Raw genomic sequence first — 57671 nt, 5'->3', positions numbered from 1 at the left:
ACGGACGGCAACTGTTTCAACAACTGGTACACCCAAACGTTGAGACAACTTTTGAGTATTAATTTGGATGCCACGACGACGCGCTTCATCCATCATATTCAGTACAAGTAAAATCGGACGACCCAACTCGATCATTTCGAGTACTAGTCCTAAATGCAATTTTAAGTTAGTGGCATCAACCACACATAAAAAGGCATCTTGCTGCCCTTCTTCTGCAATCTTACCCAAACAAACGTCACGGGTAATCACTTCATCAGGGCTGGTGGCATTAAGGCTATATGTACCCGGCAAATCAAGTACACGCACTGCTCGGCCTGAAGGCAACTGAAAATGACCAACCTTACGCTCGACCGTTACACCAGCATAGTTTGCAACTTTTTGTCGAGTTCCCGTTAAATGGTTAAAAAGAGAGGTTTTACCACAGTTAGGGTTTCCCACAAGGGCAATACGTAACGCATCACTCATGCGGGTACTCCTTCTTCTACTTGAATTTCAATTTTTTCCGCTTCTGCTTTACGTAAAGCGAAACGAGTAAAGCCAATTTGGATTAAGATCGGATCACCACCAAAAATACCTTTGGTAATCACTTCCACTCGTGTGCCCGGTACAAAGCCCAGACTTTCCAAACGAATTGCGACCAAATCTTGCTGCTCGGACTCTAGTTCTATCCGATTCACTTTGGTGATGGTCGCCGCTTGCTTCACTTTTAAAGCTGATAAACGCACCGCATCCGATCCTAAACCTTTTTTAATAGTATACATATAAATGAGAATAATTACCAAATAAGGTTAAATTTCACTTCTTATTCAGTTTAATCGACAAACCTTAAAGTTTCTTTTACAGTACAGAGGTTTAGAGGATCTAGTGTATGTTGAATAAAAAACCGCGTATTCCAAGCCCTGTTCAAATTCCTGAACATTTGAGCTTTTTACAAGGTTTTCGTGACTATCTCGTTGCTCAGTCGGTAAGTCCACATACACGTAATGCTTATTTATCCGACCTTATTCAATGCAGTGAACTTCATAAAAAATCAGCTCTTCCAGAGTGGACAAGTGATGATATCGCTGATGTTTTGATTGAGTTGACTAAAGCTGGAAAAAGCCCGCGCTCGATTGCCCGTTGCTTATCTGCCCTACGCCAGTTTTACAAATTTTTACGTGAACAGAAATTACGAAGCGATAATCCTGTAGCAACCCATCATTCTCCAAAAATTGGCAGAGCCTTACCCAAAGATCTATCAGAAGAAGATGTCGAAGCACTGATTCAGGCCCCCGATATTGATACGGCACTTGGTTTACGCGATCGGGCAATGTTTGAAGTTCTTTACGCATGTGGTTTACGTGTTTCAGAACTGCTGAACTTGCGCCTAGAACTTATTAACTTAAAACAAGGCTATTTAAGAATTACTGGTAAAGGTAATAAAGAGCGTTTGGTCCCGCTAGGGCAATTTGCTTGTGAATGGGTAGAACGCTACTTGCAGGATGCTCGGCCTCAACTCTATAAAAGCTCTACTGACTATCTCTTTTTAACTCAACACGGCGGAATTATGAGCCGTCAGAACTTCTGGTATGCCATTAAACGTTACGCCTTACAAGCCAATATTCAAGCTGAACTCTCACCTCACACATTACGTCACGCCTTTGCAACACACCTGCTCAATCACGGCGCCGATTTACGCGTAGTACAAATGTTATTGGGCCATAGTGACTTATCAACTACTCAAATTTACACACATGTAGCACAAGTGAGAATGCAACAATTGCATGAAAAACATCATCCTAGAGGTTAAAAAATTTAAAACTTATTATTTGAAATACGCCTAACAATCACTTGATTTCGTTCACAAAGGTTAAGAAAGTTTTAACAATACACGCTAGATTTTTTGTTATGCTTAGCAGCTTCTGACTATAAATACTGATGAAATAAGGGTTATCTATGTCTTTTACCCGATCTCAACTTTTTCTTGCCTGTGCTTTGGCTTCTAGCCTGTTATTCAGTGCTTGTTCTAAAGAAAACAAACCACAAAAAGAAGATGCGCTCACTGCGACCGCACCTGCTACTGGGGAAGCTTCAACCATCATTGAACGCAATGCGAAACAGCGTTTAATTGAAACTTTGCAAAAACAATTTAAGAATGCAAACATCAACGCCAAAATTTTAGATATCAAGCCTACTGAAGTGCCTAACTTATATTGGGTAAATCTCGAAGGAATGACGTCGATTTATACAACCAGTGATGGCAAATACCTGATTCAAGGTGATGTCATTCGTTTAGGCGGTAAAGAACTACATAATATTGGCGATAATCTTCAAGCTTCAGAAAATAAAAAGCATCTTGCTGCTTTAAAAAATGAAGATTTGATCGTTTACCCAGCTAAAGGTGGTAAGGCTAAACATGTGATTTATGTGTTTACCGATGCAAGCTGTCCTTATTGCCACAAATTACATGAGCACTTACCTGAAATTAATGAAAAAGGTATTGAGGTACGCTATATCGCTTGGCCACGTGGTGAACAATTTATGCCGACTATGGAAGCTGTATGGTGTAGTGCAGACCGTAAAGCTGCCTTTAACCAAGCAGTACAAGGTATTAATATCCCACCTGCTCAATGTAAAAACCCTGTTCGTGAACAATATCAACTTGGCTTAAACATGGGTGTAAATGGAACACCAGCTATTTACAATGTTGATGGCGAGTACTTAGGTGGATACCTAACACCTGATGAATTAATTAAACGTCTGGATAAATAATATCCTTTAAGCTGATGAATGATTAATCATCTATCTCTTTTAAAAAGCGCTGCTGTGATTGCAGCGCTTTGTTTTTTCAATAATTAATATTTAAACAACCTCTGTTTAAAGACTGATCTACTCTTCTTTTCCAAACATCGCACTCTAATTCATTGAACAAGCACTAAAAGCGCTAGAGTCTGGCGTTTTTTTTAGCTATGATCTAGCTTCAACTAAATGATTAAATGATGAATGGAGTGTGACGTGAAACCAGTTCGCCTGGCAATACTCGGTCTAGGAACCGTAGGTGGAGGAGCCCTTAAACTACTACAAGAAAATGCCGCTGAAATTAAACGTCGCACCGGTCGAGAAATTCAAATTACCCACGTTGGAACACGTCGCCCTCGTCCAGATCTTGAATTGGAAGGGATTAAACAAAGCGCCGATTTACTTGACATCGTTCGTCAACCAGACGTTGATGTAGTTGTAGAAGTTATGGGTGGGATCCACCCTGCTTACGAAGTTATCATGGAAGCGATCAAACACGGCAAACAAGTCGTGACTGCAAATAAAGCGCTACTCGCTGAACATGGCAATGAATTATTTAAAGCAGCAGAAGACAATGCTGTGCAAATTGCTTATGAAGCAGCAGTTGCTGGCGGTATTCCAATTATTAAAGTGATCCGTGAAGGTCTTGCTGCAAACCATATCGAATGGTTGGCAGGTATTATTAATGGTACAGGTAACTTTATTCTGACTGAAATGCGTGAGAAAGGTCGTGCATTTGATGATGTATTAAAAGAAGCTCAAGAACTCGGTTATGCAGAAGCAGATCCAACGTTTGACGTTGAAGGTATCGATGCTGCGCATAAACTTACCATTTTAGCGTCTTGTGCGTTTGGTATTCCTCTTCAATTTGATAAGGTTTATACCGAAGGTATCAGCAAAATCACTGCGCAAGATGTGAAATATGCAGAAGATCTTGGTTTCCGCATTAAACATCTCGGTATTGCACGTCGTGCTGAAAAAGGTATTGAGTTACGTGTTCACCCAACACTTATTCCAGATGAACAACTTATTGCGAATGTAAACGGCGTTAAAAATGCTGTTTTAGTTCAGGCAAATGCCGTAGGTCCGACACTTTATTACGGCGCGGGTGCAGGTGCAGGTCCTACAGCTTCTGCAGTTGTTGCCGACGTTATTGATATTGTTCGTGACATCTCTTATACCGAAGATGGCGCAGGAACAATTCCTCAGTTGGCTTTTGAAGCATTAACCAATGTGCCAATTTTAAGCCGTGAAGAAATGACCACAGGTTATTACATTCGCTTAAATGCAGAAGACCAAACTGGCGTACTTGCAGATGTGACGACCATCTTAAGTCGCGCTGGAATTAGTATTGATGCGATCATGCAACAATCTCGTTTAAAAGACCTTATTCCAATCGTGATTCTGACCGATCCAATCGTTGAATCAAAAATGGATGATGCTCTTGCACAAATTCAAGCATTACCTGCAATTCGTGGCGAAATCGTAAGAATTCGTTTAGAATCGCTCGATAGTTAATCAGGTTGAGGGAAAGATTCCCTCTCCCGCTTCACCTCTAATTGGAACACCATCATGTCTAATGCCAATCGTTATACTGGTCTTGTAGATCGTTATCGTGACCGTTTGCCAGTTTCGGCAACTACTCGTGCTATCTCTCTGGGTGAAGGCAACACCCCACTCATTAAACTTGAGAATATTCCACGTATTATTGGCAAAGATGTTGAAATTTATGTGAAATACGAGGGTTTAAACCCAACTGGTTCATTTAAAGACCGTGGTATGACCATGGCTGTAACCAAAGCGGTTGAAGAAGGCTCTAAAGCGATTATCTGTGCATCTACTGGTAACACTTCTGCTGCTGCTGCTGCCTATGCTGCACGTGCAGGTATCAAAGCATTTGTTTTGATTCCAGAAGGCAAAATTGCGATGGGTAAAATGGCACAAGCGATGATGTATGGTGCGATCACTATGCAAATTCGTGGTAACTTCGATGATGGTATGCGTCTTGTAAAAGAAGTTGCTGATCAAGCGCCTGTAACGATTGTAAACTCAATCAATCCTTACCGTTTGCAAGGTCAAAAGACTATTGCTTATGAAATCGTTGAAGCTCTAGGTCGTGCACCTGATTACCACTGCTTACCTGTAGGTAATGCAGGTAACATCACAGCTCACTGGATGGGTTATACCGAAGCTGTAGCAAACCAACCTGCTGATCAGTTTGAACAAGTGATTTATGATGCTGCAACTGATCAATTCACTGGCCCAAAACCTGAAGGTTTACCAACAATGGTGGGTTATCAAGCTTCTGGTGCAGCTCCATTCTTACGTGGCGCTCCAGTTGAAAGCCCTGAAACTGTTGCAACGGCAATCCGTATTGGTAATCCACAAAGCTGGAACCATGCAAAAGCTGTAGTACGTGACTCTAAAGGCTGGTTTGATGAACTTCAAGACAGCGAAATTTTAGAAGCTCAACGCTTACTTTCTATGTATGAAGGCGTATTTGTTGAGCCAGCTTCTGCAGCTTCTATCGGCGGTGCGATCCGTGATATTAAAGCGGGTAAAATTGCTGAAGGTTCTGTAATTGTATGTACAGTAACAGGTAATGGCTTGAAAGATCCTGACACTGCAATCAAACAATGTGCTGATGCAGTGATGTTGTCAATTGATGCAACAATGGACCAAGTAAAAGATTCGATTTTATCTAATATGTAAGATCTGATTTTTCAAAAAAACGGCTGTATTAACAGCCGTTTTTTTATGTCTTTTTTATAGCCATAAAAAAACGCTTCTTGATAGAAGCGTTTTTTAGAATATTGAACTTAAATACGTTTTGGTAAATTACTTAACCAACCCAATAAGTTAGTTGCATCATTATTACGTGCCTGTGTACTTGGTTCACCCAGTAATACAATGACTGCCGGACGTGAATTTACAGTCGTGTGCATTACAACACAGCGTCCTGCTTCATTAATATATCCAGTTTTAGACAAGTTAATATTCCAACCACCATTGCGTACAAGAGCGTTGGTATTGTTAGACTTCAACACGCGATAACCTAAGTTAAAGTCATAAGTTGGTGTAGTTGAGAATTGACGAATCAAGCCATATTGAGAAGCTGTACTTGCCAAAATCCCTAAGTCACGCGCAGAAGACACATTACGCGGATCTAAGCCAGTTGACTCGTAGTAGTGAGTTGCGTTCATGCCTAAAGCACGTGCTTTAGCGTTCATTGCAGCTACGAATGCTGGACGACCACCTGGATAAGTACGTGCTAAAGCCGCCGCTGCTGGGTTTTCTGATTTCATGAGAGCAAACAGAAGAACTTCTGCACGGTTCATCTTGTCGCCAACACGTAAGGTTGAACTTGAGTTTTTACCATTTGCACCAGCAAAATCGATTTGCTCAAGTGTAATTTCTTCTGACATGTTTAAACGGGCATCTGCCGTTACAACTGCTGTCATCAACTTAGTAATAGAGGCAATTGGCACAGAAGCGTTGGTATTTTTACTGTAGAGTACTTCACCAGTTTGTGCGTCCATCACAAGTGCAGCTCGAGCACTTACACTCGGCTGGGCATTGTAACCAGTCGTATCACGGATTGGAGCAATCTTCGGTGCAGATGCTACAATTTTCGGTGCGCTACCACCACGCAAAGTTGTGGTTACCGATGTTGAACCTTGCGGAGTAGGTTCGTCATCTTCATCATTTAAAAATTGGCTAGCATCAGCTGAAGACCAATTTAAGCTTGCAGTACCACTATTCCCTGAGGATGGGTTATTGACGAGTTCTGCAAAGCTTGTTGAACTCAAACTAAGCAAAATAGACATGCTTAGCACATGCATTAAAGACTTTTTAGAATTTTTCACGGCACAATACTCGACTCAGGGTGATACACATTTGCGCTTACTATAATTATGCCTTACATTTGAGGTATAAGGTATAAAGCTTTTACCGACACAATTGTGCACAACTATTCGCTCACTATATAAGAATAGGATTGCTAATTTTGTCATTCCATTGCAAGCTAATTTTGCTTTATGTAACAAAAAACTTGTTTTTTGAAAGAAAGGAGGTCTTCTTGATTACAGTTTTAGTTGTGGATGACCATGAACTTGTACGTACAGGTATCTGCCGTATGTTAGAAGATCATGCCGATGTAGAGGTCATTGGACAAGCCGAATCGGGTGAAGAAGCAATTGCTATTGTTCGTCAGAAACATCCTCAAGTTGTGCTACTTGATGTCAATATGCCTGGCATCGGCGGCGTAGAAACAACACGTCGTTTACTGCAAACCGCACCAGATACAAAAGTGATTGCAGTCAGTGGCTTAGCAGAAGAACCTTACCCTTCTCTTTTGCTTAAAGCAGGAGCTAAAGGCTACATCACCAAAGGTGCTCCAATTACAGAAATGGTTCGGGCGATTAATAAAGTGATGCAAGGCGGCAAATACTTTAGTGCCGATATTGCTGAGCAATTAGCAAGTTCTTATTTATCCGATACGCAGCAATCGCCTTTTGACTCTCTCTCTGAACGAGAAATGCAAGTTGCAATGATGGTTGTAAATTGTATTAGCGCTCAAGAAATCGCAGACAAACTTTTTGTAAGTGTCAAAACAGTGAATACTTACCGCTACCGTATTTTTGAAAAGCTAGCCATTGATAGTGATGTTAAACTAACTCATCTCGCGATTCGTTACGGTCTGATCAAGCCTTAATCAGACTTACATGCAATTTCCCGTAAACTCATCCTTGTCCCATACGATATTTCGTTTGGGCACCTGGTATGGTTTATATCGCCTTATTATTGCGGTTAGCCTGAATATTATTTTGGTTTTAACCGATGCTCAAATCGACAATAGTCTACAACAACCCACTTTATATTCTTACACACTACTCGGCTATTCGCTCTTAAGCCTTCTTCAACTTTTATGCTTTAAGTTTATTGCTACTCAGGCCACAAGGCAGCTCATTTTATTTTTTGTAGTTGATATTATCTGTCTGAGTTTACTTACATTTTCTGTAGGTGAACCAAATCTTCAACTCAGCTTGCTCTATGTGATTGCCATATTTACTTCGGCCATTTTACTTAGCGCAAGAATGTCGTTGCTCATTACATTACTTGCAGTCATTGCGGTTATTTACCAACGCTTCGTTGGCAGTTTATTTGACTACAATAATTTAAATACGATTGGTAATAGCGCCTTATTGGCATTCTTGTTTTTTGTAGTACACGGAATCGGACAAATTGCGGTCCAGCGCTTTAAATTACTTGAAGCACTAACTTTCCATCAATCAATAGAACTCTATCAACTACAAAATATTAACCGCTATATCTTGGAACAAATTGAAGAGGGCTATTTAGTTCTAGATGAAAACTACGACATTGTTTTAAGTAACCCAGCCGCCTGCTCTCTTTTAGGAATTCCACCTCAATTTGCCAGTGAAAAATATTCCTTAGCAAAATGGCATGCTGACTTATTTGAAATTCTTAAGTTTGATAACCTAAAAGAAGGTGATCGATTTATTTTTGAGTCCCGACTGTCGGCTTATTCTATTAATATTAAAGTGCAACATCTTTTGGTGCCACAGCAAGCATTAACACTACTCATCTTACAAGATGCGCAGCAGATTAATCAGCAAGCTCAACAACTCAAACTTGCCGCTTTAGGACAACTCTCAGCAAGTATTGCCCATGAGATTCGTAATCCTCTTGCAGCCATCGTTCAAGCGAATGAATTACTCAAAGACAGTGATTCAGAACAGCAAAATACTTTACGCAATATGATTGGCAAGCAAACGAAACGCATTGATAGTATTGTTCAAGACACCTTAGGACTCGCCCGCAGTGAAAGAACGTATCCCATCCAGATTGAATTAAACGACTTTATAAAAACATTATTAGATGAAGATTTATCTGATGTTAAACATACGATCCAGCTTAAAAGTTCTGATTTATCCTTAAAGCTATTGTTTGATGAAAAGCAACTCAGACAAGTGCTAATTAACCTTGTGAGGAATGCTCTACGACACAATGCACCCGATTCACCCTATGTTCTGATCAATATCCATTCACAAACAAATAAAATTTATATTGATGTGATCGATTACGGTGAAGGTGTTTCAAAACGTGATATATCTCAATTATTTAAACCATTTTTTAGTACCGAAATTAATGGAACTGGTTTAGGATTATATTTGTCTCATAGTTTTTGTGAGGCAAACCATGCAAAGCTCACTTATGTAGAGCAAAAACAAGGGGCATGCTTCAGAATAGAATGCCCAATAATATATTGATTTTTTTATTAGGTTTTTGGGGAAATGGCAGAACAGCAACCACTCGTTTTGCTTGTAGACGATGAAGAAGATTTGTGCCTGTTAATGCAAATGACTCTTGCACGAATGGGGATTAAGACACATCTTGCTTATCGGGTTGAACAGGCCAAACAGCTCTTTACTCAGTTTCATTACGATGCGTGCTTGACCGATTTAAATCTACCTGACGGTAGTGGTTTAGAATTGGTTCAACATGTTTCTCAAACTTACCCACACACACCCATTGCAGTCTTAACTGCATACGGCAATATGGATATTGCAATTGCAGCATTAAAAGCTGGAGCTTTTGATTTTGTCAGCAAACCGATTAACCAAATTCATTTAGATCAGTTGTTAAAAAAAGCGCTCAACCAGCCAAAACCAGAGCATGAGTTCGGTGAAACAACATTAGAAAATGACTTATTAATTGGGCGTTCACCACCTATACAAAACTTACGGACAGCTATTAAAAAAATAGCCCGCTCCCAAGCTCCTGTATTTGTTACAGGCGAGTCTGGTACGGGTAAAGAAGTTGTTGCGAATCTGATTCACCGATTAAGCAACCGCAGTGAAGGACCATTTATTGCAATTAACTGTGGAGCAATCCCAACTGAGCTCATGGAAAGTGAACTTTTCGGGCATAAAAAAGGGAGCTTTACTGGCGCGACTCAAGACAAACAAGGTCTGATTTTATCGGCACACGGCGGCAGTTTATTTTTAGATGAAATTGCCGAATTGCCTTTAAGTATGCAAGTTAAATTGCTTCGGGCAGTACAAGAGAAAAAGATTCGCCCTGTAGGTTCAGATCAGGAAATTGATGTTGATTTTCGAGTAATCAGTGCCAGTCACCAAGACTTAGATTTATTAGTTCAACAAGGTAAATTCCGTCAGGACTTATTTTTCCGTATTCATGTTATGGATATTATGTTGCCGCCACTACGTGACCGTGGTGGAGATATTTTGCTATTGGCCAATCATTTTATTCAAAAGGTTTGTACGGAATGGGGAGTTTCAAGCAAGCAATTAACGGCGAGCGCTGAAACTTACTTATTGCAGCAAGACTTTCCGGGTAATGTTCGTGAATTAAGAAATATGATTGAGCGAGCTATTACTTTAAGTGATGATGAGCCCATTGATTTAACACACTTAGCACCTCCTCCTAGAGGCAGTAGCGTGAGCCCGCAAATCGTAACGAAACAACTAAATCAAACACCGGCTGTTCAGACTCACCCAAAATTTCCAATGGAAGGTTTAGAACGCTACTTAGAAAATATCGAAAAAGATATTTTACTGAATGCGCTAAATATGACTCATTGGAATCGAACTTTGGCAGCTAAAAAGCTAGGAATGACATTCCGTTCTTTGCGCTATCGGCTCAAAAAGTTTGGCTTAGATACTGAAATGGGAGAGGAAGTATAAAAATTACTTCCTCTTTAGGAATAAATCTGCAACGCGCTCTAAATATACGTCTTCTTTCATTTCTGCAGGTAATGGATAGGTCTGGTTAGGCTGAATACCCTGTCCTTCAATCATATTGCCATTTGGCGTGTAGTAGTGAGAGACTGTCATTTGTAGAGCTGCTCCACTCGGTAAAGGAAATAGCTTTTGCACTACACCTTTTCCATAACTTTTTTCACCCATCACCCAAGCACGCTGGTGTTCTTTCATGGCCGCAGTAAAAACTTCTGCTGCCGATGCAGAGCGGTGATTAATTAATATACCCAGTTTTATATTCTGAAATTCATTACCGGGCAAAGCCTGAAACTGCTGGTTACCTTCCGAACGGCTTTTGGTTGAAACAATAATTCCGTTATTTAAAAATAAATCTGCTGACTCAACTGCTGCCGATAACAACCCACCCGGATTGTTTCGCAAATCGATTAAAACAGCTTTTAAACGTGGAGAACTGTTTTCTTCAATTAATCTTTTAATTTCATTAGCAGTGTCTTGTTGGAATACTCTAATTTTTAGTACGAGCACCTGATTATGTAGCATTACAGGTTCTATATCGGTTTCTATTTTTTTATTACGAACTAAGTTGATATTTCCGTTTAGCTCTTCTGCTTGTACTTGAAGTGTACTTCCAATAGAACCGTAAAGTAGGCCAAGCACCTGATCTTGGTTTAAATTTTTTAAATCTTGGTTATCAATTTTGAGAATCGTCTGACCATTTCTCAAACCTAATTTATAGGAATCAGAACCGGTTTTAAGATCACGAATCATCCATTTATGAGCATGTGATTCAGGGCTTAATGCAAAATCAACTGATGCAAGATCACCCTCTGTGTATTGAATCAGTTGGCGATATTCTTCTGCCGATAAATAACGCGAATAACGATCTAACCCACTCACTAACCCTTTTATGGCTTTTTGAAATAAGGCATCGTCAGATTTCACATCAACGTAGTTATCTCGAACAATTCCATAGATTTGCACAAACTGTTGAATCGACTCGATCGGCACCTCTGCATAGCTATGTTCCGGTTCTTCCGAATCCGAATGCAAAGGTGACATTTTTTCTTTTACAACTGGCGCTGCAAAGGTAAATTGGCTGCAACACAGCAACATACTTACAATAAGTTTTTTATATTTAATGTGTTGCAGCATCCAATCACCTTTAACTTATGCAGATAGTGTAATCAGATTACGTCCTTGCATTTCGGCAGGAACAGGAATCTTCATTAAATTGAGAATTGTCGGTGCTACGTCTGCAAGCACACCACCTTCTGCAATTGTTGCTTGTGTTGGGCCAACATAGATAAACGGCACAAGCTCGGTTGTATGTTGAGTGTGCACTTGCCCACTTTCGTAGTCTTGCATTTGTTCAACGTTACCATGGTCAGCAGTAATGAGCATATGGCCTTTTTTCGCCATAACTGCCTCATAGACACGACCTAAACAAGTATCAACCGCTTCAACTGCTTTAACCGCAGCATCAAACACACCCGTATGACCGACCATATCACCATTTGCATAGTTCACAACCAATAAGTCGTACTCACCCGAATTAATCGCTTTAACCAACTCATCAGTGACTTCATAAGCACTCATTTCAGGCTTAAGGTCATATGTCGCAACATTTGGAGATGGAATTAAAATACGTTTTTCACCTGGATATTCATCTTCACGGCCACCACTAAAGAAGAATGTTACATGCGCATACTTTTCAGTTTCAGCAATACGTAACTGGGTTTTACCTAAAGAAGATAGATACTCACCCAATGAATTTTTGAGGGCGTCTGGCATATATGCAACTGGTGCATCAATGCTTGCCTGATAACGCGTTAACATCACAAATTTAGAAAGATTCGGTACAACTTTGCGTTCAAAACCAGCAAAGTCTTTCTCTACAAATGCGCGAGTAATTTCACGAGCTCGGTCAGCACGGAAATTCATAAATACAACGCTATCACCATCTTGAACTTTAGCAATATCACCAATACGAGTCGCTTTTACAAACTCATCATTTTCATTGGCTGCATAAGCTAGCTCCAACCCTTCAACCGCTGTTTGTGCAGTACGAAGTGCTTCACCTTCGGTTAACAAGCGATAAGCTTGCTCAACACGATCCCAACGGTTGTCACGGTCCATTGCAAAGTAGCGACCAATCATGGTTGCGATACGGCCTTGGCCCGGATATTGAGCAAATAATGCATCTAATTTTTCTAAAGACGGCTGAGCACTACGTGGAGGTGTATCACGACCATCAAGGAAAGCGTGCAAATAAACTTTTGCACCGCGTTTTAATGCAAGTTCACACATCGCCACAATATGATCTTCATGTGAATGGACGCCACCTTCTGAAAGTAGCCCCATGATATGGACAGCACCGCCAGCAGCTTTGGCTTTTTCAACAGCGTCGATCAACACTTCATGTTTAAAGAAGTCACCAGTACGGATATCTTTAGTAATGCGGGTAAAGTCTTGATATAACACACGGCCAGCGCCAAGATTCATATGGCCAACTTCAGAGTTCCCCATTTGCCCATCAGGCAATCCAACATCTTCACCTGAACCAGAAATTAGACTATTCGGATGCTTGGCTTTCATTGCCGCCAAATTTGGTGTTTTTGCTGCAAGAAAAGCATTATCTTCAATCGCTTCACGGTGTCCAACACCATCCATAATGACCAGAACGTGAGGGATCTTGCCAGCAGTTGCATCCGTCATAATCAATTTCTCTTTTGTCTACAATTTCGTCACAATATCTTACCGAATTTTCGGTCAAGACTCTATTTATTCCTATGGCTTTCACCAATATCCGCGATTGATGAAAACCATAAATATCACTTATTTCTAGCGAGCGCGGTAAAGCAAATAACTTCCGGCACCAAACATTAGCAAGATAGGCACAAGTACGAACCATGCTGGAGATGGAGAATAAACCAAGCTTGCATAGCCCAAGAAATCTTGCAAATAATAGAAACTCAAACCAATAAACAATGCGATCACCAAACGGAAACCCATCGATTGTTGGCGTAACGGTCCGAAAATAAAAGAACACGCCACGAGAACTAATGCGATGAGTGAAAATGGCGAAGCAACTTTTTGCCAGAAAGCCAATTGGTACGTTTTTGGTACTTGGCTATATTCATCCATATAACGCATAAAGCTAATCAGTTGGCTTGGTGATAAATCTTCAGGATCTAAAGTCACCATATGCACATATTTAGGCTGTAATGCTAAAGCAAGCGATTGTTCTTCATGGTCAGTTTTGATGGCATTGCCTGCCGCCAAAATGTCCATTTGTTCAGCTTTTTTCAAAGCCCATTGACCATTTTTAATAAACTGTCCTTGCTGAGCATTAATTAATGATTGCAAGTAATAGTTCTGGTCAAAGTCGACCACTTGAATGTCTCTTAAATTACCTTGAGAGTTAGCGTAGTCGATATAGATAAATCGCTGCCCTTCACGTGACCAATAGCCTTTAACTTCACCTAAAGCAGCTACTGAACGATGGCTTTTAACACTTTGTGCTTTTTCATTGGTATAAGGAATAACCCACTCACTTAAAGCAAATGACAAAATAATAAGTAGTAAAGCTGAGCGCATAACCCAACCAACAATACGCCATAAGCTAACACCCACTGAACGCATAACAATGAGCTCACTACTCGTTGCCAATGAGCCCAGTCCAATCACGGCACCAATCAAGGCAGAGATAGGTAAAATTTCATAGAGATAGCGAGGAGCTCCCCACAAAACATAAACGAGAGCTTGCCATGCGTTATAGTCTGGTTTGAGCTCACCCAACTCGCCAAGATATGTAAATAAGACCTGAAGAATGGACAAAACAACTGTGGTGCCAAACATCGCAAGCGCAGTGGTTTTCGTCACATATTTGGCGACTATTCGACGTGCTAACATTATAATTTCACTCGCTTGATCTGTTTCTTGATTTTTGGTCCTAACTTCTGCTTACGTGAGAATAAAGCGGCAGCAACGCCATACACAACTAACACGGCAGGATAAGCCCAAATATCGAGTTCTTCTTTACTAATACGAGTCTTGATTGCAATCATTAATACGATCAGACTGGAAAAAATAAAAATCGCCGGAATAAGACGGTAATAACGGCCTTGTCGTGGGCTCACCTCAGACAATGCAACTGATAGCATTAACGCAATAACAATCGTGAATGGCCCAAATAAACGCCATCCCAACTCACTTCTGATGACTGGATCATTTGTTTTTGAAAAGAGTTTTGTTGTTGATAGCGCTTCTACATCGCCACTCTCAAACTTAACATCTTTGTCATTTTCTAAACGTAGACGATAAGACTGGAACTCTGCTTGTGTATATTTTGGTTGTCCTGGGAATATCTCATAGCGACGACCTTGTACCAGATCAACGACATTGGCGGTATCATTTGCAACTTCTACACGAGTCGCCTCTTTTGCCAAAATCATAACATCTGGCTTATCTTCTTTAGCAGCGCGTTGATAAAAGAAAATATCCTTCAAATTCTTTCGGTCTTCTGATAATGAACCTGCATAGATCGTATATGGCCCAGAAGAAATAAACTCTCTTGGTCGAACCAAATCGAAACCTGTCCGAACAGCTTGTGTAGTTGTCAGTTTTTCAAACTCACGTAGTCCCCACGGCGTCATCCAGAGCATAAGCACAGACTGAAAAACCATATAAACAAGCGTCATTGGAATGAGTAATCGTGCTAATTGATGACGGCTTACACCACTACCATTTAATACAGCCATTTCATGGTCAACATATAAACGACCAAACACCAACATTAAACCAATGAAAAAACCCAGTGGTAAAATGAGTGTTAGAAATTCAGGTAAACGATATCCAATGATGCTAAACAAGATACTGGCATCTAAACGCCCCTGCGCCGCCACACCAAAGTATTTGATCAGACGACCACCCATCATGATTAAGGTCAGTAAAGAAATGACCACCAATGAGGTAGAGACAACTTGCTTGACGAGATAACGCCGAATAATCAAAGTAATACTTCCAAAAGGCTAATCGGGACGTGTGCTAGTTTACCCGAATGTTAAAAATATAAAACCGCACATTGCAACGCTATGCTTGAAAGTGTTTCAATGTTTTAATCCAACATAACTTTCTATAGGCAATCACGGCAGCCATGAAATTTACAACTTATACAACTTTTCCCGAACAGACATCTAATGAATCTTTGTGGGTTTTAGTTGATTCAGAACAGCTACAAAGCAACATCAACACATATCAAATCAATAACCTAGAAAGCGTTCTTACTGCCACCCAATTCAAAGGCAACTTCAATGAAACTCTGCCTTTATTCGGGCAAGTTTCAAATCAACCTCATAGCCAATTACTTGGCTTAGGAAAAACAGCCGAACTTCAGGCGGTTAAGCTCGCTAAACTTGCCCAAACCATTATCAAATCGACACAAAATAAATTTAAGCATATCGCGATTGATATTGCTGCGTTACCTGTCGAATACCATTATTTATTCGCTTTAAGCTTAACTCAAGCAGCTTATGGTTATGATGAGTTTAAATCGAAAAAAAATGAATTTGTGTTACAACAGGTTGATTTAATTAGTTCAACGACGAGCCTCGATGAAAAACAACTGGCTTTAGTGCATGCCGTACAGTCTGGTCAGTCGTATGCACGTGACCTTGGCAACCGTCCAGGCAACATTTGCTTCCCTGAATATTTGGCAGAACAAGCATTAGCTTTAGCTGCAGAATTCCCTGACTTACTCAAAGTAACTGTCTTAAATGAACAGCAAATGGCTGATTTAGGTATGTATGCTTTTCTTGCAGTCAGCAAAGGATCTGAACGTCCAGGTCGTATCGTAACACTCGAATACCAAGCTAGAATCGATCAAGCGCCTGTTGTGCTTGTTGGTAAAGGCGTTACTTTTGATACAGGCGGTATTTCTTTAAAACCAGGCCTAGGCATGGATGAAATGAAGTTCGATATGTGCGGTGCAGCCTCTGTATTAGGTACTATTCGTGCGCTATGCGAAGCAAAACTCCCTATTCATGTCGTTGGAGCAATTGCAGCTGCAGAAAATATGCCTTCAGGTAAAGCAACTCGCCCAGGTGATATTGTGACAACCATGAGCGGACAAACTGTTGAAATTTTAAATACCGATGCGGAAGGTCGTTTGGTACTGTGCGACACATTGACCTACATCAAACGTTTCAATCCAGCAGTCGTGGTTGATATCGCAACATTAACTGGTGCATGTGTAGTCGCTTTAGGTAAAGTACTGAGTGGTTTGTTCTCACCAGATGATGCTTTAGCAGCTGAACTCCAGCAAGCAGGTGAGCAATCATTTGACCGTGTATGGCGTATGCCAGTGATTGAGGATTATCAAGAATTACTTGATTCACCATTTGCGGATATTGCAAACATCGGCGGTCCATACGGCGGTGCGATTACGGCAGCGTGTTTCCTTGAGCGCTTTACACGTGAGTACCGTTGGGCTCATTTAGATGTAGCGGGAACAGCATGGTTATCTGGTCCAGCTAAAGGTGCAACAGGTCGCCCAGTACCATTACTCATGCAATTTTTAGCGAATCGTGTAAATACGAATGGCTAAAGTTAGTTTTTATCTGTTTGAAACCAGTGAAGAACGGCAAGTCGATAGTGCTTGCCGTTTATGCCGAAAGATTTTACAGAAGCATCCTAAAATCTGGTGGTATTGCCCAGATGTGCAGCTACAACAAACTCTTGATGAAAGATTATGGGATTTCGACCCTGCAAGTTTCATTGCGCATGGCATTGACCAAGCTGAAGCTGCTGTATGTATTTCGGCTAAACAACCGCTTGAACAAGGCTTGTTAGTATTTAATTTTAACAATCATGCACTTGAACAAGTTGATCATTTTAGCCACATTATAGAAATTGTTGAAAATAATGAAACAGCCAAGCAAATTGGCCGAGAAAAATTTAAAATGTATCGCCGTTTGGGTATAGAACCGCGGACCTTTAAATTATAACGCGCTAAAATGTAAATACTGTTGAACAAAGGAGAAGCATGGTGGCATTAAATGTCGGGCAAGATTTTAAAAAAAGATGGTTAAATGCGCCTGAAGCTGTCCGTCATGCCTATCAACAGGATCTGGCACGTATTTGTGATTTATTAGAACCACAAACCCCTATTCAGCTTTGGGTTTTAAATGACGAAAAAGCGCAGTTAGAATCACAGCAAAAAATTGAACAAGCTTACGCGGACCTTAAGGCAGAGCTTATTGAGCAAGCACGTATCCGTCGTCAACTCGCTTTAGAAAAAGCACTTGCTGATAAACGTGCATCAGAAGCTGCTTATGCTGCGGAGTTGCAAGCAGACGAAATTCGCAAGTTTAATGAACAGACTGAAACATTACAGACATTACGTAGTCATTTAGAACAAGAAGTTGCAGAACAAACTGCACGTTATCAGAAAAACCCTGAAACCCCAGCCGTCAATTACTCTGCTGGCGTAAAACTTAGTATCACCGATGATCAAATCTTATCTGAGCTTGAAAGTTTACGCATTCGTTTAGAACTTGAAGCTGAAAACTTAATTGAAGAGTCTGTAACGGCTTTCCGAGCCAAACTACATTCGGCAGCTCAAGAAGAAATTGAATACATTTTAAAGAACTCTAAGTTTTCTGATGAAAAAATAGAGAAGTAAAGCTTTTAAAACTTCTTCTGTCATAAAACTGACACCTATATGTCACAAAATAGACATAAATATTATTCTTGTAGATCAATTGATTATGAGAATAGAAAGTAGCGATTTTAAGATAATTAATGAGGGTAAGAAATGGACATTCCACATCAGATTTCAAAGCAACTTGAGCAGCTTAATCAGGGTGAGCAATGGACATTTTCAGCACAAGAACTTTATATGAGTCATAACGACTTTAATTCGCTTTCAATTTTGCTGACACGAGCGTCGGAAAAAGGTGAGTTTTCAATTACACGTACTCAGCATACTAAACCATGGGTCGGCACACATTCGGTTACTCTGACTAAGCATTAATTTTTAAAAATAAAAAAACCGGAGTATACGTCCGGTTTTTTATTTTGATGATCTGGCTTTTATTTTAAAAAACCATTTTCAGCTAAAAAAGCCATACTAATATTTGACTCAGTTTTTTGTTCAGCTGCTTTATCACCTAGCAATAAACGTTCGATATAACGCGCCAACACGTCGACTTCAAGGTTGACCTTACTGCCTACTTGCCATGTTCCAATATTGGTACGTTCTGCGGTATGCGGAATCAAATTCAAGCTTAAAATATTTCCACGTAAGTGGTTAATCGTTAAGCTAATTCCGTCAACGGTTACAGAACCTTTTTCCGCCAAATATTTAGCAAGTTCTGTCGGTGCTGTAACTTCATAATAGATTGAACGAGCATCTTCACGCACTACGGTAATTTCACCTACGCCATCAACGTGACCACTTACAATGTGCCCGCCAAAGCGCGTTGTCGGTAACATTGCCTTTTCAACATTGACACGTTGCCCAACTTTCCAGTTACCCAATGTTGTTCGATTTAAACTTTCACGAGAAACATCTGCCGCGTACCAGTTATCGCCCCATTCAATCACTGTAAGACAAATACCATTGGTTGCAATCGAATCACCCAAATGTACATCAGACATATCCAGATCTGTCTGAATACGTAGACGTACATCACCACCTACACTTTGCAGGCTTTCAACTTTACCTAAACTTTCAATAATGCCTGTAAACATGGCTCAATCTCCAAATCTTTTTACACTGCTTAAATTGCAGCGCTTACCAAAGTGCGAGCTGTGTACTATTGCCTGAGGTATCTACACCACCTAGCTCGGCGAAGTGGTAAAGCTGGCCTAATAACTGACGTAATGGTGGTCCTGACTTAGCATGAGTATCAGTAATCACAATAAACTCAAGCACGCGTGCACGTTCAGACTGTCGTTGTTTACTCACTCGATAGCGCGGAACATCTTGTGTTAACAAGGTCACTTTGCCTCGTTCCAGATTGGCCATAAGTAAATCTTTCGGCTCGATATTACCATCAGTTGAATAGCTGGTCAGAATATAGCGTGCATTGATCGTTGAAAGTAATTTCTCATATGCATCTTTTGCATGTTTAGAAGAGTTATATGGGCTTGGACGTTCTTTACGCCATGCTCTATCAATACCACTCTTATAACCTTTGGTATCCGGTGAAGGTAAATCCACCTGATCCCATAAAGTTAATGCATTTAAGACGTGGTAATTACTACTATATGCGTGTTGGTTATATGGTGGATCGAGATAGGCAACATCAACCTCAAAACCACTCATTTGATTTGCTAGATGTTGTGAATCTACACACCACATTTCAGCAGCCGGACGTTTGCGATCACCAATCTCACAAAAACGGCTCGGTGTTAACCAAAGTAATGACTCAATTCGTTCTAGCGCAGTTTGAGTACGTCCGCCCCACCCTTGGTGGAAGCTTTTAAATACGCCACTGGTGTTACTGACAAAACTAGCTGAATAGAGCAATGGCGCAAGTAAAGCACTCATCTCTACATCATTAATTGCACCTTGTGCCTGCCATGTTGCAATCTGCTGACGAATTGCATCGATACGCATACCGTTACGGCGTTTAAAGAATAAACGGTCACGAGTTGGATCGTATACATCATCGTTACGTGGACAAAGGTTATGCGTTACCCAACCTTTAACTTCAGGTAAGCGATTTAAATAATCGATTGCCTTTTGATAGCCACCCAGTTCTTTAAAAGCAGGTGCATCTACACAGGCTAAAATCGCATGATTTAAAGCATGACTATAAGGTTCCCAGTCATTCGCAATCACACGGTAACCATTTTGACGTGCTAAACGAGATACAACGCCACTGCCGGCAAAGAAATCGGCAAAAATCGGTGGATTCTTTTTCTTGCTATTCAGTGTCCCTGTAATTTCAAGGGCTTCTAAAATTAGATGGAGCAATCGGCGCTTATTACCCAAGTACGGCACAAGCTGATGGAAAAGATATTCGTCTGTCGTACGGGCTGCATGACGACGTTTGTGATAAACCGAAGGCTCTGAATTCATACTTTCTCTTGCGTAGGGATTAACCTTAAGCGTATATCTTGATCAATTTGTGTCACATCAAGAAGTGTAAAACGAAGTTGCTCTGCCATATATTCAAATTCTGCATTGAACATGGCCCTTGCACTTTTCCCCAATAAGGTCGGGGCAATATAACTGATCAATTCATCCACCAAACCTTCTTGCAAGAAGGCAGTAGACAATGTTGCACCAGCTTCAACCAACACATCATAAATTTGATGTTGCTTAGATAAGGTCTGTAACAGCATTTTTAAAGGCTGAATTTCTAATTGTATCACGCCTAAATCAGCAAGTTCTTGACGATACGGCCCCATTACCATCACAGTTTCAGGATTCTCTAAGATCTTAGCGTTAAGTGGTAAACGTCCTTGGCGATCTAAAACAACACGTTTTGGCTGAGCAACTGTCTCGATATCAAAATTATTGAGTGAACGCACATTAAGCTGACAATCATCTGCAATCACAGTTTCAATACCTGTAATCACTGCTCCAGAAATGGCACGCCAATGTTGTACATCTTGGCGCGCAACCGAACCGGTGATCCACTTCGATTCACCTGATGCCATTGCAGTACGCCCATCTAAACTTGAGGCTACTTTTAAACGTACATAGGGCATGCCTGTAGACATGGCCTTCAAAAAGCCTTGATTAAGTTTTGATGCTAAATCTTCACAAATGCCAACTTCTACTTCAATTCCGGCATTTTTCAAAATCTGAACACCCTTCCCTGCAACCAATGGATTAGGATCAGGACAAGCGACTACTACTTTTTTAACTTGGGCTTTCACCAATGCTTCGGCACAAGGAGGGGTTCTGCCATAATGCGCACATGGTTCAAGCGTGACATAAGCCGTTGCACCTTGTGCATGTTCACCCGCCTCACGTAAGGCAAAAACTTCAGCGTGTGGCTGACCTGCTTTAGGATGAAAGCCTTGTCCAATTAACTGATCATCTTTGACAATCACACAACCAACATTGGGATTAGGCTTGGTCGAATATAGTCCTCGTTTGGCCAGTTCAATAGCTTGCTGCATCCAATACTGATCTTGTTTCAACTCAGACATAAAAATCTCAAATGATTAGTGTTCACGTTGTTGCATTTGCTCTATTTGACGGCGAAACGCTTCAACATCCTGAAAATCTTGATAGACAGAAGCAAATCGGACGTAAGCAACATGGTCAAGGGCAAATAAAGATTGCATGACGATTTCGCCAATTGTTCTAGATTTCACATCACGCTCACCTAAACGGCGAATCTGCAACTGAATATCACTTAAAACTGTTTCGATCTGCTCTTGTGTGACCGGACGTTTTTGCAAAGCATGCATTAACGAACGGCGTAATTTGGCCTCATCGAAAGGTTCATTTTTTCCATTCGATTTGATCACACGGGGCATTACCACTTCATAGCTTTCAAAAGTGGTAAAACGTTCACCGCAACTTACACACTCACGACGTCGACGAATCTGACAGCCTTCGGCGGCTAAACGTGAATCGATGACTTTACTATCTGCGGCGTTGCAAAATGGACAATGCATAGCGGATTTATAGGGTCGATTACTTTGACCTAGTGTAGCAAAATTTCTACACTTACAGAACCAGCATTCTATAAGACAAAAAAACAGTCCTGAGCAAGATCAAAGCATCGCTTTGATCACAGCGCAAGACTGTTCTTTTAAGACAGCAGATATATTAATGATGATTATTCGATACGTTCGCCATGTTGGCTTAAATCCAGCCCCATGCGTTCATCATCAGCATTAACACGAATACCAATCACAAGATCAATCACTTTAAGAATAATGAAAGTCGCGATACCACTGTAAACCATGGTTGCCAATACGCCTTCAACTTGAACCCATAATTGGCCAGTGAATGTTGCTGCTAATGGAACGTTAGCTGCTTTAATAATTTCGTCACTGTAGAATACGCCTGTTAAAATCGCACCGACAATACCACCTACCGCATGCAAACCAAACGCATCCAAAGCATCATCGGCTTTAAGTAAGCGTTTAAGTGCTGTAATACCCCAGAAGCACACTACGCCACCAATAAGGCCCATCACTAAAGCACCGCCTACCCCAACAAAACCTGCTGCTGGTGTAATCACAACTAAACCAGCTACCGCACCAGAAGCACCACCTAATACAGATGCTTTACCACGGATCATACGTTCAACAACTAACCAAGAGAATGCAGCAGCGGCAGCAGCAACTTGAGTCACTAAAATTGCCATACTTGCACGAGCACCAGCGCCTAGAGCACTACCACCGTTAAAGCCGAACCAACCCACCCAAAGTAAGCTTGCACCCACTACAGTTAAAGTCAGGTTATGCGGAGCCATAGATTCGCGGCCAAGACCAATACGTTTTCCAAGCATGTAAGCAGCAACTAGACCTGCAACACCTGAGTTGATATGTACAACTGTACCACCAGCAAAATCTAATGCGCCTGCTTTAAATAACCAGCCATCTGCAGCCCACACCCAGTGGGTAATTGGTGCGTAGACAACGAGCACCCAAACTGCAATAAACACCATGAAAGCTGAATACTTCATACGGTCTGCAATAGAACCGCTAAGGATCGCAACTGTAATAATGGCAAAAGTCATTTGGAAAATAACAAAGAGACTTTCAGGAATTGTCCCACTTAATGCATCAAACGCCACCCCGTTTAGCATTGCTTTAGACAAATCACCAAAAAATGCACCTGTGCCAGAGAACGCGATTGAATAACCAGCAATCACCCACAACAAACTTACCAAGATTGCAGCTGAAAGGCTGAACATCATCGTACTGAGTACATTTTTTTTACGTACCATACCGCCATAGAATAATGCCAATCCAGGAATGGTCATTAATAGAACCAATGCGGTTGAAACTAAAATCCAAGAGGTATCACCCGTATCAAGCGTAGGTGTCGGTGCTGGAGCTGCTGGAGTTTCAGCAATTGGTGCTTCTGCAGTAGTTGCAGTAGCTGGAGATGTTGATGCAGCCGCAACTTCCGATGTTGGTGTTGTTACAGCTTCTTCTGCCCAAACGGCAGTACCACCCAAAAGAGCGCCTGATAGACTGAGCGCCATAAGCATTTTTTTCATTCGTGTCCCCCAACCTCATTTGCGAGTTATTTTCTACTCAGCAAGCTTTGTGCCAATTTAGACAGCATCCGGTCCAGTTTCACCCGTACGGATACGGATTACTTGTTCCAGGTTAGTCACAAAAATCTTACCATCGCCGATTTTTCCAGTGCTTGCTACGCGTGTAATTGATTCAATTACTGCGTCGACCATTTCATCACTAATCGCAATCTCGATTTTTACTTTAGGTAAGAAATCAACCACATACTCTGCACCACGGTAGAGTTCAGTATGCCCTTTTTGACGACCAAAACCTTTAACTTCAGTTACGGTAATCCCTTGTACACCAATGTCAGAGAGTGCTTCACGCACGTCATCTAATTTAAACGGTTTTACAATTGCAGTTACAAGCTTCATGTTTGTTTCCTTCGGCTTCTTTTCACCAGTAAGGTTTTATGTTCAATTTTCATGCCAATATTTCAAAGGTTGAGGGAAATGAATCTTTTGCATGAACTTTCTTTATAACCTATTTAGTGAGCAAGATGTAGATGAGCCATCAAAAATAAAATGAATTTTCAGTAGTGTTATATGCTGATTTAATGATCTATTTGCACTAAAAGAATTGAAACCTATATCCAGCGCTTAAGCAGTGTTAAACTGTAAACCATAAGGTAATACAACACTTTGGATATTTCATGCTAGAAACTTTGCTACAGGCCATTCTGGAACAAATTGATGAGCCTAAAAAAGATTTGGAAAAAAATTTACGTGCATTATTAAATGAAGCGGTCGAAAAGTTAGATCTTGTTTCCAAACAAGAGATCGACCGACAAAAGACCGCACTTCAATCAGCTAATCAACGTTTAGAAGAGCTACAAAAACAAGTAAGTTTGTTAGAAGAAACTTTAAAGAATAAAAAATAAGCACCAACGTAGCGCATTTATACTTTACAACGATTAAAAATGAAGCACCATAATGGAACAATAAGATGTCTTTTTCTAAAATTTATACACGGGGACTTTTAGGTTTACATGCACCTCTGATTGAAGTTGAGGTACATGTGAGTCAAGGCTTACCTTCTCTTACTATTGTCGGCCTAGCAGAGGCGGCAGTAAGAGAAAGTAAAGACCGAGTTCGCTCAGCTATTATTAATAGTGGATTTCAATTTCCAACTAAAAGATTGACCATTAATCTTGCACCAGCAGATTTGCCCAAAGATGGATCACGTCTAGATTTACCTATTGCTATAGGTATTTTAATTGCATCTGGCCAGCTCCCAGAAAACTGTGACGAAGATTTTGAATTAATTGGTGAATTAGCTTTAGATGGCCATGTAAGGCCAGTGTCAGGCACTTTAACTTTGGCAATGGCGTGTCAACAGGCCAAGCATAAAATGCTTTTACCTCTCGATAACAGTCAGGATATTAGCCATTTACCGAATCTTGAATGTTATCCAGTGAGCCATTTAAAAGAAGTTTGTGATCATTTCTTGGGCATAAAATCACTATCTTCGATTGAACCTGCAACGACCTCAAACCAAATGCCTTATAAATTTGATCTGGCAGATGTAAAAGGTCAGCTACGTCCACGTCGCGCACTAGAAATTGCCGCCGCAGGCGGGCACTCGCTGCTCTTTAAAGGACCACCAGGTACAGGTAAGACTTTACTCGCTTCACGTCTTCCTTCAATTTTGCCACCGCTTTCTAATCAGGAAACGCTTGAAGTCGCGAGTATTTATTCTATTTCAAATACACCGCATACCTTTGGTCAGCGTCCATTTCGCGCGCCCCACCATACAGCATCAGCGATTGCACTAGTTGGGGGCGGTTCACATCCTAAACCGGGTGAAATTACCTTATCTCATTTAGGGGTTTTGTTTTTAGATGAACTCCCCGAGTTTGACAGAAAAGTTCTAGAGGTCTTACGTCAGCCACTTGAATCAAAAGCAATCATTATTTCACGTGCAGCTCGGCAAATTACTTATCCTGCAAACTTTCAGCTCATTGCAGCGATGAACCCCTGCCCATGTGGTTATGCATTTAATCAAGATAGTCGTTGTCAATGTTCACCTGAGAGTATTAAACGTTATCAAAACCGTATATCGGGGCCGTTACTCGACCGTATCGATTTACATATTGATGTACCGCCTTTAAAAGCTCAGGAACTGCAAGATCCAACGCCTGCTGAAGACTCCAGTAGTGTTCGACAACGTGTGATTTCTGCTTATGAGCAACAAATGCAAAGACAAGATTGTTTAAATCAAGCACTTTCACCCAAACAACTTGAGCAATATGCTGTACTTGATAGTACTTCTCAACGAATGATTGAAATGGCTCAGCAACGTTTGAATCTGTCGGCTCGTGCTTATCATCGCGTTTTACGGGTTGCTCGTACTATTGCCGATTTGGCCCAAAGTGAGGTCATTCAAAGTCCTCATCTTACAGAAGCGCTCTCTTATCGAGGCAATCATTCTTAAAATAAAAACAGCGGATTATGAGTCCGCTTTTTTAATATTTATAGAAGTTATTAATAAGAGAATTTATTACTCCCTATGTATTAATAGAAGTAAAGAGGATGCTATGAAAATTTTGGCTATCTCAGGTAGTGCAAGAAAAGAATCTACAAATACTGCTCTATTAAGAGCAATGAAGGATATAGCACCGTCCGACATTGAATTGACAGTTTTTGATCATATTAATAATCTGCCTGTCTTTTCTCCAGATAATGAAGGAGAAAAAACGCCTACTGTAGTGGAAGATTTCATCAAATCTGTTTCTGATGCAGATGGCATTATCATCTCAAGTCCAGAATATATCCGTTGTATTCCAGGTGGTCTCAAGAATGCAATTGATTGGATGGTTTCCCGTACCGAAATTATAGATATACCTATTGTCCTGGTTCATGCATCTAGCCGCGGCGACGACATGCTAGTTTCTTTAAGAAGAGTATTGTCGACTGTTAGTAGCAATTTCTTTAAAGATTTATTTTTAAGGATTTCTCTCATCGGCAAATCTCCTGAACAAATTAGCGAGATGCTACAAACCGAAAAATATAAGTCACAAATTACTCCCTTTCTGCTTACCTTTGTCTCAGAGATTCAAAAATGTAGAAATGAATTAGAGTGAACTTTCTTAAAATAAAAGAGCGGATTATGAGTTCACTGTTCTTTTATTAAGAATCTCATTTAGCTTCTCGATTAAAGCAGTGATTTCCTTTTCTGATAAAGCAGCAAAGCCAAAACGAACACAATGGTTAGAAGGCTCTCCCTGTTTAAACTTCTGCTCTGTATCAATGTTGAGTTCTTTTAATTTCATAAGCTGATCTTGAGTAAATGGTTTCTGGAATTTCGCCCATAAGGCCATTCCACCTGCAGGTGATTGTATCTGAACAGTCTCAACAAAAACTCGATGGAACTCAGCTAAGGCATGGTCACGGCGTAGTTGATATATTTTTTTCATTTTACGGATATGCCGCTTGATTTCCCCTCGCTGCATTAAATCTGCTAAAGCAAGTTCCGTAATGTTATTGCCTTGCCGATCAATCAATAGAATATCTTCTGTAATCGATTGAATGATTATTGACGATGCCACGACGTATCCCAAGCGAATACCGGGTGCAAACACCTTTGATAATGAACCCACATGAATGACCAATTCCGAATGAGGCAAACTTGCTAAGGGTGGCATAGGCCGGCTGTCATAATGGAATTCGTGGTCATAATCATCTTCAATAATATAAACCCCCCATTTTTTTGAAAGCTCTAAGAGTTGAAGACGGCGAGACATGGTCATGGTGACAGTTGTAGGATATTGGTGATGCGGAGTTGTATAAATGGCAGCAACTGAGTGCTCTTGTAAAATCCGTTCTAGGTCGTCAATGACGATACCTTGTTCATCTAATTTGACAGAAACCACTTGAAAGCCATTTGATTGAAATGCTTTAAAAGCAGATGGATAATATAATTCTTCAACAACGATAACGCCCTGCCGATTGGGTAATGCTCGAGAGGCAAGAAAAATTCCCATCTGGCTACCACGTACAATACAAATCTCATCTTCGGCAACATTCATAAAACGTTCCATCGACAGCATTTGTTGTAAAGCCTGTCTTAGCTCAACCATACCTCGTGGGTCACCATATCCCATGTACTGGTTTTGCGTAATTTTAATCAGTGCATGCCGGTATGCCCGCGAAAATAGTTCGTAGGGAATAAGCCTCGGATCTGGCACACCATCGTTATGTGGGCGTTGAATCACTTCTTGAGTGATTGGTTTATCATTAACTGTTCGCTCAGATACTGGCTCTATTTGAAGCTGTTTTTCCGGCAAAACATCCGCCACAAATGTGCCTTTTCGGGGACGGGTCACAAGCCATCCTTGTGCCTCTAACTCTTCATATACTGCTTGTACAGTTTTTCGATTAATTCCTAGTTCTTTTGACAAGCTACGAGACCCCGGCAGCATCGTCCCCTGCACTAAACGGCCACATAAAATTTCCTGACTAATCAAGTTAGTCAGTTTTAGAAAAACCGTTTTTTCTTCTCTTTCATCGATACGAAAATTTACTTGCCAAGGTCTTAGCATATTCGCCCCATCTGGACCATACAACTTATAAAAACTGGATGTATTGATTCATCCAGCTATTTTCTATTCTGCCTTCACCTACTTAATTTGGTCAACTGGACTGGAGAAGAGATGAAGACTGCTGCTGTAAACAAACAAGACCTGATGCAACATGCGCAGCAAGACATGCAAAAGTGGATTAGCGACTCAGATTTAACTGATCGTCAAAAGCTTGCACTCACTTGCCGTATTTTATTTGACCATGGCCATGATGCTGGTTTAGCAGGCCAAATTACCTGCCGTAGTGAAAATAAAGAGTCCTTTATTACCCAACGTTTTGGTTTAGGTTTTGATGAAATTACTGCCTCAAATTTACTTGAGGTGAATCAAGATTTAGAACCAATCAATCAAGAAGGAATGGCAAACCCAGCTAATCGTTTTCATACATGGATTTATAAAGAACATCCAGAAGTGAACTGCATTATCCATACGCATCCTACCCATGTAGCGGCTCTATCGATGCTACAGGTTCCACTTATGATTTCCCAAATGGACGTTTGCGCACTTTACGAAGACTGCTCATTTGTAGGTCATTGGCCAGGTGTTCCTGTGGGCAATGAAGAAGGTATTTTGATTTCTTCTGCGCTGGGTAAAAACCGTGCTGTTTTGTTGTCTCATCATGGCCAACTGGTTACAGGAAAAACCATTGAAGAAGCATGCAACTTGGCGCTTTTAATTGAACGAGCAGCTCAACTGCAACTGCTAGCCATGTCTGCCGGACAAATCCAGCCCATCCCCCATGCTTTAGCAACAGAAGCTCATGACTGGGTTTCTACCGATAAACGCAACAAAGTGAACTTTGCCTACTACGCACGTAAAGCTTTGAAAAAACATTCTGACTGTATTTAAAAAGAGATTTCGACCATGAAAATAAACGGCATTATTGGCTACCCTGTTACCCCATTTTCTGATGACAACACCATTAATCTTCCTGTTTTAAAACAGATGCTGGATTTGCTGATTGCAAATGGCTGCGACGCGATTGCGCCTTTAGGCAGTACAGGCGAAAGCGCTTATCTTGAATGGGATGAATGGTGCTTAGTCGCAAAAACTTCAATTGAAAGTATTAATAAACGCGTGCCTGTCATTATTGGAATTTCAGAACTCACAACAGATCAAGCCATCAAAAAAGCCCAAATCGCGCAAAGCTACGGTGCAGATGCACTCATGGTGATTCCTATATCTTATTGGAAGCTAACAGACCAAGAGATTTTTGAATATTATCAATCAATTGCCCAAGAAACCACACTACCAATTATGATTTATAACAACCCCGCGACTAGCGGTGTTGATATGTCTCCAGAGTTAATTGTGCGTATGTTTAATAGCATTGCAAATATTACGATGGTGAAAGAAAGTAGCGGTGATATTCAGCGCATGCATAAAATTTATGAGCTATCAAAAGGAGAACTCCCATTTTATAACGGGTGTAACCCTCTAGCTTTAGAAGCTTTATGTGCAGGAGCAAGCGGTTGGTGTACAGCGGCACCGAACCTGTTAGGTCAGCGACCTCAACAGCTTATTGAACATGTGAAAAATGGTGAATTGGAACAGGCCCAGAATTCATTTTATCAGCAACTTCCTCTACTACGCTTTATTGTAAATGGTGGTTTACCTAAAACGATTAAAGCTGGTTTACAACTAAAAGGTGTCTCTGCGGGCTTACCACGCAAGCCATTATCTAAAGCTACGGATATTGAGCTTAACCAGTTAAAACAGCTACTTTCTGAAATAGAAAACTAATAAAAAAGCGGGTTACTCACCCGCTTTTTTAAAACTCAAACTTAGAATGTTTTAGTTAAACTAAACACCAAGCCCGTGTCATAAGGTTTCTTACCAGCATCAGTCATACCAGAAGTACTAATGTCTGTACCAACAACATCTAGCTCAGCAACAATACCCAAGATGTTATAATTCACACCAACTTTATAATCGATATAGCTATCGTCTTCACCTGGCCCACCCGCAACTACAAGTAAAGAGTCTTTGTTTTTGAGTTTGTTATAACCAACTGAAGCAAGTCCAGTAAATCCTGTGTCTGCAATTGGTGCTGAATAACCGACGTTGAAATACCAGAACTCATCAGAGTGGCCCCAGTAATCATCTGAATAGCTTACGCCCACACTAAGTGCATCACCTTTAAATAAAGAGTCTGCAAACGTTAATTTTCCGTAAAATTCGGTGAAGTCGAAGCCAGTATCACCATTGTATGGGTTAGTAAATTTTGAGTCAGAACCAATGTATCCATAATGAATTACACCCACATCATAAGTTGGTGCAAGCGTATCAGACAATTTTAATGTATTTGTATAACCTAAAGAGATATCGGTTTCAGTTGAAACGCCAGGTGTATTAAAGTCTACGCTTGACCCCCAAAGCGCAACGTAAGCACCTGACTTATGAGAAAAAGTGAACCCACCTTGAATAGCCGGGTTATTTGACGATTGGGTAACACCACGGAAACGGTAGTCTGTGGTCGCTGCCACACTACCTGTTGCCGTGATTCCATAAAAAGATGGAGCATCTTCAGCCATAGCCATAGTTGACCCTGCTGCAAAGATACCAAGAGTTACTGCCTTAAGTGCAAATTTCATCATTTTGATCTCCCCCACAATGAACGCACGATTTATAGGAATTAAACAAATTGTGTTACTTGAGCTTTAGCAATTGCTGTGCCAAGTACAAATTTGCTATCAGTGCTCTTCATTAATTTTGAGATCAAACTCACTTTATTATAAAATTGCTGTGTAATTTTTATAAAAATATATCTATAAAAAACATAGTGATAAAATAAAATTCTTATACAAGAAAAAATACTAAACATACGAAAACCCCTTATCGGAAATTAATGAGCGAGGTGAGAAGTATTCATTTGTTGCACATAAATTTTCTATTTAATCTTAGAGGCGAGATATAAAAAGTATGTAAATTTCTGAAGGACAGTGCTTGTAATGATCTGTGATTGCGCATTTCTACTCATTGGATTTTTTTATTTATTACTTGTTTAAAGTAGATGTACTATTTTGGGTCTTTTTTAAACAATAATATGGATAAAAAGAGTAATGCACAAAATACAAGCAAGGTATTGCACTAAATTTGATCAACCTAAACATATTTTGTTATCCGCCTGTAGTGATCTATTTTTGTACACTCCATTTTTAAAATAACGTTATATAGTAACAATTTAAAAGGTATAAAAATAAAAGTGACGAAAAAAGAAACTTAAAATAAGGTTAAAAAGTAAACATATCCAATAAAAAAGAGTAAAAAATGAACACAAGAATCAACTATTTTTTGAACTTTAAATACAAAATAAATGGTAAAAATCCACTAAAAATTAAATTACTTTTTTTATTTTAAACAATAGATTAAGTATAAAAGACGAATTATAAATTTATTAAACAACCCCTACCACATTAATCAAATCCTGCATAGCATATATAAAATAAAATGAACAAAAATATATCTTTTTTACAGATTACTTATACAATTGATGGAAATCCTAGGCCCTGAACAATAACAAGGCACAGGATTTATCGTTTTTATGAGGTTCTTTAAATATGCTAAAAGCACAAAAACTTACATTAGCAGTTCTCATTTCTGCGGCAATAATTTCCTCAGCTCAGGCAAGCGAGCAAAGTGAGGCAAAAGGATTTGTTGAAGATGCGAACGGTTCTATTCTCTTCCGTACAGGTTACATCAGCCGTGACAAAAAACAGGGCGCAAAAGATACTAGCTCATTTGCTCAATCAGCAATTGTAAGTATTGAATCTGGCTTTACCCCTGGTATTGTTGGTTTCGGTGTTGGCGCTGTGGGTGATGGTTCATTTAAGATCGGTGAAAATAAAAATGCCGGTAACCAAATGATCCCATTACATAATGATGGCTCCGCTTATGATCACTGGGCTCGTGGTGGTGGTAGCGTTAAAGCACGTTTCTCGAATACAACAGTACGTTACGGTACTCAAGTACTCGACCTACCTGTTCTTGCAAGTAATACTGGACGTATGGTTCCTGAATACTTTACAGGTACTTTATTAACTAGCCATGAAATCAAAAACCTTGAATTGGTTGCTGGTAAATTTACTAAAGACCAAATGTCTGATCAAATCAATACCGATGCTGACGTAAATGGTAATGGTCTTGATCGTGCAATTGTTTGGGGTGCTAAATACAAGTTTGATGATAATTTAAATGCATCTTACTATGGTTTAGACAGCAAAAATGCACTTGAACGTCATTATATAAATGTGAACTTTAAACAGCCATTGGCTAATGACAGTTCATTAACTTATGATTTCAGTGGTTATCATACTAAGTTTGATGAAAATGCTATTACATATTCAGAAACTACTGATGACAAATCTAACCGTAAAAACAATATTTGGGCAATTTCAGGAACTTATGCAACTGGCCCACATAGTGTGATGTTAGCATACCAACAAAACAGTGGTAATGTCGGTTATGACTATGGTCAAAATGCTGATGGCTTCCAAAGTATCTATTTACCGAACTCTTACATGTCAGACTTCATCGGTAACGATGAAAAATCTGCACAAATTCAGTACAATGTTGATTTTGGTAAGTTAGGCGTATTACCTGGTCTGAACTGGACAACTGCATTTGTATACGGTTGGGACATCAAAGTTAAAGGCTTAACTGATGATGCTGAAGAACGTGAGTTCTTTAACCAAGTGAAATATACAGTTCAAAGTGGTTTTGCTAAAGATGCAAGCCTTCGTATTCGTAACTCATACTACCGTGCAAGCGATGCTTATCAAACCAATGCTTACATCGGTGATACGAACGAATGGCGTATTTTCCTTGATATTCCTGTGAAATTATTCTAATTCACAAATCTATCAAGCATAAAAAAACCTACGTCTGGCAACAGATGTAGGTTTTTTATTAAGCTCAAAATATCAATTCAGACATTCTAAGCTTATCAATTAAAGCTTATTTAGCAGCTTCAATTGCTTTTAATACTTCTGCTTTAGCAACATCAGCACCTTCCCAACCACTGATTTTTACCCACTTACCTGGTTCTAAATCTTTATAGTGACTGAAGAAATGCTCAACTTGGCTAATCAATAACGGAGGAAGATCTGTATATTCCTTCACGTCTTTGTAAAGTGGAGATAATTTTTCGTGTGGAACAGCGATTAATTTCGCATCAATACCACCGTCATCTTCCATATTTAATTTGCCCACTGGACGGCAACGAATTACAGAACCAGCAGCAACAGGATGTGGAGTTACAACAAGTACGTCTAATGGGTCGCCATCTTCAGACAAAGTATTTGGAACATAGCCATAGTTCGCTGGATAGAACATTGCTGTACCCATGAAACGGTCTACAAACAATGCATCAGAATCTTTATCGATTTCATATTTAATTGGTGCTGCATTTGCAGGAATTTCAATGATGACATAGATGTCATTTGGCGCATCTTTACCTGCTGGGATATTGCTGTAACTCATATCAATACTCTTTCGTTATGAAGTCAGATGTAAAATCCACTCGATTATAGCGTGGATATCATCAAAATGATGCCGATTATACAATGGGCACACGCGAAAGTTGATATGAATGATGACAGAATGACACTCAAGTCAGTTTAATCGTGACCACTAATAGAAAGATTGGACACAATATCGATAAGAACCAAACAATCGAGCGTAAAGTTGCCCAGTTACTTAAATAGCAAATGCCATAAATAACTCTTAAAATAATATATGCCCAACCTAATCTCAGAATAAAATATTCCGGAACAACCATATATTCAGCCATTAAAATAGCTGTTAAAAATAAAGGCAGGCTTTCAAAGCTATTTTGTTGTACGGCGTTAGCTCGAGCAGCAAGGCCTGTTGTTTTAGCCAAAAAAGCTCTTGGGTTTTGATTATCGACGGGCTGAAAACCACCTGTAAATTTTGCAATTACGGTAAATGCGTATGGCAGCAAACATGCCACTAAAATAATATAGATAATGCCGCTGATGCCCTGCATAGTGCCATCCATCACTGAAAATACTGTTGATCATGCTATCATAACATTGCGTTTTTACCTGAAATTTTATGCAATCACTTGTCATCACTGATTAATAGGGCCATGTATGCAACAACCTGATCAAAAAGAATTGTTTGAAGTCTTAGAGAAGCAAAAACAAAATCAACTTCAGGTAGACCGTATATTAAAAATCGTACTTCCTATTGTCGCTTTTTTATTGAGTGTGATTTGTGCAAATCTAAATTGGCAATCGACATTAGGCACCTTTGTTATTTTAACAATTACTTTTATTGCAGTCGGTATTAAACGACTTCCTTTATGGCATTGGTTAATTGTGATTACCCTATATTGCCTAGCAGATAATTATTTAAGTTATGGTCAGCTCGATTTAACTCATCTGCGTTTACAATTGGGCACAATGCTAGTTTTTGTTGGAATGGTGGGAATTGGTCGTCCTTACATAGACCGCTGGTTTATGAAGAGCCACAACAAAATGTAAAAACAAAAAAAGCGCCCTAAGGCGCTTTTTTATTAACTTTTTAGGCTGGCTTACGTAAGTCTTTACGTAAGATTTTGCCTACGTTTGATTTAGGTAATTCATCCATAAACTCAACATAACGAGGGCGTTTATAACCTGTTAAGTTTTCTTTAGCAAAATTCAAAATTTCTTCAGTCGTTAAGCTTTGATCTTTTTTCACGATAAAGAGTTTTGGCACTTCACCTGATTTTTCATCAGGAACACCAATTGCTGCAACTTCCAATACTTTTGGATGTTTAGCAATAACTTCTTCAATTTCGCTTGGATAAACGTTAAAGCCAGAAACCAAAATCATATCTTTTTTACGGTCTACAATTTTAGTATATCCACGGCTATCCATAACGCCGATATCACCAGTACGGAAAAAACCGTCTGCAGTCATGACTTTCGCAGTCTCATCAGGACGCTTCCAATAGCCTTTCATGACTTGAGGACCACGAATAGAGATTTCACCTTGCTCACCTAAGGCAACTTCTTTGCCGTCATCATCTAAAATAGCAACTTCTGTTAAAGGTAATGGAATACCAATTGTGCCGCTAAATTCAGTAGATGCAGGAGGGTTTGCAGTCGCTACGGGAGAAGTTTCAGACAAACCATAACCTTCAATAATGGTTGTACCAGTAATCTTCTTCCACGCTTCTGCTGTAGAAGGTAGAACTGCCATACCACCACCCATCGCCATTTTTAGATTGCTATGGTCAAGTTGTTTAAATTCTTCATTATTTACTAAAGCATTAAATAATGTATTTACTGCTGGGAAGAATGATGGCTGATATTTACGTAATTCATTAATTACCGCTGGTAAATCACGTGGGTTTGGAATCAAGATATTTGCCTGACCTTTATACATACCGTACATCGCGCAAACCATGAACGCAAAAATATGATAAAGCGGTAATGCGCAAACAATACGGTCGCCTTTAGCACCATCATTTGCACCAAATTTACTTTGGAAGATACCATCACACTGTAAAAGGTTGGCAACCAAATTAAGATGTGTTAATTCCGCACCTTTTGAAACACCTGTAGTACCACCCGTATATTGAAGCACGGCAGTATCACTTAAAGTTAAATTTGGACGCTTATAATTACTCGGACTTACTTTATTTAATGCTGTATTAAATTTAACGTACCCTGGAATATTCCAAGCAGGAATTTGCTTACGTACTTTACGTAATACGAAATTTACTAATGTACCTTTAAGCGTACCAAGCATATCTCCTACTGTCGCAACCACAACATGCTTCACAGGAGTTTTACCTAAAATGCTTTGGTAAACACTGGCAAAGTTTTCGATAATCACGAGTACTTCTGAACCCGAGTCATTTAATTGATGCTCAAGCTCACGCGCAGTATAAAGTGGATTTACATTCACTAATACTAAGCCTGCACGTAACACAGCTAATGCAACTACAGGATATTGCAATACGTTTGGCATCATCACTGCCACACGAGTTCCCTTTGCTAACCCCAAATTTTGCAAATAGGTCGCGAACTTACGGCTTGCAAGTTCCAACTCGTTAAATGACATCGCTTTATCCATAAAGATAAAGGCATCACGAGAACCAAATTTTTGGAAATTACTCTCAAAAATATCAACAAGAGAGGTATTTTCCGCAGGCAATGCTACTGTTTCTGGAATCCCTGTTTTTTGGTATTCTGCAAACCAAATCTTTTCCATAATGCCATTATCTCCGATTCGTAATCCTTAGTAATAACTGTTATTCAATGCCCCAGCTATTCTTTAGCTTCTTGGTGCCAGAACATATTTAAAACTTATTGGCACATTCATGACACTTTCGAACAAGATTATGAGACAGAAGTTTTGACAATTTGACCCTGTCAAATTTTTTGCATGGAGTACAAATTGCGTACTCCAAATTGCTGTCCTTTTAATCGTTATCCAATACCAATAAGTTCAGTTCATTGCTTGAACTTATTGCCATATATAGCGTATTTATGTTGCCCGACGCTAGCTTTATCTCTGAATCAACAGTTTATTTGCTTTTTGATATCCACGTGGTAAGAGGTGACCTTTTGAAGCTCGTTTACCCATGTATTTCTGTAGATCATCACCTTTTAATTTTAGATGTTGTTGACCTGCAACCACCTGAATTATTTCATCTAAGTTCAGGGTTGTCATGGATAAAATCTGCTCTTTCTCTTCAAGTTGTATCAACTTATTACCTTTACCCTTATTTAAATTTGGCAGTTCTAATAAATCAATAATCAGGAGTCGACCTGCTGAGCTGAGTACAGCCAAATGTGTCATGTTTTGGGCAGATATTAACGGTAGCGCTTTTGACTTTTCAGGTACCGACAAGAAGCTTTTTCCTGCCTTAGCATTAGTATCTAACTGTTTGACTTGAGTTTTAAAACCATAACCTGATGAGCTAGCAGCAATAAGTTCTGACTCCTCATCATCTAAATAGACCTGAATAAACGCGACTCCACTTGCAGGAGCAAGCTTCGAACTTAATGGCTCACCTAAGCCTCTTGCTGATGGCAGACTGCTAATAGGCAAGGCATAACTACGCCCTGTCTCATCAAGGAAATAAATTCGTTGATTGGTTTTGCCCACCGCATGGCTTAAATATTGGTCACCAGCACGATAGTTTAAATTCTCTGCATCAACATCCGCACCTTTTGCAGCACGAATCCATCCCGCCTCAGATAAAACTACCGTTACTGCTTCAGCCGGCATTAAATCTTGTTCTCTAATTTGAACAGCTTCAGCACGTGCGACAATTGGAGAACGGCGTTCGTCACCAAACTTTTTCGCGTCTTCTTTTAATTCGCCAATAATCAGGTTCTTTAAAGATTCTGGGTTTTCTAATTGTTCACGAATAATCGCTGCTTTTGCTGAGAGCTCATCCTGTTCTTGACGGATTTCCATCTCTTCAAGTTTTGCTAAATGGCGTAACTTGAGTTCTAAAATTGCTTCTGCTTGTATCTCATCAATTTTGAAATGATCCATCAATACAGGTTTAGGCTGATCTTCTTCACGAATAATACGGATAACCGTATCAATATCGAGATAAGCAATTAAAAGGCCTGCCAAAATATGTAGACGTTTTTCAATTCGGTTTAAATGATATTCCAAACGGCGAGTAACCGTTTTTTTACGGATCTCAATCCACTCAAGCAAGATACGTCGAATCGACTTAACCTGAGGACGACCATCCTCACCAATCATGTTTAAATTAACGCGGTAGCTTGATTCTAAATCGGTAGTAGCAAATAAGTGGCTCATCACCGCTTCAGCATCAATACGGTTAGAACGAAGTACAATCACGAGTCGTGTTGGGTTTTCATGATCCGACTCGTCACGCACATCCACCACTAATGGTAGCTTTTTGGCCTGCATTTGGTCGGCAATTTGAGTGATCACCTTAGAACCCGATACTTGATACGGCAATTCGGTAATCACGATTTCATTTTTTTCGATGGTATAAACCGCTCGCATGCGGTAACTACCACGTCCAGTCGTCTGGATTTTGAGTAATTCTTCAGGCGGAGTAATAATTTCAGCTTTGGTTGGTAAATCTGGCGCTGGAATATATTCAGCCAATTTCTCGTCTGATGTTTGCGGATTACGAATTAAGGCAATTGTTCCTTTAATCACTTCACGCAAATTATGTGGCGGAATATCAGTCGCCATACCAACCGCAATACCGGTTGTACCATTCAGCAGAATATTAGGAACTCGTGCTGGCAAGGTAATCGGTTCTTTTAAAGAACCATCAAAGTTATCTTGCCATTCACTCGTGCCTTGTCCTAACTCACTTAGTAATAACTCGCTGTAGGCAGAAAGTTTTGCCTCGGTATAACGCATCGCAGCAAAGGATTTAGGGTCATCTGGTGAACCCCAGTTCCCTTGACCTTCAATCAAAGGATAGCGATAACTAAATGGCTGAGCCATCAACACCATGGCTTCATAACATGCTGAATCACCATGAGGATGATATTTACCTAGTACGTCACCTACAGTACGGGCCGATTTTTTTGGCTTACCACTGCTTTTTAAGCCCAACTCGCTCATGGCGTAGACAATACGGCGCTGTACAGGTTTTAAGCCATCACTGATATGTGGCAATGCACGGTCCATGATGACGTACATGGCATAATTCAGGTAAGCCTGTTCAGTAAATTCGGCTACAGAGCGGTTTTCTGTCGCTTGATGCGCAAGGCTGGTCATAGTCAGCTTATCTTCCAAATCAGTCGTTATTTTAAATGAGTCTTATGCTAAGTGGGCTATGTTACAGACACAAGAGGGACTCTGTCACCTGAGCGTCAAATTATGTCTCATCTCTCTATATTTTTAGTTACTTGCTATAAAGTTAGGCAAAACTAGAGGCCTATCGACTCTAGTCTTTTACCTTGTGTTTCTTCACCTAATATTAAAATTACAGCTGCAACCAAAAGTAAAACAATAGTAAACATTATAAAAACATGGCTAAACCCATTTTTGGAAACCATCATATGAGTGACGACTATTGGCGCCAAAATTCCACCTAAACGGCCCATTGCCGATGCCCAGCCCGAACCAAAAGCTCGAATGTTGGCTGGATATTGCTCTGGTGTATAGGTATATAACACTCCCCATGCACCCAAATTAAAGAAGGACATGAGACAACCCCAAAACATAATGCTATTTACACTATCGGCTTGTCCAAAGAAATATGCAGACAACGCACAAAAACCGATAAATGCAGCAAGTGTAATTTTTCTACCTAATCGCTCTACAAACCATGCCGCTGCCAAGTAGCCTGGTAGCTGCGCCAAAATCATAAGCAAAACATATTCAAAAGATTTAACGATGTCATAGCCCTGTTTCACTAATAAACTTGGCAGCCACGTAAAGATACCGTAGTAGGAATACACAATTCCAAACCAGATGAGCCAAAGCATTAAGCTTCTGCGAGCGAATTGACCACTCCAAAGTTGTTTAAAAGAGACTTTTTGTCGCATGGCTACAGGCACGACTTCAATATGGTGAACAATTTGAACGCCTGCTTGAGCTTCTAATTTTTGAACCAATGCATGTGCTTCTTCAACACGTCCACGGTTAATCAGGTAAGGTATGGATTCAGGGAGTTTTTTCCAAATTACTAAAATATAAATCAGTGGGAGGCCACCCATAAGAAATGCAATGTGCCAACCAAATTTAGGAATAATAAAATAAGAAATGAGTGCAGCAACTAACCAGCCCAAACCCCAAAAACTTTCGAGTAGGACGATAAAACGGCCACGTACATGTGCAGGTATATATTCACTCACCAATGTCACTGCAACGGGTAACTGACCACCAAGTCCAAGACCAACAATAAAACGGAAAATTAATAACCACTTTAAGTCTGGAGCAAAAGCACATAAGGCAGTCGCAATGCTATAGATCGCCATGGTTATAGCAAATATTGTCTTGCGGCCAAAGCGGTCTGCTAAAGCTCCTGAGCAAACAGCTCCAATAGCCATTCCTACAAAACCAATACTCACAATCCAACCGCTTTCGGCTGGTGTTAATGCCCAGTCTTTAACAAGCGTTGTCATGATAAAAGCAATGATACCGGTGTCCATCGCATCAAACATCCAACCTAAACCAACCACCCACAGTAATGTGTAGTGAAATTTGCCAATTGGAAGATTTTGTATACGTGAAACCAGATCCATAGGAAAAACTCTACTGGAAAAAATAAGTGAGCAAGACAATATATTTAATTGTTATATCATGCTCACATCGAATTCTGCATGATTAATGTTCATCGGTTGAAGAAGCCGATTCTGCATCATCATCTTTATAAATAAATTTAGGCATTTCTAAGCCAAAATAGATTGCAATCAGACGTAAGGTAAAGCCAAAAATTAAAGTTGAAATAACGGTTAACTCTAAGCTTAATCCTAAATCCTGACAAACCCAGTAACAGATGACTGCCACAAAAGAGATACTCGCATAGAGTTCACGGCGGAAAACGAATGGAACATCGTTACATAAAATATCACGTAAAATACCGCCAGATACTCCAGTCAACACCCCAGCTACTGCCGAGACGACAAAACCATGTCCCATTTGTAAGGCAATCTGGCAACCAATGATCGTAAAACCAATCAAGCCTAAAGCATCGAGCACCAAAAAGATGTTATGTAAATGACGCATCCATTTGGCAATAATAATTGTGACAAATGCAGCACAGCAGGTCAGAACCAAGTATTCAGGGTGTTTTACCCAAGTTAAAGGATAGTGACCAAGCAACACATCTCGCACCGAACCACCACCCAAAGCAGTTACACAGGCAATCAGTACGACACCGAACCAGTCCATACTCCGTCGACCAGCAGACAATGCTCCTGTCATGGCTTCCGCAGTAATCGCAATAATATAAATAACGGTGAGTAACATCGCCCTTTCCCTCAGGCCAAACAGTGGGCGTATTTTAAGATAAACTTACAAAAATTGTGCACAGCATTGCTTAAATTTTTTTCCTGAACCACATATACAAGGTTGTTTCATGGTGACCTGCATATCGACCGTTGGGTCGAGGAAAAACCATTTTTGCTGGTGATAAACAAAATGTGAAACCTCGTGGTGAATTTGGGCTTTTTGCCCATCATGATAATGAGCCTTGAACTCAACCTGTGCGTGGGTTTTATCTAATTTTTCGTTGGTGTTAACTACATCTAAACCCAACCACTGATTTTGTTTGCTCCACTCTGCGATAGCATCTTTATCAAGTGCTGTTTGCTGACCTAAAGCAGTCGTTTGCACAATATAATCAATTTGCTGTAATGCAAAAGCGCTATAACGTGAACGCATAAGCTGCTCTGCCGTTAGTGCTTTGGCTGTGCCTAAATGTAAAGGCTCACAACATTGTGTATAGCTGCCTTTTCCACATGGACAAGTTTGTTGGGTCATTTGGTATTTCTCAAATAAAAAAATAGCTCAGAGTTGAGCTATTTTATGATGTTTCTAGACTTAAAACGTCATTTAATCTTTTGATTCATCTTGTTCGATAGAAACAATATGAACTTTCTCAATTTTATGACCTTCCATCGTAATCACTTCAAAGCGATAACCGTCTGCCTCAACAGCTTCACCATTTTCCGGTAAACGGCCTAAATGGAATAACAAGTAGCCCGATAAAGTTGAATACTGTTCACTTTCGTCAACGAGATCACGACCTAATAAAAGTGATACATGGCGAATATCAGTTGAACCTTCAAGCATTAATGAACCATCTGCCAAGCTTTCAGCAGCAGCGTCTAACTCATCTTCATCTGGGAATTCACCCGCAATTGCTTCTAAGATATCAATTGGTGTTGCAATACCTTCGATTGAACCATATTCATTTAATACGATCGCCATTTGTAAAGGTGCTTGGCGTAATTGCTCCATCACCATAAGTACTTGAGCATTTTCATGCACAATCACAGGTTCACGTAGATGCTTTTGGAAATCAATTACACCTGTTTCAATAAAGTTGTTTAAAACTTTATGCGTAAGTGCAATACCCTCAATATTATCAAGCTCACCGCGTGCAACGATCAAACGAGAGTGTGTCATCGACATTAAACGTTCTTTTAAAACTTCAGGTTCATCGTCTAAGTCAATCCACTCAAGTTCAGGGCGTGGAGTCATAACAGATTTTACAGGGCGCTCTGATAAACCCAGTACACCTTGTACAAGCACACTGTGATAAGCACCATTTTCTTCGTCAAAAACTTCATCAGCAAAAGCTTGCGTCGCTAATACATCTTCTTTATCAGAAGATTGAGTATCTGAAGAACTACTATTTTTACTGCCTAACATACGTAAAACCGCAGAGGCAGTGCGATAACGCAAGTCTGTAGTGGTAACTAGCTTTTCCTGATTGCGACGCATGCTCTGATTGATAACTTCTACCAAAACCGAGAAGCCAATTGCAGCATATAAATAGCCCTTCGGAATATGGAAACCAAAGCCTTCCACCACCAAAGAGAAACCGATCATCATCAAGAAGCCAAGACACAGAATGACAACTGTTGGATGTTTATTGACGAAGTCCATGAGTGGTTTTGATGCCCACAACATGATTCCGACAGCAATAACAACCGCAACCATCATGACTGACAGCTCTTTCACCATACCTACAGCTGTAATCACACTGTCTAACGAGAATACAGCATCAAGCACAACAATCTGGACAATAACCATCCAGAATGCAGCATGAACAGGATTATCTTCTTTATGAAGTTGTTTTCCTTCCATCCGTTCATGCAATTCCATGGTGCCTTTAAATAATAAGAACACACCACCGAATAACAAAATCAAATCACGACCAGAGAATGGATGATCAAAAATATGGAAGAGTGGTTCAGTCAGCGTCACGACCCAAGCAATCGAGGCCAAGAGTACAAGGCGCATTCCTAACGCGAGCACCAAACCAACTATACGTGCTTTAGCTCGTTGCTCTGGCGGCAATTTCTCAGCCAAAATCGCGATAAAAACGAGGTTATCGATCCCCAACACAATTTCAAGAACGATTAAAGTTGCTAAACCCACCCAAGCAGAGGGATCAGACATCCATTCAAAGATCATTGATCCTGCTCCTGTGTTGTTTGGATTTTATCTTTATTTGGCAACACAACAGGCGCGCCTATACAAAGGGGGGAAAATGTTTTTTTAAGACAAGAAATTAAAACGGAGCGACTACAACCACTACCCATATTTGTTCATATGTTGTTAAACGAATTTTTAGTATAGGCAAGATTTAACATAAATTCATCATTTTTATTTGTTCATGACTAGCATTCACCAAACCCATACAAAACATGAATCTTTCTTATAAATCTGCTTATAAAGTTGTCATATCTTTTGCTTACTGTAGACAAGAAATATGAACGTGATAAGGTAAAAATAAAACAATGAATAGCGTATTAACAATGGCAGTAAATGATTCACCAATAACAGCTGTAAAAACAAAACAACCTCTTATTGCATTATATTGTGGTTCACGTGCAGGAAATAACCCAATCTACCGAGAAAAAGCAATTGAACTTGCTCATGGAATCGCTGAACAAGGCTTTGGATTAGTCTATGGCGGTGCTAGTATCGGTTTAATGGGACAAGTCGCTGAGAGCGTTCTCGCAAACGGCGGAGAAGCTGTCGGTGTGATCCCTGAATTTATGCTTGATTATGAAGTCGCACATGCAGGCTTAACTGAATTACATGTCGTAGAAACCATGCATGAACGTAAAGCCATGATGGCTGAACGTGCAAGTGCATTTATTGCGTTACCAGGTGGTTTAGGAACATTTGAAGAAATATTGGAAATAGCCACTTGGGGCCAACTCAACCAACATCAAAAGCCCATGATTTTATATAACGTAAATGGCTTTTATAACGCACTTATTGCCCAATTAGACCATGCAGTTCAAGAAGGTTTCCTTCCCCTTCAACATCGAGCTAAATTAATTGTATGTGATGATGTTGATCAAATTTATAACGTCATTAAAAACTTAAAAATGCCAAAAAGATTTGTTGTCTAGTTGTCCACCTACTCTATTTAAAAAAGCGGTTCTGCCGCTTTTTTTGTTTTAACTATTTTCACCTCTGCCTTCAAAAGAACTTAGATTTAGTAAAGGGGTATTCAACATTGGCTTACTTCTTTTAAATTCAATTTGTTTTACACTAGACCAAAACGTTAATTTTCAAATGTTATGAATGCCACGCCGACACACCAAGCTTTGCAACCCGAATATCGACTACTCGTTCTTTTGGTTTCTATTGGCTTTTTTATGCAGGCCTTGGACACAACCATTGTAAATACTGCTATTCCTGCAATGGCTCATCATCTAAATGAAGATCCTTTACGCATGCACAGTGTAGTGGTGGCCTATGTATTATCGGTTGCTGCCTGTATTCCTCTAAGTGGATGGTTAGCAGACCGCTTTGGTGTTAGAAATATTTTCTTGTCGGCAATCGTAATTTTTACTCTGGCTTCTTTAGGTTGTGGTCTTTCTCAGAGTCTCAATGAGCTGTTATTTTTCCGAGTCATCCAAGGCATAGGCGGCGCCTTACTACTTCCTGTTGGCCGACTATCACTTTTAAAAATTATTCCTCGAACTCAGTTCTTAGCTGCGATGAGCTTAATGAGCCTTGCAGGTTTACTCGGACCTTTGGCTGGTCCAACTTTGGGCGGATGGTTAGTTGAAGTTGCAACTTGGCACTGGATTTTCTTGATTAATATTCCTATGGGCATACTTGGCATACTAATGACACTAAAAGTCATGCCAAATGTAAAAGAACCCTCAGTCAAAACATTCGATTTGGGTGGCTTTATCTTATTAGTCGTGGCCATGATTGGCTGGTCTTTAGGGATCGAACATCTAGCCTCACCTGAATATTCAAAATGGTTTAGTATTTCGCTATTAGTCGTCGGAATAATCGCAACGCTTTGGTATGCCTATCATTCACATACTCATCAAAATGCATTATTTCGTAGCCGACTCTTTAGAAACAAAATTTATGCGATTGGTATTTTAGGTAATTTCTTTGCTCGCTTTGGTGGTAATGCCTTACCTTTTGTTTTACCACTCATGCTACAAGTTGCTTTTGGTTTTGAACCATTTATTGCAGGTTTAATGATGATTCCCTTGGTCTTGGGCTCATTATTTTCAAAGCCAATTGTCAGGCCTATTATTCAAAAAATTGGCTACCGACGTTTTTTACTCATCAACACAACATTAGTTGGGCTATGTATTGCCTCTTTTGCAATCATGACCGTCGATACTCCAACTTGGTTTAGAGCCTTGCACTTTTTCTTGTTTGGCACATTAAATTCACTGCAATTTGTTGGCATGAATACATTAACCTTGAAAGACTTGCCTCAACAAGATGCAAGTAGCGGTAATAGTTTCTTGTCGATGATCATGATGCTATCAATGAGTATTGGTGTGGCGCTAGCAGGCACACTCATCAATATCTTTACTCATTATTATGGTGCAGACCACGTGACAACAGCGTTTCATGTCACTCTCATTTGTCTCGGTTGTATCAATGTCATCACTGCTTTTATTTTCTGGCAAATTCCAAAGGATACGTCTGTATAAGCGGTTGCATTTTTAACATGGTTTCTCGCTCGCGAATCACGCTATGATGTCGACTTCAAATTTTAACGAGTTTTGAATGAGCAAACTGGCTAAAACTTTTTTCACATCACGGCACGATACCCTAATCGGAATTGGCTTAGCTTGTGTTATGGGAGTCTTAGCTTATTTTGGTCTGTTCTATCAACAAAAAGCTGTTGCGCAGGATTATCCAGTGCAAGGGTTCGATGTTTCTCATCATCAAGGTGATATTAACTGGAAAAAAATATCACCGGAAAAATTCCAATTCGTCTATTTAAAAGCGACTGAAGGCGGCGATTACAAAGATTCAAAATTTCAGGAAAACTGGCTCAAGGCACGTGAACATGGGTTTCATGTAGGTGCTTATCACTTTTATCGTCTATGTCGTGATGGTAAGACGCAAGCAGATAACTTTATTGCGACTGTACCCAACAAAGCCGATGCCCTTCCTCCTGTTATCGATCTAGAATATGACGGTAACTGTATTAATGCGCACACCAAAGAACAATTACTTAAAGAAATAGGCATCATGCATGACCGCTTAAAACAGCACTATGGCAAACAGCCTATCTTTTATATTTCCAAAACTTTTTACCACATTGTATTAATAGGAAGTTTCCCTAATACACCACTTTGGGTCAGAGATTACGAAGGAAAACCTGAGCTGAAAGACAAAAGAAAATGGCTCTTTTGGCAGCATAGTAATCAAGGTAAAATTGAAGGCATGACAAAACCAGTAGACTTAAATGTTTATGAGGGTTCGGTCAAAGAATGGCATCATTTTTTACAGCAGCAAGGCATCGTGAAAGCACAATAATATGCGCAAAATCATTCATATCGATATGGATGCCTTCTATGCATCGGTCGAATTGCGAGAGCGTCCTGATCTAAAGCATCTTCCCGTCGTTATTTCTTCGCATCATCCGCGAGCTGTGATTGCTGCTGCCTCCTACCCTGCCCGTGAATTTGGTTTGCGTTCTGCCATGTCGATGAGTCAGGCAAGAAAACTATGTCCTCAAGTTGTCATTATTGAACCAAATTTTGAAAAATACCGTACGGTCTCCGCTCAAATTCACTCGATCTTTCAGCAATATACGCTACTTATTGAGCCTTTATCTTTAGATGAAGCTTATTTGGATGTCACTGAAAATTTAAAACAAATTGCGAGTGCAACTGAAGTTGCTATGCACATTCGAGAAGATATTTTTAGATTAACTGGGCTTACTGCATCGGCTGGTGTAGCACCAAATAAGTTTTTGGCAAAAATTGCTTCGGATTGGAACAAACCTAATGGTTTATGTGTAATCAAACCTTCGCAAGTTGCTACTTTTATTCAAGACCTTCCACTTAAAAAGATTCCTGGTGTGGGCAAAGTCACTCAGGAAAAATTGCAGCAGCTACAGCTACATACCTTAGGTGATTTACAGAAAATTGAAGAAGCTGTTTTGGTTCACCACTTTGGTAAATATGGACAACAACTCTATCTATATGCTCAGGGCATTGACCATAGACCCGTTCAAGCTGAAAGAGCTCGCCAACAAATTTCGAAAGAAACAACTTTTGATAGTGATTTTACTTTGGCTCAATGTCAGCCCTATTGGCAGGGATTAGCTGAAAAAGTCTGGCAAACACTAGAGAAAAAACAGCTTAATGCACGTGGTGTCAATATCAAACTTAAACTCAAGAATTTTCAGACTCTACAACATAGTAAAAGCTTTAAAAGACCGATCCAGTCGCTACAGGACTTAATCCAAGTTTTATTTTTATTGTTAAATGAAATGCAGATACCCGAACATTTCCAGTTTCGCTTGATTGGTATAGGCGTTTATCAATTACAAACGCAAGCTGATGACTTCCAGCTTAACCTCTGGTAATTGACTACTTTTCACTCAAAAGAGCAACTTTTAAACAAAATAGACTCCCTTTTACTGAAACTTTAGAGTAACCTAATCCACGCATATTCATTACCCATGTATTTGCAACATGCCAAAGCAACCTTTACTTTCGGCATATCGTCCTGTGATTGGCGTGACGACCAAATCCGAATATTGCAGGGCTCTTCTGATACATGGCTTAGATATCCCTTCCTCACAATAATCTACTGAAATTCTTTTCTACTTGCTTGCACCGACCTAGCAACTCTTCATAAAATCAAAACTATTAAATAAAGCCACTTTAGAGCATTTTTATGACGGTAAAGCGTTTACACGTTACTTCACGCTACTGCGAAGTTGCGATTTCAGGTAATTTGGTACACCTAGCTGGGCAACTCGCAGATGATACAAGCGCAGATGTCACAGGGCAGACTCAACAAACTTTAGATAATATTGACCGTCTATTGGCAGAAGCTGGAACAGATAAAACCCATATTCTTTCTGTCATGATTTTCCTAAAAGATATTGAAAAAGATTATGCAGCTATGAATGCGGTTTGGGATGCATGGATTAGTGAAGGGAACCCACCAGCACGTACATGTGTAGAATCAAAACTTTATGCACCAGATGTACTTGTAGAAATGACGGTTGTTGCGGTACTTCCATAATTTTTATAATTATAAATTCAGGTAAAATTGAGCAATATCTTAGGTGATATTGCTCAATTTTTTAGTAATTTTAAAATTTTGAATTTCAGCATTTTATTCAAATCTTCTTAAATGAACTCTCAGATCAATTCTGCTAATGTCGAATTTTTAAGGCTTCACAAAAGCGTTTGACATTCTTTCTAGCTGGGGTGTCGCATGCAAAGTTGCTAATTCTGATTCAGGACTCAATAAATCTCTTCTTAGGTCATGATAATCAGGCACACTGCTATAATGAAGCACACGATAGCCAGCCAATTGTAATAGGCGACGCTCATATTGTTGATGCGCTCGGCGTAAACCATTTTCCCCCAGAACAACAACTACAACTACCTGATAATTTTGATCAAGCACAACAAAATCAGCTGACATATTTTGATATTTACGACGTGTATGCGCGTATTTTGTAGTTAAAAGTGCATCAAAAGACACATGCGCCAATACTGTAAATTTGGGCAAAACTGTTTGTAGTCTGGTTAAGGTCATTTGCTCATGGCTAGTTAACACTGCACGGCGCTTTAAAGCACTATCATGTTGATGCCTTCGTGACAGACTTTTCACTGCCATAACAACAACCAAAAATAATAATAAGATCGTGATTAAATAATACATGGGCCTAATCCTTTAAGTTTTTTATAATGATTTTGCTAGATCACACTTTGTTTTAATTGATAACGACGACACAGCCGTTTTTTAAAAGGTTCACTTAGTAATTTCACTTGTAGTTATCAAGCTTGGCTTAAATTTAGCCACCCTCACATTATTTATAATCATAGAATCAATAACAATCAAGTGCAGCTCGTCAGATTTTGGCTATTTATCATTATTCGTTACGTTTTTTGTACTTTAAACCCTCAAAAATCTCATTATACGATTTAAATAGAGTCATAAAAAACAAAACAGGCTCTATTTAAGAGCCTGTTTTATCATTATCCACGAACTTTAGATTTAGGTTTACTTTTCCCGCCAAATGGTCTTTTCTCACCTGTTTCACGAGGAGGTAAACCAGTATGTTGCGTTAGAACCTGTCCTTTTTGTGGACGCTTCTGATTCGAATGATTATTCGTTTGCTGATTATTTCGTTTAACCGAATCGCCTGCTGTAGACGAATTTTTCTTGCGAGCAGACTTATATTCCCCTTCTGTGCCTTTTGGCTGATAAGTCGGAATTAAATGCTGCTTCGAATTACCAATTAAATCTGCACGACCCATCTCTTTTAAGGCTTCACGAAGTAATGGCCAGTTGTTTGGATCATGATAACGCAAGAATGCTTTATGCAGACGACGGCGTTTTTCACCTTTTACAATATCAACTTTTTCAGTATAGCGAGCTACTTTAGCAAGTGGGTTTTTACCCGAATAATACATGGTTGTTGCAGTTGCCATTGGCGATGGATAGAAAGTCTGTACCTGATCGGCACGGAAACCATTCTTTTTCAACCAAATTGCAAGATGCATCATGTCATAATCTGAAGTACCCGGATGTGCTGCAATAAAGTAAGGAATTAAATATTGCTCTTTTCCTGCTTCTTTACTGAAACGGTCAAACATTTGCTTGAAACGATCATACGTACCAATACCTGGTTTCATCATCTTAGATAACGGGCCTTGTTCAGTATGCTCTGGTGCAATTTTTAAATAACCGCCAACATGGTGTTGTACTAATTCTTTGACATATTCAGGGTTGAGTACCGCAAGGTCATAACGTAAACCTGAACCAATCAGAATCTTCTTCACACCTTTAATAGCGCGTGCTTTACGGTAAAGCTGCACTAATGGCGCGTGATCGGTATGTAAGTTTTGACAAACACCCGGATAAACACAAGAAGGTTTACGACAGTTCTTCTCAATTTCTGGGTCTTTACAGTGCAAACGGTACATGTTTGCTGTTGGACCACCTAAATCTGAAATAATGCCGGTAAAGTTTGGTGCCGTATCACGAATTTTTTCAATCTCACGTAAGATCGAATCTTCCGAACGGTTTTGGATAATACGACCTTCATGTTCTGTAATCGAACAGAATGTACAGCCACCAAAACAGCCACGCATAATGTTGACCGAGAATTTGATCATATCAAATGCAGGGAAACGCGCATCACCATAAGTAGGATGTGGCAAACGTGCATAAGGTAAATCAAACACATAATCCATTTCCTCCGTAGTTAGAGGAATTGGAGGCGGGTTAATCCACACATCTCGTTCACCATGGCGTTGAACGAGTGCACGAGCATTACCAGGGTTAGTTTCAAGGTGCAAAATACGGTTTGCATGCGCATAAAGTACTTGATCATTTGCCACTTCTTCAAAAGAAGGCAAGCGAATAACCGCCAACTCTCGTGGTGGCAATTTGTGTTTAATCGCTTTTGACGGTGCCGGCTTTAATTGAACGATTTGAGTGTCGTCATCAAGTTTGTCGCCTTCACGCACAATCGGATTTGCAACAATCTCTTTTTGGAAATTTTGATACTGAGCTAAAGAGTTACCCTTTTCTTTTTCAACCTCACAGCCATCAATATCTTCTGTCATGACATATGGGTTAATAATTGGATCAACACGCCCAACCGTATCGACATCATTACTCGCAACTTCAACAAACTTTGCTTTTGATGCTTTGTTATGTTTATTAATAATAAATGCCGTACCACGAACATCAGTAATCTCGTGGATTTTTTCACCTTTAGCCAAACGATGCATTACATCAATAATGGCACGCTCACCATTACCATACATCAGCAAATCGGCTTTTGAGTCCATCAAAATCGAACGACGAACTTTATCTGACCAATAATCGTAGTGCGCAATACGGCGTAAACTGCCTTCAATACCACCTAATAACACAGGTACATCAGGGAATGCTTCTCGACAACGTTGGCAATAAACTGTTGCTGCGCGGTCAGGACGTTTATTCGGTTCATTGTTTGGAGAATATGCATCATCCGAACGGATTTTACGATCTGCCGTATAACGGTTAATCATCGAATCCATATTACCTGCGGTTACACCCCAAGCAATCGTTGGCTTACCTAAAACGCGGAAGCTTTCAACATTGGTCCAGTCTGGCTGCGCAATAATTCCGACACGGAAACCTTGTGCCTCAAGCACACGTCCAATCACACCCGATACAAATGATGGGTGGTCAATATAAGCATCACCACAGACTAAAATAAAGTCACACGCATCCCAGCCGAGTTGGTCCATTTCTTCTCGTGACATCGGCAAAAATGGCGCTGGTTCAAAACACGACGCCCAATATTTGTCGTAATCAAACAGCGCTTTGGGCGCAGTCTGCATGGTGTAGGCAGTAGACATGGCTTGCGAATCTCGGCTAGCAAATGGAGGAGAGACATCTAAAGATGAAAGCCGATCATTTTAACATGAATTTCATTCATTTTCCCTGTTTATAAAACATGCGAAAACAACAATATAGAAATTAATTTGATTAAAGTTTATTCAATATTTTATTCTTGTAATAAATACGGCGGAACAGAATCCGCCGCAGTTTTAATTTTTATTTATAGAGCTTAGAACAAAGCTTTTGGCAAACGAATCTGAATAATCTCGTTATCGTCAGCCAGTTTTGCGTTACGTCCTGTCGAACCAGGGAAGTTATTATCATTGAAAACCGTCAGCGTTGTACCATTTTCAATAATCACATCTTCGATCGTCTCAAATGGAAAAGCAAAAACCTGCCCCGTACCAATATCCCCTGCTCTAGCTGTGCCATACAACATATTCGGGTTAGCAATTTTAATTAAATCGACTAAGTCTTCGCGGCTGACTAGCTGGCCTGACTCATTTAATTTAATACGAATTAATTTTTTATAACCACCTAAATTATTCTGCGTGGCATCACGTTCAATAATAATACCCTCATTATTATTAAAGAGTTGGAAATCACCAATATTGGTAGCTTTACTGTCTAACTGGAACCAATAATATTTTCCTGTATACGCTTTTTTCTTAATATTGAATTGGGAAATCAGCAACTGTCTTTCTGTTTCCCGAATTGATTTAATTGGCTTTTCTATAAGAGGGTAAAGATACTGCCCATCTGGCGAAATCGCCATTCCTTCAAAACCGCCACTTTGTTGAACAAGAGGTTCCACAAAATTAATTTGTGCTTTATTAAATTGATTTTGTGGTGAACGTAATTCTTGAGTTGGATTTAATGGATTTGGCAGAGCAATCGGTGCATCTAATAACACACCATCTGCTGAAAAATGAAGTAAATAAGGCCCAAACTCATCTCCAATCCAATAGGTTCCATCGCTAGTGCGTTGCATTGACTCTGGGTCAAAATCAGCACCCGTTAATAAACGCTCAGGTGTATTACCATTGATGATATTAAATGGAATTAATTTATTCGGATCACGCAGTTGGATAAAGCTTTGTACAGTAACTTGGCTCGTGCCTTTAGCTTTAGTTTTGAAATCAGGCTTTATTTTATAAATACGAAGTAAAAAGTCTGATGAATTATCTTGAGTGCCAAAACCGTTATCGGCCATTGCCATATAACTGCCATCTTCATTTTTTAATGCAGCAGAAAAGCCTTGTACAGGTTGACCTTTAAATGGAGGATAAATTCCATTTGCACCTTTCACATATGCGCCAGAGTCTGGACCAGCAGCATAAGTTTCTACAGGTAACTTAGCAAAAGAAATTAAGGTTGGTTCGGTAACGTTTTCAGTAGGTGAAGTTTGTTCGTGGTCGTTATCATCATTACATGCCGCCAATCCTAAACTGGCACAGCATAATAATACCGCTAATATTTTTTTGCTCATGGTTTTATACATTTGGTAAAAAATTAAGCAAATTTAATCAAGCTTATATGAAATTTTTACTTCAAAAAGATGAAATCTTTATGGCAAAAATATGACAAGACTAACTATTTAATACAACCTTAAAAATTCGACTTCTTTGCTGAAAACTGATTAAAGTTTTGTTGGCTGATATTCTCCAGCAATTGCTGCTTTTAAAAATTTTTGGAAAGTTGGACATTCCATATGATTTTCAGCAGGACATACAGCAGCATGTTCTAATCCTTGGCTGATAAAATGCAATCGTTTTGCCATTTGCTCTAATTGTTCAGCTTTATCTTTTAATTTTTGCCGATCAAGCTCAGGCTTACCATCTTGTCCAAACATTGCAGCAATCTCATTTAAAGAAAAACCCGCAGCACGACCCAAAGAGATTAATGCCAATTGATCAATAACCTGCTTACCATATTGTCGACGTAAGCCTTGCCGCCCTATCGATTTAATTAATCCCTTCTCTTCATAAAAACGTAGTGTAGCCGTTGTGACTTTTGCCTTTTTAGCAACTTCACCAATATCCATAATAACCTCTTGACTTCAAGTGAACTTGAACTTGCACAATAAATTTATCACGTTTCATACGTATAAAAGCAAGGTGTAAAAATGAATACCTCTACGTTGTTCTTTCAAGCTTTATGTCTTGGTATTGGTGCAACTATATTTATGGATATCTGGCTGTTCATATTAAAGATATTCAAAATTCCGACCTTAAATTTTGCCTTCCTCGGCCGCTGGGTTGGTTGGATATTTCAAGGGAAACTTATCCATCAATCTATTGCAAAAAGCCCTCAAATTAAGGGTGAATATTTATTGGGTTGGATTGCTCACTATAGTGTTGGGATTATCTTTGCATTGAGTTTTCTTTTCATTATTGGTTCAACTTGGCTTAGCCATCCTCAGTTTTACTCAGCTCTAATGTTTGGTGTAGTCACCGTTCTCATTCCATTTTTTATTATGCAACCTGCGTTGGGTAGTGGCTTTGCTTCATCAAAAACACCGCATCCTTTTTTGAACTGTCTAAAAAGTTTGATGAACCATAGTGTTTTTGGTTGTGGCTTATATCTCACTGCAAAACTATTTCAAATTTAAAGAAAAAGGAGACTGCTCATGAAGACTGTTGCCATCATTTACCATAGCCGCCAAGGTCACACCCAATTTATTGCTCAGCAAATTCAAACTGGTATTTTGAGCCATAAAAATATGAAAGCAGATTTACTCAATACTGAAGATATTATCAACAGCCCAGAAATTCTCATCCAATATGACGGCTTAATTTGGGGATCCCCCACTTATTTAGGTGGTGTGTCTTCCAAGTTAAAACAACTCATGGACGCAACTGGTCCATTATGGAAAAAACAAAGTTTTAAAGGAAAATTAGCGGCTGGATTTACCGTTTCATCTCTTCCTGCTGGTGATAAACAATCCACGCTAATTTCGATTTTCACCTTTTGTATGCAACACGGCATGTTATGGGTCGGTAACCCGATCATGCCTGAACAGCACCAAGGCATTCCTTATACGCAAGCAGCCAATCGTCTCGGTTCATGGTCAGGCTTAATGGCTCAGACTGAACATGGCAGTAATGCAGATGGTTTTGATGAAGGAGATATTAAAACTGCTCAACAATTTGGAGAAAATTTTGCATTGACCTTAAATGCTTATCAAGGAATATAAGGCCATGAAAGCACAGAAACTTTTATTCCTCTTAATTTTATTAGGAATGATGTCTTTTATAGTTTCAGGTATTTCAACTTTCAAGGCTGTAGGGCTAAATCATCACTTCGTTTCATTATGGTTATCGGCTTGGATCATTGCATGGATATTAGCTTTCCCAGATGTATTGATTTGTGCTCCTATAGCCCAGAAATTAGTCGACATCATATCTAAGAAAGTTGAAAAAAAACGACTGTAAGTTAAAACGTACAAAACTTGCGGTGATTTGCGGATATTCAGCTTTAGTATTTTTTCATAGTATATAAATCATAGAGAGACAGGATGTCTCATTGAAGAAGAATAAGAACGCAGGAAGCGGTAGTTGACAGGAGTTAGCTACATAAAGCTGAATACGAAGAAACCTCGACAGGATGTCGGGGTTTTTTCATTTCAATTATACAAAATTCTTACTTTATAGATGTGCTGAGCAACAGAACTTATATTGATCCGATAAGTACGGCTGAATACCATCATTTCATTTGAAATTTGATTATTGGTTTTGTATTTTGCTTACCTCATCTTTAGCTCAAGATCATTTTGAACCATTACAATTACACCGCCTTAGCCTCAAATTTTTTATTATTGCATTGATGACAATAATGACAGGGTGTACAAGCTTAGGACCTAACAGTGGCTCATTTTCCTGGCGCTCAAATAAACTCTCGTCTGGCTTACAAAAAGCTTATTCTGTTCCAGCGAGCACGGCTAATCGGCTATCTCCAATGATTATTCAAAGTGCTGACCAATATAATGTCCCCCCTCTTTTACTCGCAGCAGTCATCAGGCAAGAGTCTAGTTACAATAGTAATGCTCGCTCTCCTACTGGCGCCGTCGGTTTAACTCAAATTATTCCAAGTTATTGGCAACAAACTTGTGCGGGGAATTTATATGATGAAACTACTAATATTCAATGTGGTGCTTATATCTTAAATCACTATTATCAGTCAGCTGACAGTTGGTTCAAAGCAACAGCTTATTATAATGTGGGACCAACTGGATATGAGCGAAGCTTCTGGACACGACACAAAGCAAAAAAATATGCTCGATCTGTGAAACGTCATCAGAAAACTTTAAAAAGTGCATTATAAATTCAGATCAAATAAAAAAAAGCCCATCTATTAATGGGCTTTTTTACATAGTTAATTTTATTCGTCAAATAAACCTTCAAATAAAACAGAAGATAAATAACGTTCTCCGCTATCAGGAAGAATAACAACTATTGTTTTACCAGCATTTTCAGGACGCTCTGCAATTTTAGCTGCAGCAGCCAAGGCAGCTCCACTTGAGATACCTACCAAAATACCTTCTTGAGTTGCAGAGTTTCTCGCCCATTGAATTGCTTCTTCACTACTCACTGGTAAGACTTCATCAACCAAATCCAAATCAAGATTTTTTGGAATAAAGTTTGCACCAATCCCCTGAATTTTATGAGGTGCAGGCGTAATACTTTCACCATTTTTAGTTTGAGTAATAATTGGAGACTCAGCAGGTTCAACTGCTACTGAGTACAATGGCTTATTTTGGACCTGTTCAAAATAACGAGAAATACCCGTTATCGTACCTCCAGTACCTACGCCAGCAACTAAAATATCAACCTGCCCACCTGTTGCTTGCCAAATTTCTGGGCCAGTTGTGTCCACATGAATTTGTGGATTGGCTGGATTTTCAAATTGTTGTGGCAAAAAATAAACATCTGGCTGTTCAGTTGCTAATCGTACCGCTTCATCAACCGCCCCTTTCATCCCTTTCGCCGGTTCAGTTAGAACTAAATTAGCACCTAAAGCTTTTAATACTTTTCTACGTTCAAGACTCATGCTGGCTGGCATAGTCAAAGTAATTGCATAACCCTTCGCTGCCGCAACAAAAGCCAATGCAATCCCTGTATTACCACTAGTTGGTTCAACTATATGCATGCCTTCTTTCAACACACCTCTTTTTTCTGCATCTGCAATTAGTGCAGCCCCAATACGGCATTTCACAGAAAAGGCAGGATTACGACTTTCTACTTTCGCTAATACAGTTGCACCAGTTTTAATTAAACGGTTGATGCGAACTAAAGGAGTATTACCAATAGCTTCTGCATTATTTGTATAAACTGCAATACCTAAATTATTGGGTGTTGGGAATTGTTGATCGGTAGACATGTTATATCCTTATTAGACTTGATATGAATTTCTTCCATTATAATCATATAAAGAATTGTAGGTATAAATTCCCCAATAAAAAACACCCCCATTCATTAGAATGGGGGTGTTTAGAATAATGAGCTGGCGATGACTTACTCTCACATGGGTAACCCCACACTACCATCAGCGCTAAGAGGTTTCACTTCTGAGTTCGGGAAGGGATCAGGTGGTTCACTCTTGCTATGGTCGCCAGCACAACTGGTATGGATACTTGCTTCGTTTTATTCACTGTGTGATACGTTGCGTTTTCCAAATCTTTACAGATGGGCTGATTGGTCTGATTTTTCGTTGTTCATTTTAGCTAAGTGTTTAACTAAATCAAGTTGCTTTGCATGTTTATGAATCGATTGATGCTTCATATACAACTGCTTGGGTGTTGTATAGTC

The 57671-nt window shown here is 39.7% G+C and carries 57 protein-coding genes and 1 rRNA gene (1 of these 58 running past the window's edge); 27 read left to right on the top strand and 31 right to left on the bottom strand.

The annotated features are described in order from the left end of the window. Window positions 1-465, bottom strand: the start of a protein-coding gene (gene feoB, locus J580_RS21605) for a ferrous iron transporter B (RefSeq protein ID WP_002121211.1). 1389 nt of this gene lie to the left of the window's left edge; only the first 465 of its 1854 coding nucleotides appear in the window; the start codon lies at window positions 463-465; its stop codon lies off the left edge, out of view. Next, on the bottom strand, window positions 462-725 hold the full coding sequence (locus tag J580_RS21600; protein ID WP_002121198.1) for a FeoA family protein: 264 nt from the start codon (window positions 723-725) through the stop codon (window positions 462-464). The genes feoB and J580_RS21600 overlap by 4 nt, the downstream gene beginning before the upstream one ends. Before the next feature lie 143 nt (window positions 726-868). On the opposite strand from J580_RS21600, the gene xerD reads away from it, so the two are divergent. The 4 genes from xerD (at window position 869) to thrC (ending at window position 5490) form a co-directional block, all read left to right on the top strand. Then, complete coding sequence (gene xerD, locus J580_RS21595; protein ID WP_032005838.1) at window positions 869-1789, top strand: site-specific tyrosine recombinase XerD; 921 nt, start codon at window positions 869-871, stop codon at window positions 1787-1789. 146 nt (window positions 1790-1935) lie between these two features. Continuing rightward, window positions 1936-2751 (top strand): DsbC family protein, encoded by an 816-nt coding sequence (locus J580_RS21590; RefSeq protein ID WP_002121175.1) that lies wholly within the window; start codon window positions 1936-1938, stop codon window positions 2749-2751. A gap of 243 nt (window positions 2752-2994) precedes the next feature. Beyond that, the gene (locus J580_RS21585; protein ID WP_002121263.1) at window positions 2995-4296 is read left to right on the top strand and encodes a homoserine dehydrogenase; all 1302 of its coding nucleotides are present in this window, start codon (window positions 2995-2997) and stop codon (window positions 4294-4296) included. A gap of 54 nt (window positions 4297-4350) precedes the next feature. Next, window positions 4351-5490, top strand: a complete 1140-nt coding sequence (gene thrC / locus J580_RS21580; protein WP_002048893.1) for a threonine synthase — start codon at window positions 4351-4353, stop codon at window positions 5488-5490. A gap of 107 nt (window positions 5491-5597) precedes the next feature. On the opposite strand, the gene pbpG is transcribed toward thrC, so the two are convergent. Continuing rightward, the gene (pbpG, locus tag J580_RS21575) at window positions 5598-6644 is read right to left on the bottom strand and encodes a D-alanyl-D-alanine endopeptidase PBP7/8 (RefSeq protein ID WP_128839933.1); all 1047 of its coding nucleotides are present in this window, start codon (window positions 6642-6644) and stop codon (window positions 5598-5600) included. Between the two features lie 212 nt (window positions 6645-6856). Here pbpG and J580_RS21570 point away from each other — a divergent pair, with 212 nt between their 5' ends. The 3 genes from J580_RS21570 to J580_RS21560 are packed head-to-tail and all read left to right on the top strand — an operon-like array spanning window position 6857 to window position 10508. After that, window positions 6857-7492, top strand: coding sequence for a response regulator (locus J580_RS21570; RefSeq protein ID WP_002121174.1), 636 nt, complete (start codon window positions 6857-6859; stop codon window positions 7490-7492). A 10-nt stretch (window positions 7493-7502) separates the two neighbouring features. Continuing rightward, window positions 7503-9071 carry a sensor histidine kinase gene (locus J580_RS21565; protein WP_032005834.1) on the top strand — a complete coding sequence of 523 codons (1569 nt, stop codon included), beginning with the start codon at window positions 7503-7505 and terminating at the stop codon, window positions 9069-9071. A gap of 24 nt (window positions 9072-9095) precedes the next feature. Further along, on the top strand, window positions 9096-10508 hold the full coding sequence (locus tag J580_RS21560) for a sigma-54-dependent transcriptional regulator (protein ID WP_032005832.1): 1413 nt from the start codon (window positions 9096-9098) through the stop codon (window positions 10506-10508). Between the two features lie 3 nt (window positions 10509-10511). Here the strand turns inward: J580_RS21560 and J580_RS21555 are convergent, their stop codons facing one another. The 4 genes from J580_RS21555 to lptF form a co-directional block, all read right to left on the bottom strand. Further along, complete coding sequence (locus J580_RS21555; protein ID WP_032005830.1) at window positions 10512-11696, bottom strand: S41 family peptidase; 1185 nt, start codon at window positions 11694-11696, stop codon at window positions 10512-10514. Between the two features lie 15 nt (window positions 11697-11711). After that, the gene (gene gpmI, locus J580_RS21550) at window positions 11712-13259 is read right to left on the bottom strand and encodes a 2,3-bisphosphoglycerate-independent phosphoglycerate mutase (RefSeq protein WP_032005828.1); all 1548 of its coding nucleotides are present in this window, start codon (window positions 13257-13259) and stop codon (window positions 11712-11714) included. 126 nt (window positions 13260-13385) lie between these two features. Further along, the gene (gene lptG, locus J580_RS21545; protein ID WP_002121203.1) at window positions 13386-14456 is read right to left on the bottom strand and encodes an LPS export ABC transporter permease LptG; all 1071 of its coding nucleotides are present in this window, start codon (window positions 14454-14456) and stop codon (window positions 13386-13388) included. Next, complete coding sequence (gene lptF / locus J580_RS21540) at window positions 14456-15556, bottom strand: LPS export ABC transporter permease LptF (RefSeq protein ID WP_002121169.1); 1101 nt, start codon at window positions 15554-15556, stop codon at window positions 14456-14458. Before lptF ends, lptG begins: the two co-directional genes overlap by 1 nt. Before the next feature lie 143 nt (window positions 15557-15699). On the opposite strand from lptF, the gene J580_RS21535 reads away from it, so the two are divergent. From J580_RS21535 to J580_RS21520, 4 genes are all read left to right on the top strand, one after another. Then, on the top strand, window positions 15700-17148 hold the full coding sequence (locus J580_RS21535) for a leucyl aminopeptidase (RefSeq protein WP_032005826.1): 1449 nt from the start codon (window positions 15700-15702) through the stop codon (window positions 17146-17148). Next, complete coding sequence (locus J580_RS21530; RefSeq protein WP_002121193.1) at window positions 17141-17548, top strand: DNA polymerase III subunit chi; 408 nt, start codon at window positions 17141-17143, stop codon at window positions 17546-17548. The genes J580_RS21535 and J580_RS21530 overlap by 8 nt, the downstream gene beginning before the upstream one ends. Window positions 17549-17586: 38 nt before the next feature. After that, complete coding sequence (locus J580_RS21525) at window positions 17587-18225, top strand: hypothetical protein (protein ID WP_002121184.1); 639 nt, start codon at window positions 17587-17589, stop codon at window positions 18223-18225. A 132-nt stretch (window positions 18226-18357) separates the two neighbouring features. Next, on the top strand, window positions 18358-18576 hold the full coding sequence (locus J580_RS21520; protein ID WP_002121224.1) for a hypothetical protein: 219 nt from the start codon (window positions 18358-18360) through the stop codon (window positions 18574-18576). Between the two features lie 59 nt (window positions 18577-18635). On the opposite strand, the gene J580_RS21515 is transcribed toward J580_RS21520, so the two are convergent. The 6 genes from J580_RS21515 to glnK all read right to left on the bottom strand — a co-directional run bounded on the left by J580_RS21515 (window position 18636) and on the right by glnK (window position 24142). Beyond that, complete coding sequence (locus tag J580_RS21515; protein ID WP_002121149.1) at window positions 18636-19295, bottom strand: riboflavin synthase; 660 nt, start codon at window positions 19293-19295, stop codon at window positions 18636-18638. Between the two features lie 43 nt (window positions 19296-19338). Continuing rightward, window positions 19339-20631: a DNA adenine methylase gene (locus J580_RS21510; protein ID WP_002121221.1), complete on the bottom strand. Its 1293-nt coding sequence runs from the start codon at window positions 20629-20631 to the stop codon at window positions 19339-19341. Further along, on the bottom strand, window positions 20628-21713 hold the full coding sequence (ribD, locus tag J580_RS21505; protein WP_032005824.1) for a bifunctional diaminohydroxyphosphoribosylaminopyrimidine deaminase/5-amino-6-(5-phosphoribosylamino)uracil reductase RibD: 1086 nt from the start codon (window positions 21711-21713) through the stop codon (window positions 20628-20630). The genes J580_RS21510 and ribD overlap by 4 nt, the downstream gene beginning before the upstream one ends. 15 nt (window positions 21714-21728) lie before the next feature. Then, on the bottom strand, window positions 21729-22187 hold the full coding sequence (gene nrdR / locus J580_RS21500; RefSeq protein ID WP_000543541.1) for a transcriptional regulator NrdR: 459 nt from the start codon (window positions 22185-22187) through the stop codon (window positions 21729-21731). Between the two features lie 164 nt (window positions 22188-22351). After that, window positions 22352-23746, bottom strand: coding sequence for an ammonium transporter (locus J580_RS21495; RefSeq protein WP_032005823.1), 1395 nt, complete (start codon window positions 23744-23746; stop codon window positions 22352-22354). 57 nt (window positions 23747-23803) lie between these two features. After that, window positions 23804-24142, bottom strand: a complete 339-nt coding sequence (gene glnK, locus J580_RS21490; RefSeq protein WP_000780326.1) for a P-II family nitrogen regulator — start codon at window positions 24140-24142, stop codon at window positions 23804-23806. A 278-nt stretch (window positions 24143-24420) separates the two neighbouring features. Between glnK and J580_RS21485 the strand changes: the two genes are divergently transcribed. The 3 genes from J580_RS21485 to J580_RS21475 all read left to right on the top strand — a co-directional run bounded on the left by J580_RS21485 (window position 24421) and on the right by J580_RS21475 (window position 26850). Continuing rightward, the gene (locus tag J580_RS21485; RefSeq protein WP_002121136.1) at window positions 24421-24648 is read left to right on the top strand and encodes an accessory factor UbiK family protein; all 228 of its coding nucleotides are present in this window, start codon (window positions 24421-24423) and stop codon (window positions 24646-24648) included. Between the two features lie 65 nt (window positions 24649-24713). Continuing rightward, the gene (locus tag J580_RS21480) at window positions 24714-26201 is read left to right on the top strand and encodes a YifB family Mg chelatase-like AAA ATPase (protein ID WP_032005822.1); all 1488 of its coding nucleotides are present in this window, start codon (window positions 24714-24716) and stop codon (window positions 26199-26201) included. 103 nt (window positions 26202-26304) lie between these two features. After that, window positions 26305-26850: an NADPH-dependent FMN reductase gene (locus J580_RS21475; RefSeq protein ID WP_032005821.1), complete on the top strand. Its 546-nt coding sequence runs from the start codon at window positions 26305-26307 to the stop codon at window positions 26848-26850. Window positions 26851-26874: 24 nt separating this feature from the next. On the opposite strand, the gene J580_RS21470 is transcribed toward J580_RS21475, so the two are convergent. Next, entirely contained in the window at window positions 26875-28308 is a 1434-nt protein-coding gene (locus J580_RS21470; RefSeq protein ID WP_032005820.1) for a PLP-dependent aminotransferase family protein, read from the bottom strand. Window positions 28309-28419: 111 nt separating this feature from the next. On the opposite strand from J580_RS21470, the gene J580_RS21465 reads away from it, so the two are divergent. Beyond that, window positions 28420-29196, top strand: a complete 777-nt coding sequence (locus J580_RS21465) for an aldolase (RefSeq protein ID WP_032005818.1) — start codon at window positions 28420-28422, stop codon at window positions 29194-29196. A 15-nt stretch (window positions 29197-29211) separates the two neighbouring features. Then, window positions 29212-30090 carry a dihydrodipicolinate synthase family protein gene (locus J580_RS21460; protein WP_032005816.1) on the top strand — a complete coding sequence of 293 codons (879 nt, stop codon included), beginning with the start codon at window positions 29212-29214 and terminating at the stop codon, window positions 30088-30090. A gap of 41 nt (window positions 30091-30131) precedes the next feature. Here the strand turns inward: J580_RS21460 and J580_RS21455 are convergent, their stop codons facing one another. Together J580_RS21455 and J580_RS21450 are read right to left on the bottom strand one after the other, a co-directional pair. Then, the gene (locus tag J580_RS21455; protein ID WP_017385855.1) at window positions 30132-30944 is read right to left on the bottom strand and encodes a TorF family putative porin; all 813 of its coding nucleotides are present in this window, start codon (window positions 30942-30944) and stop codon (window positions 30132-30134) included. A gap of 38 nt (window positions 30945-30982) precedes the next feature. Further along, the gene (locus J580_RS21450; RefSeq protein WP_017385854.1) at window positions 30983-31171 is read right to left on the bottom strand and encodes a hypothetical protein; all 189 of its coding nucleotides are present in this window, start codon (window positions 31169-31171) and stop codon (window positions 30983-30985) included. Between the two features lie 736 nt (window positions 31172-31907). On the opposite strand from J580_RS21450, the gene J580_RS21445 reads away from it, so the two are divergent. Continuing rightward, entirely contained in the window at window positions 31908-33197 is a 1290-nt protein-coding gene (locus J580_RS21445; protein ID WP_032005815.1) for an OprD family outer membrane porin, read from the top strand. Between the two features lie 106 nt (window positions 33198-33303). Here J580_RS21445 and ppa read toward each other — a convergent pair whose 3' ends face one another. After that, a complete protein-coding gene (gene ppa, locus J580_RS21440) occupies window positions 33304-33828 on the bottom strand; it encodes an inorganic diphosphatase (protein WP_002121243.1) in 525 nt (174 codons plus the stop codon). Between the two features lie 127 nt (window positions 33829-33955). After that, a complete protein-coding gene (locus J580_RS21435) occupies window positions 33956-34354 on the bottom strand; it encodes an MAPEG family protein (protein ID WP_002121258.1) in 399 nt (132 codons plus the stop codon). Window positions 34355-34460: 106 nt separating this feature from the next. Between J580_RS21435 and J580_RS21430 the strand changes: the two genes are divergently transcribed. Beyond that, entirely contained in the window at window positions 34461-34853 is a 393-nt protein-coding gene (locus J580_RS21430) for a hypothetical protein (RefSeq protein WP_014208156.1), read from the top strand. A gap of 40 nt (window positions 34854-34893) precedes the next feature. Here J580_RS21430 and J580_RS21425 read toward each other — a convergent pair whose 3' ends face one another. From J580_RS21425 to J580_RS21400, 6 genes are all read right to left on the bottom strand, one after another. After that, complete coding sequence (locus tag J580_RS21425) at window positions 34894-36573, bottom strand: long-chain-fatty-acid--CoA ligase (protein ID WP_002121274.1); 1680 nt, start codon at window positions 36571-36573, stop codon at window positions 34894-34896. Between the two features lie 297 nt (window positions 36574-36870). Continuing rightward, window positions 36871-39090, bottom strand: a complete 2220-nt coding sequence (gene parC / locus J580_RS21420; protein WP_032005814.1) for a DNA topoisomerase IV subunit A — start codon at window positions 39088-39090, stop codon at window positions 36871-36873. 152 nt (window positions 39091-39242) lie between these two features. Continuing rightward, a complete protein-coding gene (locus tag J580_RS21415; protein WP_032005812.1) occupies window positions 39243-40562 on the bottom strand; it encodes an MFS transporter in 1320 nt (439 codons plus the stop codon). Between the two features lie 82 nt (window positions 40563-40644). Next, the gene (locus J580_RS21410) at window positions 40645-41289 is read right to left on the bottom strand and encodes a trimeric intracellular cation channel family protein (protein ID WP_002121256.1); all 645 of its coding nucleotides are present in this window, start codon (window positions 41287-41289) and stop codon (window positions 40645-40647) included. 45 nt (window positions 41290-41334) lie between these two features. Next, complete coding sequence (locus tag J580_RS21405; protein ID WP_032005810.1) at window positions 41335-41802, bottom strand: YchJ family protein; 468 nt, start codon at window positions 41800-41802, stop codon at window positions 41335-41337. A gap of 72 nt (window positions 41803-41874) precedes the next feature. After that, window positions 41875-43464, bottom strand: coding sequence for a TerC family protein (locus tag J580_RS21400; RefSeq protein WP_002121643.1), 1590 nt, complete (start codon window positions 43462-43464; stop codon window positions 41875-41877). Between the two features lie 326 nt (window positions 43465-43790). Here J580_RS21400 and J580_RS21395 point away from each other — a divergent pair, with 326 nt between their 5' ends. The 4 genes from J580_RS21395 (at window position 43791) to dinB (ending at window position 47869) form a co-directional block, all read left to right on the top strand. Continuing rightward, window positions 43791-44414, top strand: coding sequence for a TIGR00730 family Rossman fold protein (locus J580_RS21395; RefSeq protein ID WP_002062375.1), 624 nt, complete (start codon window positions 43791-43793; stop codon window positions 44412-44414). Window positions 44415-44585: 171 nt separating this feature from the next. Next, window positions 44586-45977, top strand: a complete 1392-nt coding sequence (gene mdtD / locus J580_RS21390; RefSeq protein ID WP_032005808.1) for a multidrug transporter subunit MdtD — start codon at window positions 44586-44588, stop codon at window positions 45975-45977. A 76-nt stretch (window positions 45978-46053) separates the two neighbouring features. Further along, window positions 46054-46812, top strand: a complete 759-nt coding sequence (locus J580_RS21385; RefSeq protein ID WP_032005806.1) for a GH25 family lysozyme — start codon at window positions 46054-46056, stop codon at window positions 46810-46812. Between the two features lies 1 nt (window position 46813). Next, window positions 46814-47869: a DNA polymerase IV gene (dinB, locus tag J580_RS21380; RefSeq protein WP_002121640.1), complete on the top strand. Its 1056-nt coding sequence runs from the start codon at window positions 46814-46816 to the stop codon at window positions 47867-47869. A 4-nt stretch (window positions 47870-47873) separates the two neighbouring features. Here the strand turns inward: dinB and J580_RS23430 are convergent, their stop codons facing one another. After that, the gene (locus J580_RS23430; RefSeq protein WP_002121660.1) at window positions 47874-47990 is read right to left on the bottom strand and encodes a hypothetical protein; all 117 of its coding nucleotides are present in this window, start codon (window positions 47988-47990) and stop codon (window positions 47874-47876) included. A gap of 193 nt (window positions 47991-48183) precedes the next feature. Here J580_RS23430 and J580_RS21375 point away from each other — a divergent pair, with 193 nt between their 5' ends. Then, entirely contained in the window at window positions 48184-48537 is a 354-nt protein-coding gene (locus J580_RS21375) for a RidA family protein (RefSeq protein WP_002121652.1), read from the top strand. A 147-nt stretch (window positions 48538-48684) separates the two neighbouring features. Here the strand turns inward: J580_RS21375 and J580_RS21370 are convergent, their stop codons facing one another. From J580_RS21370 to J580_RS21355, 4 genes are all read right to left on the bottom strand, one after another. Next, the gene (locus J580_RS21370) at window positions 48685-49185 is read right to left on the bottom strand and encodes a DUF2726 domain-containing protein (RefSeq protein ID WP_017385843.1); all 501 of its coding nucleotides are present in this window, start codon (window positions 49183-49185) and stop codon (window positions 48685-48687) included. 317 nt (window positions 49186-49502) lie between these two features. Continuing rightward, on the bottom strand, window positions 49503-51881 hold the full coding sequence (locus J580_RS21365) for a YgiQ family radical SAM protein (protein WP_017400141.1): 2379 nt from the start codon (window positions 51879-51881) through the stop codon (window positions 49503-49505). A 212-nt stretch (window positions 51882-52093) separates the two neighbouring features. After that, window positions 52094-53353: an esterase-like activity of phytase family protein gene (locus J580_RS21360; protein WP_032005804.1), complete on the bottom strand. Its 1260-nt coding sequence runs from the start codon at window positions 53351-53353 to the stop codon at window positions 52094-52096. A gap of 150 nt (window positions 53354-53503) precedes the next feature. Beyond that, complete coding sequence (locus tag J580_RS21355) at window positions 53504-53908, bottom strand: helix-turn-helix domain-containing protein (protein ID WP_032005802.1); 405 nt, start codon at window positions 53906-53908, stop codon at window positions 53504-53506. 81 nt (window positions 53909-53989) lie between these two features. Here J580_RS21355 and J580_RS21350 point away from each other — a divergent pair, with 81 nt between their 5' ends. From J580_RS21350 to J580_RS21335, 4 genes are all read left to right on the top strand, one after another. Then, complete coding sequence (locus J580_RS21350) at window positions 53990-54475, top strand: DUF2938 domain-containing protein (RefSeq protein WP_032005800.1); 486 nt, start codon at window positions 53990-53992, stop codon at window positions 54473-54475. A gap of 18 nt (window positions 54476-54493) precedes the next feature. After that, entirely contained in the window at window positions 54494-55060 is a 567-nt protein-coding gene (locus J580_RS21345; protein ID WP_032005798.1) for a flavodoxin family protein, read from the top strand. 4 nt (window positions 55061-55064) lie between these two features. Continuing rightward, window positions 55065-55298: a DUF2798 domain-containing protein gene (locus J580_RS21340; RefSeq protein ID WP_032005796.1), complete on the top strand. Its 234-nt coding sequence runs from the start codon at window positions 55065-55067 to the stop codon at window positions 55296-55298. Window positions 55299-55578: 280 nt separating this feature from the next. Next, on the top strand, window positions 55579-56187 hold the full coding sequence (locus J580_RS21335; protein WP_081403753.1) for a lytic transglycosylase domain-containing protein: 609 nt from the start codon (window positions 55579-55581) through the stop codon (window positions 56185-56187). Window positions 56188-56244: 57 nt separating this feature from the next. Here the strand turns inward: J580_RS21335 and cysK are convergent, their stop codons facing one another. Next, the gene (cysK, locus tag J580_RS21330) at window positions 56245-57243 is read right to left on the bottom strand and encodes a cysteine synthase A (protein WP_032005793.1); all 999 of its coding nucleotides are present in this window, start codon (window positions 57241-57243) and stop codon (window positions 56245-56247) included. A 121-nt stretch (window positions 57244-57364) separates the two neighbouring features. Next, a 5S ribosomal RNA gene (gene rrf / locus J580_RS21325) occupies window positions 57365-57479 on the bottom strand. Window positions 57480-57671: the final 192 nt, after the last annotated feature.

Source organism: Acinetobacter sp. 1542444 (assembly GCF_000581835.1).
GTDB classification, from domain to species: Bacteria; Pseudomonadota; Gammaproteobacteria; order Pseudomonadales; family Moraxellaceae; genus Acinetobacter; species Acinetobacter pittii.
Note: the sequence above shows the minus strand (reverse complement) of the source record. Positions and strands in the feature narration are given on the sequence as shown.

Excerpts from the sequence above, each read along its gene's own strand:
- xerD (WP_032005838.1), top strand. The coding sequence starts at position 869 with ATGTTGAATAAAAAACCGCGTATTCCAAGCCCTGTTCAAATTCCTGAA.
- J580_RS21590 (WP_002121175.1), top strand. The coding sequence starts at position 1,936 with ATGTCTTTTACCCGATCTCAACTTTTTCTTGCCTGTGCTTTGGCTTCT.
- thrC (WP_002048893.1), top strand. The coding sequence starts at position 4,351 with ATGTCTAATGCCAATCGTTATACTGGTCTTGTAGATCGTTATCGTGAC.
- J580_RS21565 (WP_032005834.1), top strand. The coding sequence starts at position 7,503 with ATGCAATTTCCCGTAAACTCATCCTTGTCCCATACGATATTTCGTTTG.
- J580_RS21560 (WP_032005832.1), top strand. The coding sequence starts at position 9,096 with ATGGCAGAACAGCAACCACTCGTTTTGCTTGTAGACGATGAAGAAGAT.
- J580_RS21555 (WP_032005830.1), bottom strand. The coding sequence starts at position 11,696 with ATGCTGCAACACATTAAATATAAAAAACTTATTGTAAGTATGTTGCTG.
- gpmI (WP_032005828.1), bottom strand. The coding sequence starts at position 13,259 with ATGACGGATGCAACTGCTGGCAAGATCCCTCACGTTCTGGTCATTATG.
- lptG (WP_002121203.1), bottom strand. The coding sequence starts at position 14,456 with ATGTTAGCACGTCGAATAGTCGCCAAATATGTGACGAAAACCACTGCG.
- J580_RS21535 (WP_032005826.1), top strand. The coding sequence starts at position 15,700 with ATGAAATTTACAACTTATACAACTTTTCCCGAACAGACATCTAATGAA.
- J580_RS21530 (WP_002121193.1), top strand. The coding sequence starts at position 17,141 with ATGGCTAAAGTTAGTTTTTATCTGTTTGAAACCAGTGAAGAACGGCAA.
- J580_RS21525 (WP_002121184.1), top strand. The coding sequence starts at position 17,587 with ATGGTGGCATTAAATGTCGGGCAAGATTTTAAAAAAAGATGGTTAAAT.
- J580_RS21520 (WP_002121224.1), top strand. The coding sequence starts at position 18,358 with ATGGACATTCCACATCAGATTTCAAAGCAACTTGAGCAGCTTAATCAG.
- J580_RS21515 (WP_002121149.1), bottom strand. The coding sequence starts at position 19,295 with ATGTTTACAGGCATTATTGAAAGTTTAGGTAAAGTTGAAAGCCTGCAA.
- J580_RS21510 (WP_002121221.1), bottom strand. The coding sequence starts at position 20,631 with ATGAATTCAGAGCCTTCGGTTTATCACAAACGTCGTCATGCAGCCCGT.
- ribD (WP_032005824.1), bottom strand. The coding sequence starts at position 21,713 with ATGTCTGAGTTGAAACAAGATCAGTATTGGATGCAGCAAGCTATTGAA.
- nrdR (WP_000543541.1), bottom strand. The coding sequence starts at position 22,187 with ATGCATTGTCCATTTTGCAACGCCGCAGATAGTAAAGTCATCGATTCA.
- J580_RS21495 (WP_032005823.1), bottom strand. The coding sequence starts at position 23,746 with ATGAAAAAAATGCTTATGGCGCTCAGTCTATCAGGCGCTCTTTTGGGT.
- glnK (WP_000780326.1), bottom strand. The coding sequence starts at position 24,142 with ATGAAGCTTGTAACTGCAATTGTAAAACCGTTTAAATTAGATGACGTG.
- J580_RS21485 (WP_002121136.1), top strand. The coding sequence starts at position 24,421 with ATGCTAGAAACTTTGCTACAGGCCATTCTGGAACAAATTGATGAGCCT.
- J580_RS21480 (WP_032005822.1), top strand. The coding sequence starts at position 24,714 with ATGTCTTTTTCTAAAATTTATACACGGGGACTTTTAGGTTTACATGCA.
- J580_RS21475 (WP_032005821.1), top strand. The coding sequence starts at position 26,305 with ATGAAAATTTTGGCTATCTCAGGTAGTGCAAGAAAAGAATCTACAAAT.
- J580_RS21470 (WP_032005820.1), bottom strand. The coding sequence starts at position 28,308 with ATGCTAAGACCTTGGCAAGTAAATTTTCGTATCGATGAAAGAGAAGAA.
- J580_RS21465 (WP_032005818.1), top strand. The coding sequence starts at position 28,420 with ATGAAGACTGCTGCTGTAAACAAACAAGACCTGATGCAACATGCGCAG.
- J580_RS21460 (WP_032005816.1), top strand. The coding sequence starts at position 29,212 with ATGAAAATAAACGGCATTATTGGCTACCCTGTTACCCCATTTTCTGAT.
- J580_RS21455 (WP_017385855.1), bottom strand. The coding sequence starts at position 30,944 with ATGATGAAATTTGCACTTAAGGCAGTAACTCTTGGTATCTTTGCAGCA.
- J580_RS21450 (WP_017385854.1), bottom strand. The coding sequence starts at position 31,171 with ATGTTTAGTATTTTTTCTTGTATAAGAATTTTATTTTATCACTATGTT.
- J580_RS21445 (WP_032005815.1), top strand. The coding sequence starts at position 31,908 with ATGCTAAAAGCACAAAAACTTACATTAGCAGTTCTCATTTCTGCGGCA.
- ppa (WP_002121243.1), bottom strand. The coding sequence starts at position 33,828 with ATGAGTTACAGCAATATCCCAGCAGGTAAAGATGCGCCAAATGACATC.
- J580_RS21435 (WP_002121258.1), bottom strand. The coding sequence starts at position 34,354 with ATGCAGGGCATCAGCGGCATTATCTATATTATTTTAGTGGCATGTTTG.
- J580_RS21430 (WP_014208156.1), top strand. The coding sequence starts at position 34,461 with ATGCAACAACCTGATCAAAAAGAATTGTTTGAAGTCTTAGAGAAGCAA.
- J580_RS21425 (WP_002121274.1), bottom strand. The coding sequence starts at position 36,573 with ATGGAAAAGATTTGGTTTGCAGAATACCAAAAAACAGGGATTCCAGAA.
- parC (WP_032005814.1), bottom strand. The coding sequence starts at position 39,090 with ATGACCAGCCTTGCGCATCAAGCGACAGAAAACCGCTCTGTAGCCGAA.
- J580_RS21415 (WP_032005812.1), bottom strand. The coding sequence starts at position 40,562 with ATGGATCTGGTTTCACGTATACAAAATCTTCCAATTGGCAAATTTCAC.
- J580_RS21410 (WP_002121256.1), bottom strand. The coding sequence starts at position 41,289 with ATGTTACTCACCGTTATTTATATTATTGCGATTACTGCGGAAGCCATG.
- J580_RS21405 (WP_032005810.1), bottom strand. The coding sequence starts at position 41,802 with ATGACCCAACAAACTTGTCCATGTGGAAAAGGCAGCTATACACAATGT.
- J580_RS21400 (WP_002121643.1), bottom strand. The coding sequence starts at position 43,464 with ATGATCTTTGAATGGATGTCTGATCCCTCTGCTTGGGTGGGTTTAGCA.
- J580_RS21395 (WP_002062375.1), top strand. The coding sequence starts at position 43,791 with ATGAATAGCGTATTAACAATGGCAGTAAATGATTCACCAATAACAGCT.
- mdtD (WP_032005808.1), top strand. The coding sequence starts at position 44,586 with ATGAATGCCACGCCGACACACCAAGCTTTGCAACCCGAATATCGACTA.
- J580_RS21385 (WP_032005806.1), top strand. The coding sequence starts at position 46,054 with ATGAGCAAACTGGCTAAAACTTTTTTCACATCACGGCACGATACCCTA.
- dinB (WP_002121640.1), top strand. The coding sequence starts at position 46,814 with ATGCGCAAAATCATTCATATCGATATGGATGCCTTCTATGCATCGGTC.
- J580_RS21375 (WP_002121652.1), top strand. The coding sequence starts at position 48,184 with ATGACGGTAAAGCGTTTACACGTTACTTCACGCTACTGCGAAGTTGCG.
- J580_RS21370 (WP_017385843.1), bottom strand. The coding sequence starts at position 49,185 with ATGTATTATTTAATCACGATCTTATTATTATTTTTGGTTGTTGTTATG.
- J580_RS21365 (WP_017400141.1), bottom strand. The coding sequence starts at position 51,881 with ATGTCTACTGCCTACACCATGCAGACTGCGCCCAAAGCGCTGTTTGAT.
- J580_RS21360 (WP_032005804.1), bottom strand. The coding sequence starts at position 53,353 with ATGAGCAAAAAAATATTAGCGGTATTATTATGCTGTGCCAGTTTAGGA.
- J580_RS21355 (WP_032005802.1), bottom strand. The coding sequence starts at position 53,908 with ATGGATATTGGTGAAGTTGCTAAAAAGGCAAAAGTCACAACGGCTACA.
- J580_RS21350 (WP_032005800.1), top strand. The coding sequence starts at position 53,990 with ATGAATACCTCTACGTTGTTCTTTCAAGCTTTATGTCTTGGTATTGGT.
- J580_RS21345 (WP_032005798.1), top strand. The coding sequence starts at position 54,494 with ATGAAGACTGTTGCCATCATTTACCATAGCCGCCAAGGTCACACCCAA.
- J580_RS21340 (WP_032005796.1), top strand. The coding sequence starts at position 55,065 with ATGAAAGCACAGAAACTTTTATTCCTCTTAATTTTATTAGGAATGATG.
- cysK (WP_032005793.1), bottom strand. The coding sequence starts at position 57,243 with ATGTCTACCGATCAACAATTCCCAACACCCAATAATTTAGGTATTGCA.